This window comes from Streptomyces sp. NPDC048604, assembly GCF_043199435.1.
In the GTDB taxonomy this organism is placed as follows: domain Bacteria; phylum Actinomycetota; class Actinomycetes; order Streptomycetales; family Streptomycetaceae; genus Streptomyces.
On the sequence record NZ_JBICVX010000006.1, the window covers coordinates 216,209 to 272,845 of the forward strand.

Here is a 56,637-nt window from a genome sequence, read left to right on the forward strand (position 1 = left end):
GCCCCCCCCCCCCCGCGGGGCGGGGGCGGCGGGGGGGGGCGCGCCCCCCCGCGGGCCCCGGGGGGGGGGGCGCCCCCCCCCCCCCCCCCCCCCCCCCCCCACGCCTGCGTCAGGCCGCCAAGTGCGTCAGAGAGCCACGGAGCGCGTCAGAGTCGCGTCAGAATCTCCCCTCCGCATATCGCGATCCCTGCATCCGGCGCAGCCTTGAAGCACAGGATCGGAGGTGCGCGATGAGGATTCCGCTTCGGGACACGGCCGCCCTGGCGGCCGGGCTCCTCGCACCGTTCCTGGCGGCACTCGCGGAACGGACCGCGGACCGGCCCGCGGCCTGACCTCAGACGTCGTCCCTCAGACGTCGTCGAGACCGGAGACCCGGAACACCGAGCGCGCGGCCTCCTTGTCGATCCGCCGCGCCAGCCGCTCCAGCGCGCCCGCGCCGTGACGGAGGATGCCGCGGTTCCGGGACGTACGGGCGTCCGCCTCCAGGAGCAGCCACAGCCGCGGCTGGGCGACGAGGACGCGGGGATCGAGCTCGGCCCGGCCTCCGTCGGCGTCCCGCAGCACCAGCCGCTCGGACACCCCGTCGACCCAGCGGACCGAGACGAGCCGGTCCGTACGGACCCAGCGGCGGACGAACAGCCCTCGCACGGTGAGCAGCCCGGGCCCCGCCGCGATCCGCGGCGGCAGCAGGACGACGAACAGGAGCACGGCGAGGCCGATCCACAGCACCGCGTGCAGCAGGTTCAGGGTTCCGTGCGCGCCGTCCACGGTCAGCGACAGCACGAGCAGCAGCCCCGAGCAGCCGACCGCCGCACGGAACTCGCCCGCCCAGCTGCTGTCGTGCACCAGGCCGTCCGTCCGCGGTCCGGGAACGGAAACAGGAGGTCGTCGCATATCGGCACGGTAGAACGCCGGCCCCTCGCCGACCGGCACCCTGACGAGCCGCTGACGCCGCCCCGGCGAACCATGACGCCCCTCTGACACAGGGAGCGCAGGAACGGGCGGAACGGCGAAGGGGCGGCCACTCCGGGGGCTGTCACCCCGGGTGTGGCCGCCCCTTCGGCGGGACGTCAGCGCTGGCCGGCCCTGCGGCCGTGGTTGGCCTTCTTCTTGCGGCGGGCCTTCTTCTTGCGTGCGCGCTTCGACATGGGGGGTCGCTCCTTCAGGCGGTGTGGCCGACGAGGACGTCGGCGAGCTTGTTGAGACGCTTGACCGTGCGCGGCTCGGTGGCCGCGGGGGCGGGGGTGACCCGCTGGTCGCGGTCGTAGTACGCGCCGTTGACGATCTCGGTGTCCGGGGCGCAGAGCCGTACGACGTGGGCCGCGCCCTCGGCCGGCGCGACGCCCTGGTGCGCGTACAGCGGCAGCAGGCTGGTGGCGCAGATGCCGGGGTGCACGGAGACGGCGGTGACCCGCGGGTCGGCGGCGAAGACGGTCAGCGCCAGCTGCGACTGCGCGTACGCGGCGAGCCGGGAGTAGCGGCGGGCGCGGTTGGGGTCGGCCCACTGGATGGAGCCGGTGCGGTGCAGCGAGGACGAGACGTTGACCACCCGGCCGCCGGGCTCGGTGGTCAGGGCCGGCTCCAGCAGGCTGGTCAGCAGGTAGTGCGCCAGGAAGTTGACCTGGAAGGCGATCTCGTTGCCGTCGACGGTGACCGTGTGCCGCTCCGGGGCCGCCATGCCCGCGTTGTTCACCAGCACGTCCAGGTGCGGGTGCTCCGCGAGGACGCGGGCGGCGAGCTGCTCGACCTCCTCCAGCCGGGCGAAGTCGGCGCCGAACGGGCACAGCCGGTCGGCCTGCACGCCCGCGAGGGAGACCAGGCGGTCGACGGCGGCGTGCGCCTCTTCGGTGGTACGGCCGTGCACGAGCACGGTCGCGCCGCTCTCGGCGAGCAGCCGGGCGGTCTGGTAGCCGATGCCGGAGGTGGCGCCGGTGACCAGCACGGTGTGTCCGGGCAGGGAAGGAGACATGGTTCTTCCAGGGGTTGGTGGAGGGATGGATCGGAGTGGAGAAACGAGAAGGGCGCCGCGACCGGTGTGGTCGTGGCGCCCCGGGGGGAACGGGAGTGCGTCAGCGCGAGGCGGACGGAGCGGATCCCGGTTCCGGACAGCGGGGCATCACAACGAGCGGCGACGCCTGATGAGGCGGCCGGTCGATGAGGAGCCACGCGCTGTTCACGGAGTTGATTCAACCCCCGCGCGACGGGGACCTCAAGGAGTCCGGTGATTTCCTGACATCTCCCTGACGGTCCCGTGCAGTTGGGAGTGGCGGTGCGTCAGGAGATGCCGGGGATCGTCGAGACGACGAGGTCGATGGCCTTGATTCCGACGAAGGGCAGGATCAGGCCCCCGAGCCCGTACACCGCGAGGTTCCGCCGCAGCAGCTCGTGCGCCGAGGCCGGCACGTAGCGGACGCCGCGCAGCGCCAGCGGGATCAGGGCCACGATGATCAGGGCGTTGAACATGATGGCGGAGGTGATCGCCGAGGTCGGGCTGTGCAGCCCCATGATGTTCAGCTTCTCCAGGCCCGGGTACGCCCCGGCGAACATCGCAGGGATGATCGCGAAGTACTTGGCGACGTCGTTGGTGATCGAGAAGGTCGTCAACGCGCCGCGGGTGATGAGGAGTTGCTTGCCGATCCGGACGATGTCGATCAGCTTGGTCGGATCGGAGTCGAGGTCGACCATGTTGCCGGCTTCCTTGGCGGCCGACGTGCCGGTGTTCATCGCGACGCCGACGTCGGCCTGGGCGAGGGCCGGGGCGTCGTTGGTGCCGTCGCCGGTCATCGCGACGAGTTTGCCGCCCTCCTGTTCGCGCTTGATGAGGGCGAGTTTGTCCTCCGGCTTGGCCTCCGCGAGGAAGTCGTCCACCCCGGCCTCGGCGGCGATGGCGCGCGCGGTCAGCGGATTGTCGCCGGTCACCATCACGGTACGGATGCCCATCGTGCGCAGTTCGGCGAACCGCTCCCGGATGCCGTCCTTGACCACGTCCTTGAGGTGCACGATGCCGAGCAGCCGCGCCCCGTCGGCGTCGTGGACCGCGACCAGGAGGGGAGTGCCGCCGCCCTCCGCCACGGCGTCCGTCCACGTACGGGCCGCCTCGGGCACCGCGCCGCCGCGCAGCCGCACCCAGTCGATCACCTGCGTGGCCGCGCCCTTGCGGACCACGCAGCCGCCGGCCTCCCCGCGCACATTGATGCCGCTCATCCGGGTCTGCGCCGAGAACGGGACGAACGTGACGTCCCCCAGTTCCCCCGGCGCCGGCGGGCGCAGTCCGAACCGTGCGGTGGCCAGGGCCACCACGGACCGCCCCTCCGGGGTCTCGTCGGAGAGCGAGGAGAGCTGCGCGGCGTCGGCCAGGGATCCCGCGTCGACGCCAGGGAAGGGGATGAAGTCGGCGGCCGCGCGGTTGCCGTGCGTGATGGTGCCGGTCTTGTCCAGCAGCAGCGTGGACACGTCGCCCGCGGCCTCGACCGCGCGGCCCGACATCGCCAGCACATTGCGCTGCACCAGCCGGTCCATGCCCGCGATGCCGATGGCGGAGAGCAGCGCGCCGATCGTGGTCGGGATGAGGGTGACGAGCAGGGCGACGAGCACCGTGGTGGACTGCGCGGCCCCCGCGTACCCGGCCATCGGCTGCAGCGCGAGCACGACCAGGACGAACACGACCGTCAGGGCGGCGAGCAGGATGTTCAGCGCGATCTCGTTCGGGGTCTTCTGCCGCTTCGCGCCCTCGATGAGGGCGATCATCCGGTCCATGAACGAGTGGCCGGGACGGGAGGTGACACGGACGACGATGCGGTCCGACAGGACGGTCGTGCCTCCGGTCACCCCTGACCGGTCGCCGCCGGCCTCGCGGATCACGGGCGCCGACTCGCCGGTCACGGCGGACTCGTCGACCGCGGCGACCCCGTCGACCACGTCGCCGTCCGCGGGGATCAGCTCGCCGGCCTCCACCAGGACGAAGTCGAACTGCTTCAGGTCGGTGGCGGCGACGGCCTCCGTCGCGGCGTGGTCGACGTCCGTCCCGTACCGCCAGTACCGCAGCCGCAGCGCCACCGTGTCCGTACGCGCCCGGCGCAGCGACTCCGCCTGGGCGCGGCCGCGTCCCTCGGCGACCGCCTCGGCCAGGTTGGCGAAGATCACGGTCAGCCACAGCCAGACACTGATCACCCAGGTGAAGACGGACGGGTGGACGACGGCCGAGAGCGTGGTGAGCACCGACCCTACGGCCACCACGAACAGCACCGGATTGCGGACCAGGACCCGGGGATGCAGTTTGCGTACGGCCTCGGGGAACGAGCGCAGCAGCTGTACGGGCTCGATCAGTCCGCCGTCCACCTTGCGCCGGCGGCGCCGGGGCGGCCGCGTCGGCCGGGGCTTGGGCGGGACGGACGGCGCCTGACGGACGGCGGCAGGGTGCATGCGAAGCGGCGACCTTCATGACGGAGCCGCCGCCCGGCACGGCGGGCGGCGGCTGGACTGGAGGGGCGGATGGGGCGCCCGGTGATATGAGGTGCGTCCGGGGATGGGAGGGCGGTGGAGACACGAGCCAGCGGCCTGCCGATCCGGGCCGTGGAACACGTACGGTCGGCAGGCCGCTGCTCGGTGCGGCGCATATGCGGATGGGAGGCACGGCGCCGCGTGGCGGCCGCCGAGTCGTCGAGCCACTGACGTCGTCGGCGGTGAGCGGCCGAGCAAGAACGTAGCCGCCGGGCAGGCGTCATCCGGGCCCGTTGACACCCCCCTGATGCCCGTCCGGCCCGTTCTGACGGCTCCTTGGCGCCGGCCGGACCCGGCCCGTCAAGGGCCTGACAGGAACGCGCGCCGAAGCGTCAGGGCAGCGTCAACGGTGGACGGCGGCCTCGTTCCCTTGGTCGAGACTGAGCGCCGCGGGGGTGCCCCGAGAAGCCGAAACACGCCGAGCGACGGCCGTCAGGCCCGGGGGCATGCCCGGCCGCGACCCAGAGGGGGGTCGCGGCCGGGCGACCCGAAGAACGAGCCGCTGTACCCCGAGACCGGGGTGCGGCGGCTCTTTCGTATGCCCTGCGTCACCCTTCCCCGGCCCGTCGCCCGGCCCGGCGTACAGGACGTGTCAAGACGGGCGCAGGAGGCGTTAGGGGACCGTCAACGTCGGCCGTGGCATGGCTGAAAAGCGGTTTCCTCATACAGGTCCGATGGACCGTTCATCTCCAAACCACTCACATCCAGGAGCTCACGATGGCCGACGTGGCCTTCGTCGTCACCACGATCGCGATCTTCGCGCTGGTGGCCGTCATCGCCAAGGGGGTGGCCAAGCTGTGACTGCCGAAAACATCATCGGCCTGGTCGTGGCCGTCGCCCTTGTGGGGTACCTCGTCCTCGCCCTCGTCAAGCCGGAGAGGTTCTGAGCCCGGATGAGTCCCGTTCTTGCTGGTGTCCTCCAGCTTCTGGCGCTTGTCGTCGCCCTCGGCCTCGCCTACCGGCCGCTGGGTGACTACATGGCGCGTGTGTACTCCTCGGAGAAGCACTACAAGCCCGAGAAGTGGATCTACAAGGCGATCGGCGCCAACCCGAACGTCGAGATGCGCTGGCCCGCGTATCTGCGGGGTGTGCTCGCGTTCTCCGCGGTGAGCGTGCTCTTCCTCTACCTGTTGCAGCGTGTGCAGGGCTCCCTGCCGGGTTCGCTCGGGTTCGCGTCGATCGACCCGGACCAGGCGTTCAACACGGCGGCGTCGTTCGTGGCGAACACGAACTGGCAGTCGTACTACGGCGAGCAGGCCATGGGCCACGTGGTGCAGACCGGTGGCCTGGCGGTGCAGAACTTCGTGTCCGCGGCGGTGGGTATCGCGGTCGCGGTGGCGCTGGTGCGTGGTTTCGCCCGGTCGCGTACCGGTGAGCTGGGCAACTTCTGGGCGGACCTGGTCCGCGGCGTCGTGCGGATCCTGCTGCCGATCTCCGTGGTCGGCGCGCTGGTGCTGGTCGCGACGGGTGCGATCCAGAACTTCGCCGGTATCCACGAGGTCGGCCAGTTCATGGGCGGCACGCAGGACTGGAACGGTGGCGCGGTGGCCTCGCAGGAGGTCATCAAGGAGCTGGGTACGAACGGCGGCGGTTACTTCAACGCCAACAGTGCCCACCCGTTCGAGAACCCCAACGGTCTGTCGAACCTGTTCGAGATCTGGCTGATCCTGGTCATTCCGTTCGCGTTGACGCGGACGTTCGGCCGGATGGTCGGTTCGCTGAAGCAGGGCTACGCGATCCTGGCGACCATGGCCACGATCTGGCTGGTTTTCACCGGTCTGATGCTGTGGACGGAGTTCGCGGGCAAGGGTCCGGCGTTCGAGCTGGCCGGCGGGGCGATGGAGGGCAAGGAGACCCGTTTCGGGATCAGCACGTCGGCGATCTTCTCGGTCGCCACGACGCTGACGTCCACCGGCGCGGTCAACTCCTTCCACTCCTCGAACACCGGCTTCGGCGGCGGGATCAACCTGCTGGGCATGCAGCTCGGCGAGATCGCGCCCGGCGGTGTCGGATCGGGCCTGTACGGCATGCTGATCATGGCCGTGATCGCGGTGTTCATCGCGGGTCTGATGGTCGGCCGCACCCCGGAGTACCTGGGCAAGAAGATCGGCACGCGCGAGATCAAGTTCGCCGCCTGCTACATCCTCGTCACCCCCGCGCTGGTGCTCTGCTTCACGGCTGCGGCGATGGCGCTGGACACCCCGGCGAACTCGATGACCAACAGTGGCGCGCACGGCTTCTCCGAGATCCTCTACGCCTACACCTCCGGTGCGAACAACAACGGCTCCGCCTTTGCGGGTCTGAACGCGGACACGCAGTGGTTCAACTCGACGATCGGCATCGCGATGCTGCTCGGCCGGTTCCTGCCGATGGTGTTCGTTCTGGCGCTGGCGGGCTCGCTGGCCGAGCAGACGCCCGTCCCGGAGACTGCGGGCACCCTGCGGACCGAGAAGCCGCTGTTCACCGGGCTTCTGGTCGGCACGATCATGATCATCACCGGTCTCACCTACTTCCCGGCCCTCGCGCTGGGCCCGCTCGCCGAAGGGCTCGCGGCATGACCATCGACGTAAAGAAGCACGAGGACGCCATGTCCACCTCCGTGACGCCGGAGAAGGCGCCGCACGGCGACCTGTCCGCCGGTCATAAGTCGGCCGGTCGGGTCGGCGGGGGTCTGTTCGACCCGAAGCAGCTGGTCAAGTCCTTCCCGGACGCGATCAAGAAGCTCGACCCGCGCGTGATGATCAAGTCACCCGTGATGTTCGTGGTGCTGGTCGGCTCGGTGGTCACCACCGTGCTGGCGCTGAAGGACCCGGGGGACTGGTTCGGCTGGGCGATCACCGCCTGGCTGTGGCTGACCACGATCTTCGCCAACCTGGCGGAGGCGGTGGCCGAGGGCCGCGGCAAGGCGCAGGCGGACACGCTGCGCAAGGCCAAGACGGACACCATCGCCCGCCGGATCGTCGGCAAGAACGAGGAGCGGGTCCCGGGCACCGAGTTGAAGATCGGTGACCTGGTGGTCTGCGAGGCCGGCGACGTGATCCCCGGCGACGGCGACGTCGTCGAGGGTGTGGCGTCGGTGGACGAGTCGGCGATCACGGGTGAGTCCGCGCCGGTGATCCGCGAGTCCGGCGGTGACCGTTCGGCGGTCACCGGTGGTACGAAGGTGCTGTCCGACCGGATCGTCATCAAGATCACGACGAAGCCCGGTGAGACGTTCATCGACCGGATGATCAACCTGGTCGAGGGCGCCGCCCGGCAGAAGACGCCCAACGAGATCGCCCTGAACATCCTGCTGGCGTCCCTCACGATCGTCTTCCTGCTGGCCGTGGTCACGCTGAAGCCGTTCGCGATCTACGCCGGCGCGAACGACCAGACCTCCCTGATCGTGCTCACGGCCCTGCTCGTCTGTCTGATTCCGACGACGATCGGCGCGCTGCTGTCCGCGATCGGCATCGCCGGCATGGACCGACTCGTGCAGCGCAACGTGCTGGCGATGTCGGGCCGCGCCGTCGAGGCCGCCGGCGACGTCTCCACCCTGCTCCTGGACAAGACCGGCACCATCACGCTCGGTAACCGTCAGGCGTCGGAGTTCGTCCCCGTGAAGGGCACCACCGAGGCCGAACTCGCCGACGCAGCCCAGCTGTCGTCGCTGGCGGATGAGACGCCCGAGGGGCGTTCGATCGTGGTGCTGGCGAAGGAGAAGTACGGGCTGCGGGAGCGGCACCAGGGCGAGCTGGCCCACGCGGAGTGGATCGCGTTCACCGCCCAGACCCGCATGTCGGGCGTGGACGTGGACGGCAGGCAGACCCGCAAGGGCGCGGCCGGCTCGGTCATCGCCTGGGTGAACGAGCAGGGCGGCCAGGTCGCCGAGGACGCCGACACGCTGGCCAACGCGATCTCCGAGGCCGGCGGCACGCCGCTGCTGGTCGCGGTCAAGGACGACAAGGGCGCCCGGGTCCTGGGTGTCATCCACCTGAAGGACGTCGTCAAGGAGGGCATGCGGGAGCGGTTCGAGGAACTGCGCCGGATGGGCATCAAGACGGTCATGATCACGGGTGACAACCCGCTGACCGCGCGGGCGATCGCCCAGGAGGCGGGGGTCGACGACTTCCTCGCCGAGGCCACGCCCGAGGACAAGATGGCGCTGATCAAGCGCGAGCAGGCCGGTGGCAAGCTCGTGGCGATGACCGGTGACGGCACCAACGACGCCCCCGCGCTCGCGCAGGCGGACGTGGGTGTGGCGATGAACACGGGCACGTCGGCCGCGAAGGAGGCCGGCAACATGGTCGACCTCGACTCCAACCCGACCAAGCTCATCGAGATCGTCGAGATCGGCAAGCAGCTCCTGATCACCCGTGGCGCGCTGACGACGTTCTCCATCGCCAACGACGTGGCGAAGTACTTCGCGATCATCCCGGCGATGTTCGCGGTGGCCTACCCGTCGCTGGACAAGCTCAACATCATGGGCCTGTCCTCGCCCGAGTCCGCGATCCTCTCGGCCGTCATCTTCAACGCGCTGATCATCATCGCGCTGGTCCCGCTCGCCCTGAAGGGCGTGCGCTACCGGCCGACCAGCGCGGACAAGATGCTCCGCCGCAACCTCGGGATCTACGGACTGGGCGGCCTGATCGCGCCGTTCATCGGCATCAAGCTCATCGACCTGCTCATCTCCCTCATCCCCGGAATCGGCTGATCCACGATGAACACTTCCGTAGGAAACACCGGGCGGGTGCTGTGGGCGGGCCTGCGTGCCCTCCTGGTCCTGACCGTCATCACCGGCGTCCTCTACCCGCTGGCCGTCACCGGCATCGCCCAGGTCGCGTTCCACGACAAGGCCAACGGTTCCGAGATCAAGGACGCGGACGGCAAGGTCGTCGGCTCCGAACTCATCGGCCAGACCTACAACCTGCCGAAGAAGAACCCCGACGACCCGGAGGAGGCGGCTGTCCCGGACCTGAAGTGGTTCCAGCCGCGTCCGTCGAACGGTCTGGGCAGCAACAGCGTGAACACCCAGTACTCGCTGATCCTGTCCGGCGCCACGAACCGCTCCGGTGACAACGCGGACCTGATCCAGTGGGTCAAGGACGCGAAGGCTGCGGTGGTCAAGGACAACTCGACCGCGAAGTACAAGGTCAAGCCGTCCGATGTCCCCGCCGACGCCGTCACCTCCTCCGGTTCCGGCCTGGACCCGCACATCTCGCCGGAGTACGCGAAGCTCCAGGTCCACCGGGTCGCGGAGAAGAACAACCTGACGGTGGCTCAGGTCGACAAGCTGGTCGCCGAGCACACCGACGACCGCATCCTCGGCTTCATCGGCGAACCGCGGGTCAACGTCCTGCAACTCAACATCGCGCTCAAGGAACTGGCCAAGGGCTGATGTCCTTACGCCCCCACCCTGGGAGCCGGCGGTCCGGGAACGATCCGGCCGCCGGCTCCCGGCGCGTACCCGAACGCACACGACGAAAGGCGGCACGCCGATGACACGGGTGCTGGTCGTCGAGGACGACGCGCAGCTCGCGCGCGCTCTCGTCATCAACCTCAAGGCCCGTACGTACGAGGTGGACGCGGCCCCCGACGGCACCTCCGCGCTGCGCCTCGCGGCCGCCGGACCCCCCGACGCGATCGTGCTCGACCTCGGACTCCCGGACATGGACGGCATCGACCTCATCCGCGCCCTGCGCGACCGGCTGCGTGCGCCGGTTCTGGTGCTCTCGGCCCGCAGCGGCTCCGAGGACAAGATCCGGGCGCTGGACGCGGGTGCGGACGACTACATGACCAAGCCGTTCAGCATGGACGAGCTGCTCGCCCGGCTGCGCGCGGCCACCCGTCGCATGGAGGAGTCCCCGGGCCGGGACCGTCCGAGCGCCGAGACGCCGTCCGCGGTGGTCGTGACCGACGGGTTCACGGTCGATCTCCTGGCGAAGAAGGTGCGGCGCGGCGACCGCGACGTCCGTCTGACCCCGACCGAGTGGCACCTGCTCGAGATCCTCATCTGCAACCCGGGGCGGCTGATCAGCCAGCGCCGGCTGCTGGAGGAGGTGTGGGGGCCGACGTACGGGAGCAAGACCAACTATCTGCGGGTCTACATGGCCCAGCTCCGGCGCAAACTGGAAGCGGACCCGTCGCATCCCCGCCATCTCATCACCGAGCCGGGCATGGGCTACCGCTTCGAGTCATGACGCCCGATCCCGCCCCCTGAAGGCTCTCCCGACCGAACGCTCTGACCGACCTCTGAACGCTCTGTCCGACCTCGACGAGAAACGACACCATGGGACGCGGAAAACTACGTATCTACCTCGGCGCGGCGCCGGGCGTGGGCAAGACCTACGCGATGCTCTCGGAGGCCCACCGCCGGGTTGAACGCGGCACGGACTGCGTCGTCGCCTTCGTCGAGCACCACGACCGGCCGCGTACCGAGGTGATGCTGCACGGCCTGGAACAGCTGCCGCGCGCGGAGATCCCGTACCGGAACACGGTCTTCACCGAGATGGACGTGGACGCGGTCCTCGCCCGCAAGCCCGCCGTCGCCCTGGTGGACGAGCTGGCCCACACCAATGTCCCCGGCTCGCGGAACGCCAAGCGGTGGCAGGACGTGGAGGAGCTGCTCGCGGCCGGGATCGACGTCATATCCACGGTCAACATCCAGCACCTGGAGTCGCTCGGCGACGTCGTCGAGGCGATCACCGGCGTGCGGCAGCAGGAGACCGTGCCGGACGAGGTCGTCCGGCGCGCCGACCAGATAGAGCTGGTCGACATGTCGCCCCAGGCGCTGCGCCGGCGCATGGCCCACGGCAACGTCTACAAGCCGGACAAGCTCGACGCGGCCCTGTCCAACTACTTCCGTCCCGGCAACCTCACCGCCCTGCGCGAGCTGGCGCTGCTGTGGACCGCCGACCGCGTCGACGAGTACCTGCAGGAGTACCGGACCGAGCACCGCGTCTCGAAGATCTGGGGCTCCCGCGAGCGGATCGTCGTCGGCCTGACCGGCGGTCCCGAGGGCCGGACCCTGATACGCAGGGCCGCGCGGCTCGCGGAGAAGGGCGCCGGCGGCGAGGTCCTGGCCGTCTACATCGCCCGCAGCGACGGCCTCACCGCGGCCTCGCCGAAGGAGCTGGCCGTCCAGCGCACCCTCGTCGAGGACCTGGGCGGCACCTTCCACCACGTCATCGGCGACGACATCCCCTCCGCGCTGCTCGAGTTCGCCCGCGGCGTCAACGCCACCCAGATCGTCCTCGGCGTGAGCCGGCGGCGCTCCTGGCAGTACGTCTTCGGGCCGGGCGTCAGCGCCACGGTCGCGCGCGAGTCCGGCCCGGACCTCGACGTCCACATCGTGACGCACGACCAGGCGGCGAAGGGCGGGGGACTGCCGGCGGCCGGCCGGCCGGGGCTCGGACGCTCCCGCACCGTCTGGGGCTGGGTCGTCGGACTCGTCGGCCCGGTGCTGCTCACCCTGCTGCTGAGCGGCGCGCTGCCGGACCTCGGCCTCGCCAACGACGTCCTGCTCTTCCTGACGCTCACCGTGGCCGCCGCCCTGCTCGGCGGACTCCGGCCAGCCCTGGCGTCGGCGGCCTTCGGCACACTGCTGCTCAACTGGTTCTTCACCCCACCGATCCACAAGCTCACGATCGCCGACCCGCTCAACATCGTGGCCCTGGTGATCTTCGTGGGTGTCGCGATCGCGGTCGCCTCCGTCGTGGACCTCGCCGCCCGCCGCACCCACCAAGCCGCCCGGCTGCGCGCCGAGGCGGAGACCCTCTCCTTCCTCGCCGGCAGCGTCCTGCGCGGCGAGACGAGTCTGGAGGCCCTGCTGGAGCGGGTCAGGGAGACCTTCTCCGTGGACTCGGTCGCGCTCCTGGAGCGCCGGGACGAGAACGAACCGTGGACGTGCGTCGTCGCCCAGGGAGACCGTCCGGCCGACCGGCCCGAGGACGCCGACGTCGACATCCCCGTGGGCGACCATCTGGCGCTGGCCCTCAGGGGCCGCGTCCTGCCGGCCGAGGACCGGCGCGTGCTCGGCGCGTTCGCCGCCCAGGCCGCCGTCGTACTGGACCGGCAGCGGCTGGTCGGCGAGGCCGAGGAGGCCCGCAGGCTCGCCGAGGGCAACAAGATCCGCACCTCGCTGCTGGCCGCCGTCAGCCACGACCTGCGCACCCCGCTCGCCGGCATCAAGGCGTCCGTCTCCTCGCTGCGCGCGGAGGACGTGGACTGGTCGGTCGAGGACCAGGCGGAGCTGCTGGCCAACATCGAGGAGGGCGCGGACCGTCTGGACCACCTGGTGGGCAACCTCCTGGACGTGTCCCGGCTGGAGACCGGCACCGTCACCGCCGTACTCCGCGAGACCGACCTCGACGAGGTCGTGCCCATGGCGCTCGTCGGCGTCCCCGACGACAGCGTGGAACTCGACATCCCCGAGACCCTGCCGATGGCCGTCGTCGACCGCGGCCTGCTGGAGCGCGCGGTGGCCAACATCGTCGAGAACGCGGTGAAGTACAGCCCCGACGGCGCACCCGTCCTGGTCGCCGCCAGCGCCGTCGCCGACCGCGTCGAACTCCGTGTGGTGGACCGCGGCCCCGGCGTCCCCGACGAGGCCAAGGACCGTATCTTCGGCGCCTTCCAGCGCTACGGCGACGCGCCCAGGGGCGCCGGCGTCGGCCTCGGACTGGCGGTCGCCCGCGGCTTCGTCGAGGCGATGGGCGGCACGGTGACCGCCGAGGACACCCCGGGCGGCGGCCTGACCATGTCGATCAGCCTTCCCAGGAAGACGGCAGCCGTCCCGGGGACAGGTGATCACCCCGGGCCGGGCGACCGCTGAGCCCGCGGCCCGGCCCGGCGGCCCGGCCCTGCCCTGGCAGCGGCGGTCGGCCGGTGGTTTCCTGAGAGTGAGGAGGGACCCGCCCACCGACGCGGGGAAGCGGCTTCGAGCCGCGCACCGCGCAATCAGGATCCGCGAGAAGCGGATGGGTCCCTCCTCCCGCCGTGCCGACGGCCGGGCCCGGCCGGATCCGGCCGGGCTGCACCCCGCGGACGGGCCCGGCGGTGCGGGTTCCGGGCCGAACGGCCCTCGCGAACGGCGTCGCGCGGGGCCACTGTGGAAGGTGTCGGCCCCTGGGGACGCGCCCCCTGTCCCCGGGCGTACTGCCGAGGAGGAGCCATGAACCGTCAGACCCCCGCCCTGCCGGTGCTCGGCAACGTCGTCGCCGGCATCGACGCATCCCCCGCCGCGCGGACGGCGGCGCTCTGGGCCGCAGCCGAGGCGGACCGGCGGGGCCGCCCGTTGCACCTCGTCCACGCCGCCGACACCGACCGGCGCGCCCTGTGGTCCTCCGCGGAGTCGATCGAGGCGGTGCGCCAGGCGGGCAACGAACTGCTGCTCGACACGGTGAGCGCCGTCCGGGAGCGCTTCCCCGACCTCACCGTGACCAGGGAGCTCGGCCGGCAGGAACCGGTCGCCGGTCTCCTGGCAGCCGGCGGCCGCCGCGGGACGATCGTCGTCGGCAGCCGGGGCCTCGGCGGCTTCTCCTCCCTGATGCTCGGCTCCATCGGCCTGGGCGTGGCCGCCCGCGCGGAGGTGCCCGTGATCGTGGTGCGCGGCGAGGGCGAGCGCCCCGAGACGGGCACGGTGACCGCGGCCGTCCACGGCGTGGAGGATCTGAGCTGGCTGCTGCTCGCCGCGGCCGAGGCCCATGCGCGCAAGGCGACCCTGCGGCTGGTGAGCGTCTGGAACGTGCTCACCCATGTCGGCAGCGTCGCCACCATGCTCGACGACCTCGACGAGATCGCGCGGCGCCGCGTCCAGAAGCTGAAGGAGCTCGCCGACCGGGTCCGCGGGGCTTACCCGGACCTGATCGTCGGACACAACGTCGAGACCGGCACCAGCACCTCCGGCATCCTGATCGAGGCGAGCGCGCACACCGATCTCGTGGTGATGGGCCGCGGGGGCCGCCCGCTGGGCGTGGGACCGGCCCTCGGCCGCGTCGCGCACGCCCTGATCCACCACGCCCAGTGCCCCGTGCAGATCGTCCCCTCCGCGTTCACGGACGGGGACGGGACGGCATGACGCCCCGGTAGGGCGCTCGCCGCGCTAGGGGGCCACATCAGGGCAGCGACCGTCGCCCCGGCCGGCCCGTGCGCGCCTCGATCCGGTGCCGGACGACGGTCGTCAGCGCGGTCAGCCGTGTCGACGGCGTGGGGGTCGGCGGCGTCGGGCCGTCGATGCGCCGGGCCTCGTCCGGCAGCAGGGCGAGGTCCGCCTGGAAGCGGGCGCGGGCGGCGGCCAGGGTGTCGGGCGGCTCCGTGCGCAGCCCGCCGCGCATCATCGTCCGCAGCAGCGGCTCCGAGCCCTCCGGCGGCTCCTCGTTCGCAAGCCCGATCACGTCCCGCAGCCCCGGACCGCGGAAGACCTGCTTGGGGCCCGGCGCCGTCTCCTTCGCCGACGACAGCTTCATCACCGGCCGCCCGTCGTACTCGACGAGCTTGTACGCCATGTCCAGATACGGGGCGTCGGCGGCCGTGCCGACCTTCGTGCCCACGGCGTACGCGTCGATCGGCGCCCCCTCCCGTACGAGCCGGTCGACGGCGTACTCGTCCAGGCCGCCGCTGGCGATGATCTGCACGTCCGTGAGCCCCGCCGCGTCGAGGGCGGCCCGGGCCCGCCCCGCCTGCGCGCCCAGGTCGCCGCTGTCCAGCCGGATCGCGCAGCCGGGGCCCAGCTTGAGGTCCGCGAGCACGCGTGCGGCCGTCGCCACCCCGCCGTCGGTGTCGTAGGTGTCGACCAGGAGGGTCACCGGTCCGGGATGGGTGCGGGCGAAGGCCCGGAACGCGGCCTCCTCCGAGGGGAACGCCTCGATGTACGAGTGGGCCATCGTGCCGGCCACCGGGATGCCGTAGCGGCGTGCGGCGGCGACGTTGCTGGTGCCGGCGAAGCCGACCAGGGCGCCGAGGCGCGCCGCCTGTATGCCGGCCGCCGGGCCGTGGCTGCGGCGCAGCGAGAAGTCCACGAGGGTCCGTCCGGCGGCCGCGAGCACGCAGCGCGCAGACTTGGAGGCGACCGCCGTCTGGTGGCAGACGAGGGACAGCAGGTACGTCTCCACGAGCTGGGCCTGCGGCAGCGGCGCGGTGACCTCCAGGAGCGGCTCCCCGGGGAGGACGAGCCGGCCCTCGGGCACGGCGCGGACCTCGCCGTCGAAGGACAGACCGTGCAGTGGTTCGAGGTCCTCGACGGGCCGGCGCAGCGCGTCGGCGAACTCCTGCACGTCCGAGCGGCCCACGCGGAAGCGGGCGAGGTGGTCGAGGGCCGGTTCGAGCCCCGCGGCGACGAGGAAGCCGCGCCCCGGCGGCAGCGCGCGCACGAAGAGACTGAAGGTCGCCGGCGCCCGCATGTCCTCCCGCAGGTACGAGAGCGCCATCGTCACCTCGTACAGGTCGGTGGTCGTGACCTCGGACATGCTTCGAGCATGCGCGGCCGGCCGGCGCCCCGCACGGGGACGGGCCCGCCGGGGCCCCGCGTCTCAGCCGCGGAGGGCTTCGCGCCTCAGCGGCGGAGATGGGCCAGGACCGCCAGGACCCGGCGGTTGTCGTCGGCGGACGGCTCGATCCCGAGCTTCCCGAAGATGCCCGCCGTGTGCTTGGCGACCGCGCTCTCGCTGATGTGCAGGGCGTGCGCGATCGCCGCGTTCGACCGGCCCTCGGCCATCAGCTTCAGGACCTCGTGCTCGCGCGGCGTCAGCGGCGCGGTGTTCCCGCGGGCGTCGCCGCGGGCCAGCAGCCGGGCCACGACCTGCGGGTCGAGGACCGTGCCCCCGGCGGCGACGGTGCGTACCGCGTCGACGAACTGGGCGGTGTGCGTCACCCGGTCCTTCAGGAGGTAGCCGACCGCCCCCTCGCCGCCGGCCAGCAGCTCCTGCGCGTACAGCTGGTCGACGTACTGGGACAGGATCAGCACCGGCAGGCCCGGCCGCTCGCGGCGGGCGTCGAGTGCGGCGCGCAGGCCCTCGTCGGTGAAGCCCGGCGGCAGCCGGACGTCGATCACGGCGACGTCCGGCCGTTCCTCGCGCAGCGCCCGCACCAGCGCCGGATGGTTGTCCACGGCGGCGACCACCTCGCAGCCGTGCTCCTGGAGGGTCCGGGTCAGCCCGTCCCGGAGCAGGAAGAGGTCTTCGGCGAGGACGACGCGCACGGTATCTCCAGGGTCGCGAGGGTGGGGCCGCCCGGCGGACTGTCCAGGGCGAGGGTTCCGTCGAAGGCGCGCAGCCGGCGTCGTACGCCCGCGAGCCCGCCGCCGCCCGGGGCGGCCTCCGCCCCGCCCCGGCCGTCGTCGGCGACGCCGATCCGGAGCACATCGGCGCGGTGGCCGAGTGCGACGTGGACCTCCCGGGCGCCGGAGTGCTTGGCCGCGTTGGCGAGCAGCTCGGCGACCGCGAAGTACGCGGCGGACTCCACGGCCGCCGGGAGCCGCCCGGCCGGCAGCGCGACCTCCACGTGGACGTCCAGGAAGCTGTCGAGCGCCAGCGAGCGCACGGCGTCGCCGAGCCCCCGGTCGGCGAGGACCGGCGGCAGGATGCCGTGCACCAGCTCCCGCAGGTCCTGAAGGGCCCGCTCCGAGGCCGCCCGCACCTCGACGAGCAGCGTGCGGGCGGCGTCCGGATCGCTGTCAAGCAGCCGGGTCGCCTCCTCCAGGGTCATTCCGAGGGCCACCAGCCGGGCCTGCGCCCCGTCGTGCAAGTCCCTTTCGATGCGCTGCAGTTCGGCCGCCTGCGCGTCGAGCGCGTCGGCCCGGGTGCCGGTGAGGTGGTCGATCCGGCGGACGAGTTCCGTCGTGTACGGGGCGGCGAGTGTCCACCGGCTCCAGCGGGCGTGCGCGGCCAGCGTCCGGGGCGCGAGGGCCGCCGCGCCGGCGACGAACCCGAGGCCGAGGAGTAGGGCGGCGAGCATCGTCGTGGGGGACCGGACGGGCACGAAGGCGTACCAGTTGCCGTCCCCGAGGAGCCGCCACACGAAGGGCTGCACCAGCGCGCCGAACACCCCGTACCAGAACAGCGCCAGGGGTACCGCGACGAGCAGCCCGCCCGTCAGCGGCTCGCACCACGCCCAGCGCAGGTCGCGCCAGAACCCCTCGTCGCCGAGGACCGCCCGGGCGGTGCGGGGGAGCGGCGCGGGCGGGCTGACGGCCACGCCCGACCAGCCGCCGGCCCGGGCGCGCTGCCGGTCGGAGCACCGGCGCAGGGCCGCCGCGGCGGGCGGCAGGAGCGGGAGGCCGAGGCCTACCGGCAGCAGGAGCAGCGCGCCCACCACGAGTCCGCCGTACAGGGGGAGAACGAGGGCGCTCAGCGAGTGCAGCTGGCACCGCCCGAGGGCCGTCCAGGCCTCCCGTGCTCTCCCCACCGGTCGTTCCCCCATGTCAGAACGTGCTCCGTCGCGCCACGGGGATCGTAACCTCCGGGCCGTGTACGCCTGTTCGCGCCTTCCGCGCCGCGAACACCCACGGCACGGCCACGATCAGGCACGCGCCCGCGAACAGGAGCATCGGCGCCACCGTGCCGGACTCCTCGTCCATGAAGAGCAGCATCCCCAGGTTGACCAGGGCGTGGAAGCCGCCCGCGAGCAGCAGCCGGCCGCTGCGGATCCGCTCCAGGGCGAGCCCGAGGACCACGGACATCGAGACGGTCGCCACCAGGAATCCCGCCGCGTACGCCGGGGCCTGCGCGAACACCCCCACGTGCCACACGCCCCACACCGCGCCCACCAGCACCGACGCGGTCAGCGGACCGAACCGGCCGCGCAGCAGCGGCTGCAGCAGACAGCGCCAGCCGATCTCCTCCCCGCAGGCGCCCACGAACTGCGCCACCACGACGAGGGCGAAGGGATGGGCGAGGGAGCGCGGGTCGGTGACGACGGCGCTGCCGTGCAGCCCGCCGTACGCGCCCGCCGACAGCGCGATGATCAGCGGCGCCGACAGCAGCAGCCGCCACGCGGCCCGCGCCGGGCGCTTCCCCGGCGCGTCGTCCGCAGCCCCCGGCCCGTCGGCCGGCGCCCCCGGCTGCTCGTCCGCCGCTCCCCGCAGCGCCCCGGCCAGGCGTCGCCGGATCCGCGACGGCCGGAGCAGCGCCACCGCGAGGACCCCCGCCGCGGGTCCGAACTGGGTCAGCTGGACCACCTCGGGCGGTATCCCCGTCGCCGGCTGCACGGCCCCCAGGAGCCCCGCCGCCACGAACGCGACAACGAGGAACACCGCCGCCTCCGCCTTCCAACCCCACACTCGCATGCCCCGGCCTCCCGGTCGCTCGGCTCCGTCTTCCGTCGTCGACGACTCTGCCGCCCGGCGCGGGCCCGCTCCCTGGAGCCGGCTGCCCGACCAGGGTGTATCCAGGTACACCCTCAGGGCTTGACCGATGAGCCGGGGCATCGTAGTTTCAACCAAACGACCAGTGAGTTATCGAAAGGAGGCGATTCGGATGTCGATGTTCTCCGACCTGAGTCGCCTCGCTCACCGGGCCGCCTGGGTCCCGGGTCGTGTAGCGCACGGCTGCTAGCAGCCCTCCCTCCGGCGTGCCCTCTTGCGGCCCCGGATTTTCTTGGTTTTCCTTCTCCGCCCGGCGCACGTCGTGGACGCCGACGTGCGCCCCGCCCCGGTTTCTCGCACCGCGCCCCCCTGAAACAGAAAGCTCCTGACATGGCAAGTGGGACAATGACATCGACAATGCACCGAAATGGGGAAATGTCATGGTAGGGGCGCGACTGACGGTCAACGGGCAGGACGCCCCGATCGCACCGTGCGCACCCCAGGCCACGGTGCTGGACTTCCTGCGCGAGCGCGGTCTCACCGGCACCAAGGAGGGCTGCGCCGAGGGTGAGTGCGGCGCCTGTTCGATCCTGGTGGCCCGTCCCGGGGTGGAGAAGCCCACCGACTGGGTGGCGGTCAACGCCTGCCTGGTCCCGGTCGCCTCGCTCGACGGCCAGGAGGTCATCACCGCCGAGGGTCTCGCCACCCCCGGCGCGGACGGCACGCCGCCCACGCTGCACCCGGTGCAGGAGGAGATGGCGGTCCGCGGCGGCTCCCAGTGCGGCTACTGCACGCCCGGATTCATCTGCAGCATGGCGGCCGAGTACTACCGTCCCGACCGCTGCGAGCACGCGGACCAGGACGTGGACGCGGGCGAGCACACCGACGCCGAGCACGGCCCGAACGGCTTCGACCTGCACTCGCTGAGCGGAAACCTGTGCCGCTGCACCGGCTACCGCCCGATCCGCGACGCCGCGTACGCCGTCGGCGAGCCGGCCGAGGACGACCCCCTGGCGCAGCGCCGCGAGGAGTCCGCGCCCGCGCCGGTCGCCACCGAGTACACCCAGGACGGCAGCACGTTCCTGCGGAGGAACACCCTCGCCGAAACGCTGGAGCTGCTGCGCGAGCGGCCCGACGCGGTCGTGGTCGCCGGTTCCACCGACTGGGGCGTGGAGGTGAACATCCGTTCCCGGCGCGCCGGTTGCGTGGTCGCCATCGACCGCCTGGCCGAACTGCGGGAGCTGCGCGTCGAGTCCGACCACATCGAGATCGGCGCGGCGCTGACGCTCACCGAGATCGAGCGCCGCCTCGACGGCGAAGTCCCGCTGCTGGCCGAGCTGTTCCCGCAGTTCGCGTCCCGGCTCATCCGCAACGGCGCCACCCTCGGCGGCAACCTGGGCACCGGCTCCCCGATCGGCGACAGCCCGCCGACGCTGCTCGCGCTTGAGGCGTCGCTGGTGCTCGCCGACGCCGACGGCGAGCGCGTCGTCCCGCTGGCGGAGTACTTCACCGGCTACCGGCAGACGGTCCGCCGTCCCGGCGAGCTGATCCGCGCGGTGCGCATCCCGCTGCCGCTGTCGCGCGTCACGGCCTTCCACAAGATCGCCAAGCGGCGTTTCGACGACATCTCCAGCGTGGCGATCGCGTTCGCGCTGGACATCGAGGACGGCATCGTCCGCAAGGCGCGCATCGGTCTCGGCGGCGTGGCCGCCACCCCGATCCGCGCCCTCGCCACCGAGGCCGCCCTGGAGGGCAGGGCCTGGGTCCCGGAGACCGTCGAGGCCGCGGCCCGGGTGCTGCGCGGTGAGGGCACGCCGATGGACGACCATCGCGCCAGCTCCCTCTACCGTTCCGCGATGCTCGGCCAGAGCCTGCTGAAGCTGCACGCACAGACCACCGAGGCGGTGTCGTCATGAGTCATCTGTCCGAGCGTCCCGAGAAGCCCGTCGTCGGTGTGTCGATGCCGCACGAGAGTGCCTTCCAACACGTCACCGGCACCGCGCTCTACACCGACGACCTGGTCCAGCGCACCAAGGACGTGCTGCACGCGTACCCGGTCCAGGTCATGAAGGCCCGGGGCCGGATCACCGCGCTGCGCACCGAGCCCGCGCTCGCCGTGCCCGGCGTGGTCCGCGTGCTGACCGGGGCCGACGTGCCCGGCGTCAACGACGCCGGCATGAAGCACGACGAGCCGCTCTTCCCCGACGAGGTCATGTTCCACGGCCACGCGGTGGCCTGGGTGCTCGGCGAGACCCTGGAGGCGGCCCGTCTCGGCGCCGCGGCCGTCGAGGTCGAACTCGACGAGCAGCCGTCCCTGATCGCGCTGCAGGACGCGATCGCGGCGGAGAGCTACCACGGCGCCCGGCCGCTGATGGAGCAGGGCGACATCGCCGCCGGCTTCGCCGAATCCGCGCACGTGTTCACCGGCGAGTTCCAGTTCTCCGGCCAGGAGCACTTCTACCTGGAGACGCACGCGGCGCTGGCCCTGGTCGACGAGAACGAGCAGATCTTCATCCAGAGCAGCACCCAGCACCCGTCGGAGACCCAGGAGATCGTCTCCCACGTGCTCGGCGTGCCGGCTCACGAAGTGACCGTGCAGTGCCTGCGGATGGGCGGCGGCTTCGGCGGCAAGGAGATGCAGCCGCACGGGTTCGCGGCCGTCGCCGCGCTCGGCGCTAAGCTCACCGGCCGGCCGGTCCGGTTCCGGCTCAACCGGACCCAGGACCTGACCATGTCCGGCAAGCGGCACGGGTTCCACGCCACGTGGAAGATCGGCTTCGACGCCGACGGCCGCATCCAGGCCCTCGACGCCACCCTGGTCGCCGACGGCGGCTGGAGCCTGGACCTGTCCGAGCCGGTCCTGGCCCGCGCGCTGTGCCACATCGACAACACGTACTGGATCCCCAACGCGCGCGTCGCCGGCCTCATCGCCAAGACCAACACGGTCTCCAACACCGCCTTCCGCGGCTTCGGCGGACCCCAGGGCATGCTGGTGATCGAGGACATCCTGGGCCGCTGCGCGCCGCAGCTGGGCCTGGACCCCATGGAGCTGCGCGAGCGCAACTTCTACCAGCCGGGCCAGGGCCAGACGACGCCGTACGGGCAGCCCGTGACGCAGCCCGAGCGGATCTCCACCGTCTGGCAGCAGGTGAAGGACGAGGCCGGCCTCGCCGACCGCAAGCGCGAGATCGCCGCCTTCAACGCCGCGCACCCGCACACCAAGCGGGCCCTCGCGGTCACCGGCATCAAGTTCGGCATCTCGTTCAACCTCACCGCCTTCAACCAGGGCGGCGCGCTGGTGCTGATCTACAAGGACGGCTCGGTCCTGATCAACCACGGCGGCACCGAGATGGGCCAGGGCCTGCACACCAAGATGATGCAGGTCGCCGCGACCACGCTGGGCATCCCGCTGCACAAGGTCCGCCTCGCCCCGACGCGTACCGACAAGGTGCCCAACACCTCCGCCACCGCCGCCAGTTCCGGCGCGGACCTGAACGGCGGGGCGATCAAGAACGCCTGTGAGCAGCTGCGCGACCGGCTGCTGCAGGTGGCCGCCTCCCAGCTGGGCGGGAACGCCTCGGACGTGCGCATCGTCGAGGGCGTCGCGCGCGTCCTGGGCAGCGACAAGGAGCTGGCCTGGGACGACCTGGTGCACACCGCGTACTTCCAGCGGGTCCAGCTGTCCGCGTCCGGCTTCTACCGGACCGAGGGCCTGCACTGGGACGCGAAGTCGTTCCGGGGCACGCCGTTCAAGTACTTCGCCTACGGCGCCGCGGCGACCGAGGTCGAGGTCGACGGCTTCACCGGCGCGTACCGCATCCGTCGGGTCGACATCGTGCACGACGTCGGCGAGAGCCTCTCCCCGATGATCGACATCGGTCAGGTCGAGGGCGGTTTCGTGCAGGGCGCGGGCTGGCTGACGCTCGAGGACCTGCGCTGGGACACCAGCGACGGCCCCAACCGCGGCCGGCTGCTGACCCAGGCGGCGAGCACGTACAAGCTGCCGAGCTTCTCGGAGATGCCCGAGGAGTTCAACGTCACGCTGCTGGAGAACGCCACCGAGGAGGGCGCGGTCTACGGTTCCAAGGCGGTCGGCGAGCCTCCGCTGATGCTGGCGTTCTCGGTGCGCGAGGCGCTGCGGCAGGCCGCCGCCGCGTTCGGGCCCAGCGGGGTCAGCGTCGATCTGGCGTCGCCCGCGACGCCGGAGGCCGTGTACTGGGCGATCCAGGCCGCGAGCAGCAGCGACGTGCAGGGTGAGGGTGGCGAGACCGCCGCCGAGGCAAGTGTTCTGAGCCATGCCTGACATGACGTGGGTCGCCGCGGTCGCGCGGTTGCGAGCTCGCCGGGAGACCGGCGTGCTCGTGACCGTCGCGACCGTGCGCGGCCACGCGCCCCGCAAGGCCGGTGCCAAGCTCGTCGTGGGACGCACCGAGACCTGGGGTTCCATCGGCGGCGGCAACATCGAGGCCGTCGCCGTCGACCGGGCCCGCGAACTGATCGGCTCGCCCGATCCCGAGCCGGAGCTGATGGACTTCGCCCTCAACGACAAGGTCACCGCTCGGCACGGCGTGCAATGCTGCGGCGGGGCCGTCAGCGTGCTGCTCGAACCGCTGCCGGTGGTCCCGGCGGTGGCGATCTTCGGCATCGGGCACGTCGGACTGGAGCTGGCCCGTATCCTGGCCCGCCTCGAACTCGATCTGCACCTGGTCGACAGCCGGCCCGACATGCTCACCGACGAACGGCTCGGCGTGCTCTCCGAGGACGCGGTGGCGCAGATCCACGTGCACCACACACCGCTGCTGCCGGAAGAGGTGCTCGAGGAGCTGGCGCCCGGCACCCACGTCCTGATCATGACCCACGACCACGCCGAGGACGCCGCCCTGTGCGACGCCGCTCTGCGCACCGACGGTCTGGGCTCGATCGGGCTGATCGGCTCGGCCGCCAAGTGGACGCGGTTCCGGCACCGCCTGTCCACCGAGGGCGGCCACGACACCGCCACCATCGACCGGATCAAGACCCCGATCGGTATCCCCGAGATCGCGGGCAAGGAACCCGCCGTGATCGCGGTGAGCGTCGCGGCCGACCTGCTGCGGACCTTCGAAGCCGACGCGGCCGAGCGGCGCGCCGGGGGCCGGCCGGGACTAGCAGCCTGAGTCGGCGATCACGTAGTAGCCGGGCGACGTCTCCTTCAGGGTGTGGGTCTCGTACACGTTGTACAGGCCCATGGACTGGCCGGAGCCCAGGGCGTACACCTGGCCCAGCGAGTGACGGGCCCGGCCGGCGGCGACGTGCTGGTAGTTGTTGTCGGTGTAGCACTGCGGGGTCGCACCGGTCGTGGTCGCCCGCACCGCGGCGGAGGGTGCGCCCACCGCGCCCGCGCCGTCGACGGCGGCGACGGTGTAGCCGTACTCCGTGCCGGGCGCGAGGCCGGTGTCCGTGAAGGACGCGGCGGACGGCGAACCGACCTGGGAGCCGTCGCGGTACACGCGGTACGAGACCGCCCCCTCGACGGCGTTCCAGGCCAGGGAGACCGAGGATCCGCCGGTCGCCGTGACGGCGAGCCCGGACGGCGCGGGCAGGCCCTCGCCGCCGTCCGGCGCCGACAGGCCCCAGAACTGCCCGATGGCGTACGAGGCGCAGATGTTCGTGTCCGGCAGGTACTGGCTCGCGGTGCCGCACTGCGCGGCGCCGGCGCCGGGGTCGACCGGCTGACCGTGCGCCATGCCGGTGATCGTGTACGACTCGACCACGTCCTTGCCCGAGCCGTCGCGGTAGACCTGGTGCGGGTAGCCCTGCACCGTGTCGCTGACGTCGGCGGTGGTGTCGGCGCCGTGCACGTTCGTCCACTGCTCGACGAGCTCGGTCTGGTTCATCGGCTTGACGGTGGTGTCACCGGTGCCGTGCCACACCGACACCGTGGGATACCGGCCGGTGTAGGAGGGGTACGCGGCGCGGACCTTGTCGCCCCACTGCTGCGGGGTGCGATCCGTGCCGGGGCTCATGCAGCTCAGTCCCGCGCTCACGTCCCGCGCACAGTCGAAGGGGATGCCGGCGACCACCGCGGCGCCCGCGAAGACGTCCGGGTACGAGGCCGCCATGACGGACGTCATGGCGCCGCCCGCGGACAGGCCGGTGACATAGACCTGCGAGGGATCCGTGCCGTGGTCGGCCGCCATCCGGTCGACCATCTGCCTGACGGACAGCGCCTCGCCCTGACCGCGCGAGAAGTCCGCGGCCTGGAACCAGTTGAAGCAGGAGTTGGCGTTGTTGGCCGACCGCTGCTGCGGCAGCAGCAGCGCGAACTTCCAGGTGTCGGCCCACTTCGTCCAGCCGGTCTCGGAGTCGAAGGCCGCCGCGTTCTGGGTGCAGCCGTGCAGCGCGACCACCAGCGGCCGGCCGGACGGCAGCCCGTCGGGCACATAGCGGAACATCTGCAGATTGCCGGGGTTGGAGCCGAAGCCGGTGACCTCGGTCAGGCTCGCGGCCCGGGCCGGCGCCCCGGCGAAGCCCGCGAGCACGGTCATCAGGGTCAGCGCGAACGCCGCCACGGACGCCCGCAGGGAACGCCGTACGCGCACGGCGGTTCGTCGGGACGGGGAAGTGCGAAAGTGCATGAAGTCGCCTCGTCACTAGCGCGGGTGGGGGACGGGGCCCCGGCGTCCGGTGGGGACGGACACCACATGCGCGGCCCCGAGTTGACCGGGAAGTTACGGCGACCCCGACCCCGGGGGACATGGCGACGCACACCACTGCGCTGACGCGCCCATGTCGTCCGCAGCCGTTGCCCGGCTGCGGGCGGTGTGACGAGACGCTTCAGGAGGGCATGTTCTGCTCGGCCCAGACCACCTTGCCGGTGACGGTGCGACAGGAACCCCATCTACGGCACATCATGTTGATGAGCTGAAGCCCCCGCCCGCCCTCGTCGCTGAGGTCCGCGTGCTGGATCTGGGGCAGATCGGGCCCCCGGTCCGAGACCTCCACGACGAGGCGTTCCCCGCGCAGCAGACGCAGCTCGCCGGGACCGTTCCCGTAGCGCAAGGCGTTGCCGACGAGCTCGGAGACGACCAGCTCGGAGACGTCGGCCAGCTCCGACAGTCCCCAGGCGCCGAGCTGTTCGGTGACCAGGCCCCGGGCTACGGAGGCGGCCCGTCCGTCCTTCGGAAGCTCCCACACCCGCAGATCTCCGGCCGGGAGCGAGGCGCTCGTGTTGACGAGGAGCACGGCCTCGTCGAAGCGGGCGGCGGCGGCCGGAGCGTGCTCCACGAGGCCGCCCTTCTCCAGCACGCCCGGGGGCAGGCTCAGCGCCGCCGAACGGAGCCGGTCCAGCTGCGTGTCGACGTCCTCCTCCCGGGACTTGACCAGGCCATCCGTGTACATGACCAGGTGGGCGCCGTCCGGGACGTGCAGCCGCAGCGGGTCGTACGGGATCACCCCCGCCCCCAGCGGCGCTCCGGTCGGCACGGGGACGAACTCGGCGCCGCCCCGCCCGTCGAGCAGCAGCGGCGGCAGGTGCCCGGCGCTCGCCAGCGTGTACGTGGAGTCGGCGGGGTCGTAGACCGCGCAGAGGCAGGTGGCGACCTGCTCGTCCTCGAGGTCGCGGGTGGCCAGGTCGAGCCGCGCCAGGATCCGCTCGGGGGACGTGTCCAGGGTCATCAGGGTGCGCGCGACGGTCCGCAGGCGTCCCATGGTGGCGGCGGCCGGCAGCCCGTGCCCCATCACGTCGCCCACCATGAGCGCCGTCCGCCCGCCGGGCAGGGCCATCACGTCGTACCAGTCCCCGCCCACGCCGTGACGGGCCGCCGAGGGCGCGTACTCGGAGTGCACCAGCAGGCCCGGCGTCGCCGGATTCACCCGCGGCAGCAGGGAGCGCTGCAACGAGACGACGTGCTCGCGCTCGCGCCCGTACAGACGGGCGTTGTCGATGAAGACGGCCGCCTTGGAGGCGAGCTGCTCCGCCAGGGCCAGGTCGGTGGAGGAGAACGGCGGCGTGCCGGGGCCGCGGACGAAGTCGGCGCTGCCGAGGAGCAGCCCACGGGCGATGAGGGGAACGGCCAGGTAGCTGTGCACGCCGGCGGCCCGCATCTTCGCGGCCGCGCTCGCGGTGGGGGCGACGCGGTCGAAGTCGTCGCTCCGCATTCTGCTCAGCAGCACCGGCTTGCCCTGCCGCAGGCAGTACCGGTGGAGCAGCGTCTCGTGCGCCAGCTCGGAGTGCAGAAAGGTCTCGCCCACCGGAGTCGGCTCCAGGGACGACATCTCGTCGATGGCGCACAGCGCCGCGGCCCGCATGGGCGGGATGCCGGGCTCCGTCCACCGGGAGCCCTCGTCGCCCCGCAGCACGCTCTCGAGGATGTCCACGGCCGCCCCGTCGGCGAAGCGGGGCACGGTGAACTCGGCGAGCTCCTGGGCGGTGCGCTCCAGGTCCAGGGTCGTGCCGATCCGGGAGGTCGCGGAATTCAGCCAGGCGAGCCTGCCGCGCGTGGTGAACCGGTCCGGCGGCAGGACGCCCCGGCTGCGGCGGAACCGTACGTTCGAAGCGGCCGAGCGGTGGGCCGCGCGGTCCCGTCCGGCCGAGCCCCGACTGGGCAGGCGCCGTCTGCCGCTGCCGCCGTTCACTCGTTCGGCTCCCCACAGGACTCGACGCCTCTTGGTGCCCAGTGTGCACCGGAAACCGCCGTCGTGCCTCCAGGTCTGTCCTCTTGATCCGCGACGGGACGACGCCGGCACGCCGTAGGTTTGCAGCCGGAGAAGGCGCAGAAGGCACTAAGAAGGCCAAAGAAGGCACGGAGAGGAGCCGCGGGCATGAGCAGTCGTGGACGGGACGACGAACCGAGCGTCCCTGAGCCGGCCGTGGTCCTGCTGGACCCGGAGACGACGGCGGTCGTGCGCGGCGTCGTCCCGATGGACGGGCTGCGGGACTTCTTCGACACGTCGTTCGGCGCGCTGGCCAGGACCGTCGCGGCCCAGGAGGTCGACGTGCTCGGCCCCGCCTTCGGGCTCTACCACGGTGCGTTCGGCGACCCGGTGGACCTGGAGGTCGGGTTCGTCACGGGCCGGGCGGTGCGGCCGGAGGCCGGGGTCGTGCCCGGCTCGCTGCCCGGCGGCCGGGCCGCCCGGCTGACGCACGTCGGGTCGTTCGACGGCCTCGGGGCCTCCTGGGAACGCCTGGGCTCCTGGATGCGGGCGCGCGGACTGACCGCCGGCGAGGACAGGTGGGAAACGTACGTCACCCAGCCCTCCCCGGACATGGACCCGGACGACCTGCGCACCGAGCTCACCTGGCCGTTGGTGGACTGACCGCGGCGGCCCGGGTGCGGGTCGCCGGACGATCACTCCTTCAGGGACTGTGCCCGGGCGCGCGTTCCTGGCTCCATGGGAGGAAGGCGTCGGCCGTCGCGGCGCCGATCCGATGGCAGGGCTCTCGTGACGAGGTGATCAGCGTTGGCGACCGACCGGTACGGTCACGACTTGTACAACGGCACATCAGAGGCGGCAGCGCATCTGGACCGTGCAGTGGAGCACCTGCTCTTCTTTCGCCCGGACGTGGTCGAGGCGGTCGACGACCTCCTGGCGGCCGCGCCTGCCGCACCGGTCGCGCAGGCGTTCGCGGCGTACCTGGGCGTGCTCGGCACCGAGCCGGCCGACGCCGCCGCGGCACGGCGGCGGTTCGACGGTTTCGCCGCCGGCCTCGACGCGACCGCTCTGCCCCTGCGGGAGCGCCTGCACACGGCCGCCGCGCAGAGCCTGCTCGCGGGCGATCTGCGGCGCGCGAGCGCGCTCCTGGAGGAGCTGACCGTGGCCTGCCCGCGCGACGCGCTCGCGCTGTTCGTCGGGCACCAGCTCGACTTCCTCACCGGCGACGCCCTGCGCCTGCGGGACAGGATCGGCGGAGCCCTGTCGGCCTGGGAGGAGGACGACCCCCACCGGGGCCCGCTCCTGGGCATGTACGCCTTCGGCCTGGAGGAGTCCGGGCACTACACCCACGCCCGGGAGACGGGAACGGCCGCGGTCGAGCGCAATCCCCAGGACGTGTGGGCCATCCACGCCGTCGTGCACACCTACGAGATGCAGGGGCGCTTCGCCGAGGGCATCGCGTATCTCGACGCGCGCACCGGAGACTGGTCCGCGGGCAACTTCCTGACGGTCCACAACTGGTGGCACTACGCGCTCTACGCCTTGGAGGCGGGCCGGACGGACACCGCGCTCGGCATCTACGACGCGGCGCTGCACAACGAGGAGTCCAGGGGCCTGGCGATGGAACTCCTCGACGCGGCGGCCATGTTGTGGCGGTTCCACCTCGCCGGATCCGACCAGACCCGCCGGTGGGAGGCGCTCGCGGACGCGTGGTCCGCACGGGCCGATCCGCCGTTCTACGCCTTCAACGACGTGCACGCGGTCATGTCCTACGTCGGCGCCGGCCGGGTCGCCCGGGCGCAGCGGCTGATCGACGACCGCAGGCGCTGGCTGGCGGAGCCGGGTACGGAGGCGGTCACCAACCACGCGATGACCGCGCAGGTGGGCCTGCCCGTGTGCGAGGCGCTCGTCGCCCACGCCGCGGGGGACCACGGTGCCGTCATGGAACTGCTGTGGCCGCTGCGCCGGCGGCTGCACGAGTTCGGAGGCAGCCACGCCCAGCGTGACGCGGTCCAGAAGACCCTCCTGGAGGCGGCGTTGAGGTCCGGGCGGCACGACATGGCGCGCGTACTGATCAGCGAGCGGACCGCGCTGCGGCCGGCCAGCCCGTACAACTGGCTGAGCCGGGCCCGTCTGGCGGACTCGCTGGGCGACGCCGCCCGCGCCGCCGTCGCCCGGGACCGGGCGGGCCGGCTGGGCCGGACCGGAGACCTCACGGCCGCCCGCTTCTGACGGCCGCCCGCTTCTGACGTCCGCCCGCTTCTGACGGCCGCCCGCTTCTGACGGTCGCCCGGCCCGTCCTCGGAACCGCCCCCGCAGCTGCACATCATGCATAGGTGGCATGTTTTGCCACCTGCCTTCGTGGGGGCGGTATCCAGCCATGCCGCGTTCATGCGACGTTCGCCCCGTCCGCCCACGCTCACGGCCATGAACAAGGCAACCCTGTCCACCACCGCCCTCGTCTCCGCTCTCGCGCTCGGCCTGCCCCTGGCGCCGTCCGCCACCGCCTCCGTGTGGGACCTGCCGCGAAACCCGGGCCGGCACCATTCAGGCCAGGCCATCCCGTTCACGGAGGCCACCGTCACCGCCGGCGCCGACGGTTCGTACTCCCTCAGCTGGAAGGCGGAAGGCGTCAAGCACGTAGAGATCCGCGCGAACGGCAGAGTCGTCGCGAAGGGCGGCGCCACCGGCCGGGCCGTCGTCACCGGACTGCCCGCCGCCGACCGCCAGTGGTTCTGGTTCCAGGCCGACCGCGGCCAGGGCCTGCGGCTGGCCGACCGGCTCGTCAAGCTCTCGGGAACCGTCAACCTCCGTGACGCGGGCGGCTACCGCACCGAGAACGGCCAGTGGGTCAAGATGGGCGAGGTCTACCGTTCGGACGCCCTCGACAAGCTGACCGCCGAGGACCAGGCCACGCTCCGCCGCCTGCGCATCGACACCGTCTTCGACCTGCGCATGGCGGACGAGCGGGCCAAGGACCCCGACAAGGTCCCCGCCGGCGCCGACTACGTCGTCGCCGACGTCTTCGCGGGCTCGGGCGCCTTCCAGAGCATGCCGAGGACCCCCGCCGAGGCCGAGCGGATGATGATCGCCGCCGAGAAGGCCATGGTCGGCGGCGACGGCGGCAAGAAGGCGTACACCCAGGTGCTCGACGGCATCGGCGACGACGACGCGCGCGCCGTGCTCTTCCACTGCACCGCCGGCAAGGACCGCACCGGCTGGTCCAACGCCGCCCTGCTGACCGCCCTCGGCGTGCCGCGGGACACGGTCATGGCCGACTACCTCGCCAGCAACGCCTACCGCAAGGCCGCCAACGACGCGATCCTCGGCCACCTCCCGCCCCAGCAGGCCGCCGTCTACAAGCCGCTGCTCGACGTCCGCCCCGAGTACCTCAACTCCGGCTACGACGAGGTCGAGGCGACGTACGGCTCCTTCGACCGCTACCTCAAGGACGCCCTCGGCATCGACCACCGCGAGCTGAAGCGCCTCAGGAAGGACCTCCTCGTCGGCTGAACCCCGTCCGGCCGCCCGCCGACGAGCGCGCCGCTCAAGCGGCTCCGGTGAGACCCGGTGCGCCCCAGACGGGGAACCAGCGTTCCATGTCCGGCTCCAGGGCGAGATCGTCCGCGAGCAGGGACCTGACCTGGAGTTCCAGGGCGTTGTCCCGCGTCTCGGCACGGTCGGCACGCGGCGCGAAGGGATAGAAGGTGCCGCGCTTGTAGAGGTAGACCAGCGCGAGGTCGCGAGCTCGGTGGCCGTCCCCGCCGCGCCCTGCCGCCGCCGGCGCGCGGAAGTTCGTCAGGGAGCACAGCAGGTTGGGGCCGAAGCCGGACTCCTCGAGCAACGAGTTGACCGCGTGCAGCTCGTTGACCAGGGTGACGGGGTCGTCGGCGGGCCGGCGGACGGTCAGCCAGGTGTATCCGTACGCGTCCGAGGCGTATGTCACGGGGGATGCCGCCGCACCGGCGTCCCCGCCCCGGCCCTCCTCCGCGCCCTCCTCCGCGCCGATGTCGAGCAGGTCCCGCACCTCCTCCTTCAGGCGCGCGAACGCCCCGCCCTCCACCGCCGCGAAGCAGACCGACCCGACCCCGGTCGGCACGAAGCCCGTACCCGCCTGAAGCGTGACCGCGGCGCCGGGCAGCCCGAAGAGACGGTCCAGATCGGGCCGTACGGGGCGGCTGCGTCCGAGGATGCTGTCGAGGAGCCCCACCGCCGTCACGCCCCGCCGAGCTGCGCCGAGATCCGGCCGAGCTGCTCCAGCCGCTGCTCCAGGGTGGGGTGGGTGGACAGCAGGCGGCCCAGGCTCTCCTTCGAGGAGAAGGCGGGCGCGAACCAGAAGGCGTTGTACGGCTCCGCCTTGCGCAGGTCCCTCGTCGGGATCCGGGCCATCTCGCCGCTCACCTTGGTGAGCGCGGAGGCCAGGGCCGAGGGGCGGCCGGTGAGCAGCGCGGCGGCCCGGTCGGCGGCGAGTTCGCGGTAGCGGGAGAGCACCCGGGTCAGCAGGAAGCTGATCACGTAGACGGCACCGCTGACGACCGGTATCAGGATGGCGGCGGCGCCCAGGGTGCTGTCCCGGCTGCGGCCGAGGCCGCTGTAGAGCGCGACGCGGGTCATCACCCCGGCGAGCACGCCGAGGAACGAGGCGATGGTCATGACCGCGACGTCCCGATGCGCCACATGGGACATCTCGTGGGCGAGGACCCCCTCCAGCTCCTCCGGCTCCAGCCGCCGCAGCAGACCCGTGGTGACGCAGACCAGCGCGGTGCGCTCGCCGCGGCCCGTGGCGAAGGCGTTGGGCACGTCGCTGTCGGCGACGGCCACCTTCGGTTTCGGCATGTCGGCCAGCGCGCAGATCCGGTCCACCGTGCCGTGCAGTTCGGGCGCCTGCTCGCGGGTCACCTCGCGGGCCCCCATCCCCAGGGCGGCGATCTTGTCGCTGAACCAGAACTGCCCGACGAACAGCACGCCCGCGACCAGCAGGATGATCGGCCAGGACCCCTGCAGCAGCACCAGCAGGACGCCGACGAAGACCACGTACAGCAGTCCGATCAGGAACATCGTCGTCGCCATACGGGCCGAGAGCCCCCGGTCGGGGGCGTAGCGCGAGCGGGACGAGGAACGGGTTCCGGCCATCCGCGCACCCTCTTCCAGCACCGTGCGGGACGGGCCGGGCACCGGGCCGGGACCGGCGTTCCATCCCTTTCCTGCCAGTGTGCTCCCCGGTACGCCGGAACGGACCACGGCGGGCGTCTTGGTGCCGTGACCGTGCTCGGGCGCTACGGCGTGAGCCAGCCGCGCAGGAGTCTGCTCACGGCGGGCATCGCCACGTACGTCATGAGCACGTTGAAGACACAGGCGATGACCGCGCTGTTGAGCAGGAGGGGGAGTGCGGCGAGGTGGGGGACGAGGAAGAGGCTGCCGAACACGGAGATCGGGTAGATGGCCAGGGTGGCGCTGATCGCCATCTTCCACCGGGGCGGCGCGGGCCGTGTGGAGCCGGGCTTGGCGAACCAGGTCTCCATGCCGGTGAGTTCGCGCCGGGCGATCTCGGTGTGGTGGTGTCCCTCGCAGTCGGCGAACCAGGCCGCCCGCTCAGGCGACTCCTGCCAGGCGCGGCAGGCTTCCGCGTCCCGGAAGCGGTGGACGAGGAACCAGGGCGCGTCGCCGCCGGAGGAGCGGAAGAGCCCGTATCCGAGGTGGCCGGGGAAGGCCGCCGCGCTCTCGAGGATGCCCCTCGCCCACCGCTCGAAGGCGGCTTCGTAGCCGGGCTCCACCCGGCGGGCTATCAGGAGCGTCACCTCGCCCGCGTCGGCGGGGACGGTGGCGTGCTCAAGGCTGACCGCGGTCACACATACTCCTCATGATCACACCGCGCCCGCCCGTACTCTACGCCCTACCGGCCCGCCCGAGGACCGGGAACGGCCCGGTGGGGGCCGGCCGACGACAGGGGAGGAACCGGGGTGGCGGAGAAGGACACGGCCGGCCGGCGGGCGGCGGACGGGCCCGAAGGCCGGCGGGGGACGGAGGGACGGCCGCGGCGCGTCTCCATGGCGGACGTGGCTCGGCTCGCGGGCGTCTCCTCGCAGACCGTCTCCCGTGTCTCCAACGGCGACCCGGCCGTCGTCGAGACCACCCGCCAGAAGGTCCTCGACGCCATGAAGGAACTCGGCTACCGGCCCAACAGCGCCGCCCGCGCCCTCAAGCGCGGCGACTTCCGCGCCATCGGCGTCATCACGACGGGGCTGTCGAGCACCGGCAACGTGCGCACCCTGGAGGCCATCGCGGGAGCCGCCTCCCGCGCCGGGTACGCGGTCACCCTCATCCCGCTCGACGCCCCGACCCAGGACCACGTGCGCGGGGCCTTCACCAGGCTCGACGAACTCGCCGTCGACGCGGTGATCCTCATCATGGAGGTACGCCTCCTCGACACGGCCGCGCTCAGGCTCCCGCCGCACGTCAAGGCGGTCGTGGTGGACTCCGACGCGACCGGGCGCCTCCCCGTCGTGGACACCGACCAGCGGCAGGGCGCGCGCAGCGCCGTACGGCATCTGCTCGACCTCGGGCACGAGACGGTGTGGCACCTGGCCGGCCCCGAGGAGTCCTTCGCCGCGGGGCGCCGTGCGGAGGCCTGGGAGGCGGCGCTGCGCGAGGAGGGGCGGAAGGCGCCCCCAGTGCTGCGGGGGGACTGGACGCCCGAGTCCGGTTACGCGGCGGGGCTCGCGCTCGCCGAGGAGGCCGGCTGCACGGCGGTCTTCGTCGCCAACGACCAGATGGCCCTCGGCGTGCTGCGGGCCTTCCACGAGCGGGGCGTACGGGTGCCCGAGGACGTGAGCGTGGTCGGCTTCGACGACATCGCCGAGGCGTCCTCCTTCATCCCGCCCCTGACGACGGTCCGTCAGGACTTCGGCCAGGTCGGCGAACTGTGCGTCGACGCCGTGCTCAGGGAGCTGCGCGGCGAGACGGTGACGGGCGTACCTCTCGTGCCGACGACCCTGGTGGAACGGGCCAGCACGGCGGCCCCGCGAGAGGGCCGCTACGCGTCCGTGCGCGACGGCGGGGCGCCGGTGCCGAAGGCGCGGCGGTAGGCGGCGGGGGAGATGCCGAACGCGGTCCTCATGTGGGCGCGCAGCGAGTTCCCGGAACCGATTCCGGCCCGGTGCGCGACCAGGTCGATCGGGAGGTCGGTCGTCTCCAGGAGCTGCTTGGCGAGTTCCAGCCGCTGCGCGGTGAGCCACTGCACGGGCGTCATGCCGACCTCTTCGCGGAACCGGCGGGTGAACGACCGCAGGCTCATGCGGGCGTGCTCGGAGAGCCGGGCGAGAGTGAGGGGTTCCGCGAGGTGCTCGAGGGCCCAGGCGCGGGTGGCGGAGGTGCCGGCCAGGGTGGGCTCCGGGACCGGGCGGTCGATGAACTGGGCCTGCCCGCCGTCCCGCCAGGGCGGCACGACGCACATGCGGGCGGCGCGGTTGGCGGCCGCGGCGCCGTGGTCGCGCCGGATCATGTGCAGGCACAGGTCGACGCCCGCGGCCACGCCCGCGGAGGTCAGGACGTCGCCGTCGTCGACGAAGAGCACCTCGTCGTCGACCTTGACCTCGGGGTAGGCCCGGCGGAACTCCGGTGCGAGATTCCAGTGCGTGGTGGCCGGCCGGCCGTCGAGCAGCCCGGCGGCGGCCAGCACGTACGACCCAGTGCAGATCGACACCAGCCGGGTGCCCGGCCGGATCCCGGCGATGGCGGCGCGCACCTCGGGCGGCAGCGGGCCTCCCCGGCCCAGCTCGGGCATGGCGTGCGTGGGCGGGACGATCACCGTGTCGGCATGGGCGAGCGCCTCCGGGCCGGCGGCGGGCTGCACGATGAACCCGGCGTCGCTGAGCACGGGGGCACCGTCGGCCGTGCAGACGATGACCTCGTACAGGGGCCGGCCCTCGGCGTCCGCGACGCTGCCGAAGACCCGGGAGGGGATGCCGAGCTCGAACGGGGGCACTCCCGGCAGGGCGAGCACGGCGATGCGGTGGGGTACCGCGGCGCCCGCCTCGCTTCCCGCGCTCGTGTCCTCCGCGGTCGTTCCCGGAATGGTGCTCATGGCCAGATCCTGTCACATGGTGTCTGGATGGCCAACACCATGAGGGCCTGGACTGTCCGATCGTGGAGCCGTCGCCGCCGGAAGAGATCCGGTGGCATGCCGATGAGAGACGGAAACGAGGCGGACAGCATGCGTGCGATGGTCGTGGAGCAGTGGGGCGGACCCGAGAACCTGGTCGAGCGCGAGGTGGAGCGCCCCGAGCCGGGCCTGAACGAGGTCCTGGTCCGGGTGCACGCCGCCGGGGTGAACCCGGTGGACTGGAAGACCCGCGCCAGCGGGGCCCTCATCGCCTGGGGCGACGTCCCCGTCGTCGGCTGGGACGTGTCCGGCACGGTGGAGGCCGTCGGCCCCGGCGTGGGGATCTTCCGCCCCGGTGACGAGGTGTTCGGGATGCCGCTGTTCCCGCGCCAGGCGGGCGCGTACGCGGAGTACGTGGTGGCGCCGGCCCGCCACCTAGCGCCGAAGCCGGCGTCCCTGACGCACGTGGAGGCCGCGGCGCTGCCGCTCGCCGCCCTGACCGCCTGGCAGGCCCTCGTCGACGCGGCGGGCGTCCGCCCCGGCGAGCGGGTGCTGGTGCACGCCGCGGCCGGAGGGGTCGGCCACCTCGCCGTGCAGATCGCCAAGGCCCGCGGGGCGTACGTCATCGGCACCGCGAGCGCGGCCAAGCACGACCTGGTGCGGGAGCTGGGCGCGGACGAGGTGGTCGACTACCGCACTGCCCGTTTCGAGGACGTCGTCTCCGACGTGGACGTCGTCCTTGACGGCCTCGGCGGGGAGACGGCCGAGCGCTCCCTGAAGGTGCTCCGCGACGGGGGCAGGCTCATCACCCTGCCGGGGCCGGACGACGTCCCGGCCGCCGGGGACGGGGTGCGCGCCGACTGGGTCCTGGTCGAGCCCGACCACCTGGGCCTGCGCGAGGTCGCGGCCCTGGTGGAGCGCGGGGAGCTGAGGCCGGTGGTCGACACCGTGCTGCCGCTCGGCGAGGCCGCGCAGGCCCATGCGATCGGCGAGCGGGGCCGCACCACGGGCAAGATCGTCCTCACGGTCGCCTGAGTCTCGGCGACCCCGGTCACGGCCGGTCGTCGCCGTCGGCGAGTCCGATGTGGCGGGCGGCGGCGAAGATCCGGGCGCAGCGCCTTGTCATGGCCTCGGGGGACTGGTCGGGGTGGTTGATCCACCAGCGGACCAGGGCGGTGCACAGGCCGCGCCAGGCGTACTTGAGGGCGTCGGCGTCGAGCGGGTCGTCGGATCCGGCCGTGTGCAGAAGGTCGGCGGCGCCGCTCGCGGCGAGGTCGTCGATGGCGTCGCGGTAGTGCGCCGCGCGGTGGGCGGCGTCGCTGCCGGGAGGCAGCGTGGCGTCGTACAGGACGAACCATGCCTCGCGCTGCCCTTCCAGGGCGGTGAACAGGGCGTCCATCACGCGCAGGGGGGTGGGCGGCGCGCCGGCGGCGGGTTCGGTCATCGCGGTACGGACGGCGCCGAGCAGCCGGTCGCCGATGGGGTTCAGGCATGCGAGGTAGAGGTCCTGCTTGCCGCCGAAGTACTGGTGCAGCAGCGGCTTGGTGACGCCCACGCGCGAGGCGATGGCGGCCATCGTCGTGGCCTCGTAGCCGTGGCGGCCGAACTCCTCGGTGGCCGCGGCCAGGGCCTGTCGTTCGCGGGCGGCCCTCGGCATGCCCTTGGTGCCGGCCTTGGCGGGGACTGTTGTCATGACAGCGAATCTTACCCTACGGTAATTTTCCATCGGGTAAGTTCACTGGAGACCCCGCTGGGAGCACACTCATGCCTGCCACCGCGACCGACCCCGGCACCGCCCGCCCCCGCTCCTGGTGGGGCTGGGGCCATGCCGACGCCCACCCCGACGACGCCGAATGCATCGCACTGGGCGCCCTGCTGCCGGGCACCCTGGCCCGCCCGCTGCCGCCGCCGCGCATCGCCGACCTCCCCATCGGCCGCCCGGGAGCGGCACCCCCGTCCTCCCTGGCGCACCTGGTCACCGCCGATCCCGAAGAGCGTGCCGCCCACGCCATGGGCAAGGCCTACCGCGACGTCATCCGCGCCCTGCGCGGCCGGCCCGGCCGCATCCCCGACCTGGTCGCCCGCCCCACCGACGACCTGGAGGTGGCCGACCTGCTCGACTGGGCCGGCGAACACGCCGTGGCCGTCATCCCCTTCGGCGGCGGTTCCTCCGTGGTCGGCGGAGTGGAGTACCGCGGCGACGCCCACCGGGCCGTGCTGTCCCTCGACCTGACCGCGATGGACCGGGTCCTGGAGATCGACACCACCAGCCGCTCCGCCCTCATCCAGGCCGGAGCCCTCGGCCCCGTACTGGAAGGACAGCTGCGGCCACACGGTCTGACCCTGCGTCACTTCCCGCAGAGCTTCGAGTTCTCCACCCTCGGCGGCTGGCTCGCCACCCGGGCCGGCGGCCACTACGCCACCGTCCACACCCACATCGACGACTTCGTGCAGTCCCTGCGCGTCGTCACCCCCGCCGGCGCAGGCACGTCGTGGCGGCTCCCCGGTTCCGGCGCCGGACCGTCGCCCGACCGGCTGTTCCTCGGCTCCGAAGGCTCGCTCGGCGTCATCACCGAGGCGTGGATGCGCCTGCAGGAACGCCCCCGGCACAAAGCCTCGGCGTCCGTGGCCTTCGCCGACTTCCACCGCGCACTGGACGCGGTACGGGCCATCGCCCAGTCGGACCTCGTCCCGGCCAACTGCCGTCTGCTCGACCCCGGCGAGGCACTGCTGTCCGGGGCCTCGCACGACGGCTCGACCGTCCTCGTCCTGGGCTTCGAATCCGCCACCGGCCCTGTCGAGGACCGTCTCGAAACGGCCCTGGACCTCGCCCGGGCCCACGGCGGACGCGGCGAGGCGCCGCAGGCCGACAGCGGCGCGGGAGCGGACTCGGCCGTCGGCGCCTGGCGCTCGGCATTCCTCCGCATGCCCTACCTGCGTGACGGCCTGGCCCGGATGGGCGCGGTCGTCGACACCTTCGAGACCGCCGCCACCTGGGACCGCGTCCCCGCGCTGATCGACGCCGTACGCACCGAGGTCGGCGCGGCCGCCCTGAAGGCCACCGGCCACCAGGCGACCGTCAACTGCCGCCTGACGCACGTCTACCCCGACGGCGCCGCCCCCTACTTCACCGTGGCGGTGGCCGGCCGCCCCGGCGACGAGGTCCAGATCTGGGACGACATCAAGGCCGCCGCCACCGACGTCCTCAACCGCCACCGCGCCACGATCACCCACCACCACGCGGTCGGCCGCGACCACCGCCCCGGCTACGACCTCCAGCGCCCGGAACCCTTCGCCCTGGCGCTCCGAGCCGCCAAGCACGCCCTCGACCCGCACCACATCCTCAACCCGGGAGTCCTCCTCGACTGACCCCGGGCATTCGCGGTCCGGGTACCGGGCGCGTCACTTGGGGGTGGGCTTCAGGACCACGAAGTCGGCGTTCGACGGGTCGAGGCAGACGGCGAGGCGGCCCACGTCCTCGGCGTCGTCCGGGCCCATCTGGACGCTGCCGCCGTTCTCGGTGACCTTGGCGATCGCGGCGTCGCAGTCGACGACGTCGAAGACCGGGTGCCAGTACGGGTGGCCGCCCGCGAGGGCGAGGTTCTCCTTGGGCAGTTCCATCAGGCCGCCCTGCATGCGCTCCTGAGGCAGGCCGGCGGGGGTGATGAGGGTGTACGTGCCGCCCCCGCCCGGCAGCTCCATGTCGGAGTACTGCCAGCCGAAGACGCTGCCGTAGAACTCCCGGGCGGCCGCGGCGTCGCTCGTGTAGAGCTCCGTCCACGACAGCGACCCCGGTGCGTCGACCAGGTCGACGCCCTTGCTCGTACCCGGCTGCCAGACGGCGAACTGACCTCCCAGCGGATCGCTGTACTGGGCCATCCGCCCCCACTCCTCGAGGTCCATCGGCGGGACGCGCACCGTGCCGCCCGCGCGTTCGACGGCCTCGGTCGTGGCATCCGCGTCGGCGACGCTGTAGTAGATCATCCAGGCGGAGCGGGCGCCCTTCTCGGTGAGCTTGCCCAGGCCGGCCACGATCTTGCCGTCCTTGCGGAACATGCCGCCCTCCATGTCCTCCCCGCCGCCGGTCATCGGCTCGTATTCCCAGTCGAGGACGTTGCCGTAGAAGCTCGCGGCGGCCGGGACGTCGGGGGCGCCGAGGTCGAGCCAGCAGGGGGAACCGGGGGCGAAGTCAGTGGTGATCATGGGTATTCCCTTTCGCAGATCCCGTACGTTGCTCAGCCTGCCATCGGCCACTGACAGCCGCCCCTCGGCCGCACCGCCACGCCCGGGACGAACCGGGGCCCGAAGTTGCCCGGGTCGGGCCCTTGCCGAGATGCTGTCGGTCAACCGACCTACCGGCGCTGCGTCCGGCGGACCGCGGCCCCCTGCGGGAAGGTGGACGCATGGCGTACGACGAGGGGCTGGCCCAGCGGATCAGGGAGCAGCTCGGCGAACGGTCGGACATCACCGAGAAGCGGATGTTCGGCGGGCTGTCCTTCCTGCTGGGCGGCAACATGAGCGTGGGCGTGGTCGGCGACGAGCTCATCGCCCGGGTGGGCACGGACAGGGCCGAGGAGGCGCTCGCCCGCCCCGAGGCCCGGCCCATGGACTTCACCGGCCGGCCGATGCGTGGCTGGGTCACGGTCTCGGGCCCCGCGCTTGCGGAGGACTCCGTCCTGCGGCACTGGGTGACGGAGTCGGTGGCCTTCGCCGCCACGCTCCCGCCGAAGTAGCCCGTGCCGCCCGCGGCGCTCGGTGATCGGCCCGTCGGGCCCGGGATCACCCCGAAGCCGGGGCCCGCTCCTCCATCAGGGCCTTGAGCCGTGCGAGGTCCTTGCGCTGGGCGCGGCGCATGGCGGCCGCCATGACGGGCGCGGCGAGCGAGGCGAAGCCGCTGGGCTCGCCCCGGTTGCGCAGGGTCATGCGGGTGTGGTCGCCGGCCTGCCCGTACGGCTCCCAGGTGTACGTGGTCTCCATGGGGAACGGGCCCTCTGCGGTCCGCATCACCAGCCGGCGCCCCGGCTCGTACGCCGTGATCTCGTACGTGTAGGCCAGCCGCCGGCCGAGGAAGCGGGCCACGAACGCCATCCGCGAGCCGATCGCGGCGGGCGGCCGGGTCCGCCATTCGACCGAGGCGATGTTCTCGTACCACTCCGGCGCGTGCGAAGGGTCGGCCGCGTAGGCCGCGACCCGCTCGCACGGGACGGCGATCACCGTCTCGGTCAGGACGTCGACGTGCATCGGGGGCCCGCCTCAGACGGTGAAGAAGGGGTTCGGGGTACCCGTCTCGGCGTAGTCCTTCAGCCGGGTCATCAGGATGCCCCAGGTCTCGCTGATCATCGGGAGCTCGGCCTCGCCTTCCGGGAACCCGGAGTGGGAGAAGGCCACGCGCGTGCCGTCCGCCGTCTCGGTCAGCTCCCAGGTGATGGTGGTGCCGGCCCAGTGGGGCGGGAAGGCGCCGACGTTCACCCACACGACGCGGTCCTCGTCGGCCCGGTCGCGGCGGAGCCGGAACGGCTCGGGGACGCCGGGGAAGTTGAAGTACAGGACCTCGTCCTTGCGGTTGACGTCGTCGGTCCACCAGCCGGTGAGCCCGTCGTGGGTGTTGAGCGCATCGAGGACGCGGGCGCGGTCGGTGGCGATGTCGGTCTCGTAGGTGATCGCGGTCATGGCGTGCTCCAGGTGGTGCGGGGATGTTCCTGCGGTCTTACTTCAGTCGAGACTAAAATAAGCCCGCCGGAGCGGCAAGCTGAAGCCTGGACTAAAATTCGGAGCGTGGACGCGGTACAGGTGATAGCCGAACCCAGGCGGCGCGAGATCCTCCGGCTGATCTGGGAGGACGAGCTGTCCGCGGGCGACATCGCGGCGCGCTTCGAGGTCACCTTCGGCGCCGTCTCCCAGCACCTCAAGGTGCTGCGCGACACCGGACTGGTGACGCTGCGCAAGGACGGGACCAAGCGGTTCTACCGGGCCGACCGGCAGGCGCTGGGCCCGCTCGCCGAGTACCTCCAGGCCATGTGGGCCACCAAGCTCGACACCCTCGCCCGCCTCGCCGAAGCAGCCGAAGAAGCCGAACGGAACGAGCCCCCTTCATGACGCCCCCTTCGACCCCCTCGACGCCCTCGACCTCCTCCACCCCCGCCGGCACCGTGATCGTGGAGCGGCACATCGAAGCCCGCCCCGAGACCGTCTTCGGGTTCTTCACCGACCGCGAGAAATGGCTGTCCTGGATGGGCGCCGACGGCGTCTTCTCCTTCGAGCCCGGCGGCTCGTACCGCACCCGCGTCACCGGCGAGAACACCGCCTCCGGCCGCTTCATCACCGTCGACCCGCCCAAGAGGCTCGTCTTCAGCTGGGGTTGGGAGAACGGCGCCATGCCCGTCCCGCCCGGCTCCAGCACCGTGGAGATCACCCTGAAACCCGTCGCCGGCGGCACGCTGCTGCGGCTGGTCCACAGCGGACTCCCGTCCCCCGAGGCCTGCGCCGCGCACGCCGAGGGCTGGGAGCACTACGTCGGCCGGCTGGCGGTACAGGCCGAGGGCGGCGACCCCGGCCCGGACGCCTGGATGCAGCCCCCCACGACCTGACAGTCGGAGACCTGACAGCAGGAGAGCCGGCCGGACGGCACGGCATGCCTTTGGCCCGTAGCATGCCTTTGCCCGTACGGGGTCGGCAAAATCGTTTGAGCTTGTGCCGCGGCACCGACAGGATCGGGGGGATACCGATGAGTTCTTCCCGGCGACGCGGTCTGTCAGCGTGACCCGCCCACATGCGGAGGACACTCACCTGACGGAAGGCGCCATGCTCGCACCACACGCAACACCCACCCTCCCGCCCGCTCGCGTCACCACCGTGCTGCGGATTCTCGTGCTGTCCACGTTCGTCGTCCTTCTCAACGAGACGATCATGGTCAACGCGATCCCGCGGCTCATGCGCGAGTTCGAGGTCACCGCGTCAGCCGCGGGGTGGCTGTCCACGGCCTTCATGCTCACCATGGCCGTCGTCATCCCGGTGACGGGGTGGTTCCTCCAGCGCGTGACGACCCGGACCGCCTTCGGCCTGGCCATGGCACTGTTCCTCGCCGGCACGGCTCTCGCCGCGGCAGCGCCCGCCTTCCCCGTGCTGCTGGCCGCCCGTGTCATCCAGGCCAGCGGCACCGCCGTCATGATGCCGCTGCTCATGACGACGCTGATGACCCTCGTGCCCCCGCAGGACCGCGGCCGTGTCATGGGCAACATCACCCTCGTCATCTCCGTCGCACCCGCCCTCGGCCCCGCGGCCTCCGGCGTGCTGCTGCAGCTGGGGACCTGGCGCCTGCTGTTCCTGGCCGTGCTGCCCATCGCCGGAGCCATGGCCATATTCGGTCGGAGCAAGCTGGTCAACATCGGCGAGCCGCAGGCCGGCCCGATCGACTGGCTGTCCGTCCCTCTGGCGGCGGCGGGCTTCGGCGCTCTGGTCTACGGCCTGAGCGGGCTCGGCGCCGGGAACGAGGCCCAGGCCCCCTTGTCCCCGGAGGTCATGACCCTGGCCGGCGCCGTGCTGGTCGGCCTCTTCGTATGGCGGCAGCTGGCGCTTCAGCGCTCGTCCACGCCGCTCCTTGACCTGCGCGCACTGACCTTCCGCCACTTCTCGGTGGCGCTCGGCCTGATGTGCCTGTCCTTCATGGCCCTCATGGGCGCCTTCATCCTGCTGCCGATCTATCTGCAGGAGGTGTGCGGCCTGAGCTCGCTGCACACCGGGCTGCTCCTCATCCCCGGCGGCCTCACCATGGGCCTGCTCGGTCCACAGGTCGGCAAGCTCTACGACCGACTCGGCGCACCGCGCCTGGTCGTGCCCGGAGCCGCACTCACCGCGCTCTGCCTCGCGCTGTTCGCCTTCGTGGGCGAACAGACCTCGCCGTGGCTGGTGCTCGCCCTTCACGTGGCCCTGAGCGCCGGTATGGCGTTCGTCTTCACCCCCGTCTTCACCTCCGGCCTGTCCGTACTGCCGCCGCACCTGTACCCCCACGGCTCCGCCATCCTGGGCTCGCTCCAGCAGGTCTCGGCCGCCGCCGGCACCGCCCTGGTCATCAGCGTCATGTCGGGACGCGCCGCCACGGCGGCAGCCGACGGCGCCGACGCCACCGGCGCCCTGGCCATGGGCGTCCGGTGGGGCTTCGGCATCGGCGCCGCGCTCGGCGCCCTGGCCGTGCTGGTAGCCCTGCTGGTCCGCACCCCGCCCGCGCCGGAAGCGCCTGCCGCGGCGGAGGCCCAGGACGAAGACGGCACCACCACGCCGACCAAGACCGCCCCCACGTCCACCTGAGGCGCCCTGGCCGATCGGCCCGGTGCTCGCTCCTACGAAGTCCCTGATGCCGCGTCATCGTGGCCCGTGGATTCGGAGGAAGAGCACCGGGCCGTCCGTGTGCCGGGGCCGTCTACTCGTACCGCAGCCCGTCGGTCAGAGGGCCACGACCGTCGCCTCGGTCGCCTTGACGCTGGTCCAGACGGACACCCCGTCCGCGAGACCGAGTTCGGCGACGGCCTGCGGCGTGATCTCGGCGACGAGGTCGGGCGCGCGTTCGGAGGTGATCAGCACCCGCAGCCGGCTTCCCGAGGCAGTGATCTCCCGTACGGTGCCGGGCCACACATTGCGGGGGCTCCCGCCGGGCTTCTCGCGGTGGACGGACACGGCCTCGGGCGCGACGATCGCGAGCGCCGCCGTACCTGCCGGCGGCGGGTCGGCCGCGATCAGGACGCCGCCGCCGTCGAGCGCGAGGCCCTCCGACGTGGCCGTACCGGACAGCGCGTTGCGGCCGAGCATCCGCGCGACCCAGGGAGAGCGGGGGTGGCGGGTGACCTCGGCGGGGGAGGCGTCCTGGATCGCGCGGCCCTCGTCGAGGACGAGGACGCGGTCGGCGAGGGAGACGGCCTCGACCGGGTCGTGGGTGACGATCAGGCAGACGCCGCCGAAGCCGGCGAGGTGGGTGCGCAGGGTGTGCCGTACGTGGGCCCGCGTGGTCTGGTCGAGCGCGGCCAGCGGCTCGTCGAGGACGAGCAGCCGGGGACGGGCCGCGAGCGCCCTGGCCAGGGCGACCCGCTGCGCCTGGCCGCCGGACAACTGGCCGGGCCTGCGGTGTGCGAGGTGGCCGACGCCGAGCCGGTCGAGCCAACCGGCCGCCGTGCGGCGGGACTCGGCGCGCGGGACGCCCTGGGCGCGGAGCCCGTACGCCGTGTTGGCGAGGGCGGTCATGTGCGGGAAGAGCGCGCCGTCCTGCGGCACCCACGCGACGTGCCGACGGTGCGGGGGCAGGGTGGTGACGTCGGTGTCGCCGAGGACGAGGTCCGCGTGGGCCCGGGGAGTGAGTCCGAGCAGGGCGCGGAGCAGGGTGGTCTTGCCTGCGCCGTTCGGGCCGACGACGGCGATCGTGGTGCCGGGATCGGCATCGAGGCCGAGTCGGGTGAAGCCGGTGACCTCGGCATGCAGGGACCAGCGTTCGTCGGGCGGGGGAGTGGCGGCCGCGGTGACCTGCGGCTCCGCAGCGCTCGGCTCCGCGGCGTCCTCGGGGACGGCGCGGTGCGCGCGGTCGGCCGGTGTTCCCGTCCAGCGTCCCCGCAGGGCGATCAGTACGGCCATGGCGATGGCGAGCAGCAGCAGCGAGACGGACGTCGCGGCCTCGGGCTCGTCCTGGAGCAGCAGGTAGACCTGGAGCGGCAGGGTCTGGGTGGCGCCGGGCAGGTTGCCGGCGAAGGTGATCGTGGCGCCGAACTCGCCGAGCGCCCGGGCCCAGGTCAGGGCCGCGCCCGCGATGACGCCGGGCGCCACCATGGGAAGCGTGACGGTGAAGAAGACCCGTACGGGCGAGGCGCCGAGAGAGGCGGCCGTCTCCTCGTAGCGCGGCCGCAGTCCGCCGAGCGCGCCCTCCAGGCTGATGACCAGGAAGGGCATGGCGACGAAGGTCGCGGCGAGCACGGCTCCCGAGGTGTGGAACGGCAGCGTGATGCCGAAGGTGTTCTCCAGCCACGGTCCGAGGAGCCCGCGCCGGCCGAAGGCGAGGAGCAGCGCGACGCCGCCGACGGTGGGCGGCAGCACCATGGGGAGCAGGACGAGCGAGCGCACGAACGCCTTGCCAGGGAACGGAACCCGGGCGAGCAGCCACGCCAGCGGGACGCCGAGCAGCAGAGAGAGGCCGAGGGACCAGAAGGAGACGAGGAGCGACAGCTTCAGCGCCTCGACGGTCCCCGGCGAGCTGAGGTGGTCGGCCAGCTCGCCCCATTCGGTCCGTACGAGGATGCCGACCAGCGGGAGGGCCAGGAAGGCCACGGCCGCCAGCGCGGGCAGCGCCAGCGTCAGGGGCGGACGGGCGCGCGGCGTACGGACGGCTGCTCGTTGCATCGATGATCCCGAAGACATGACGACATAGGGCGGAAAGGAGAAGGGGCTGTCCGTTCCCCCGAGTACGGACAGCCCCTCCGATCTGTGCGATCCCGGTCCGCTACGGCTTCTGGAAGCCGGCGTCCTGGAGGATCTTCTGGCCCTCGGGCGAGGACAGCCAGGCGACGAACGCGGCCGCGGCCTCGGCGTTCTTCGAGTCCTTCAGCGTGGCCGCCGGGTACTGTGCGACCGCATTCTGCGCGTCGGGGATCTCGACGGCGTCGACCTTGTCCTTCGCGCTCTCGGCGTCCGTCTTGTACACGAGACCGGCATCCGCCTCGCCGAGCTCGACCTTGCTCAGCACGGCGCGCACGTTCGGCTCCTGGGAGACCGGCTTCACCGTGATCTTCTGGGCGTCGAGGATCTGCTTGCTGTACTTGCCGGCCGGCACCTGCGGCGCGGCGAGCACGACCTTCAGCTTGGTGTCCCCGAGGTCCTTGAGCTCGTCGACCTTGTGCGGGTTGCCCTCGTTGGTGGCGATGACGAGACGGTTCCTGGCGATGATCGCCGGGGCACCGGTGTCGGCCTTCACCTTGTCCATGCTCTTGGTGTCGGCGGTGACCAGGACATCGGCCGGGGAGCCCTGGGACACCTGGGCGACGAGCTCCTGCGAGCCGGCGAACGAGAAGGTGATCTTCGTGCCGGGGTGCGCCTTCTCGTACGCGGCGCCGGCGGTCTTGAAGACGTCGGTGAGGGACGCCGCGGCGAGGACCGTGAGGTTGGCCGCGGGTGCGGCGCTCGCGGAGCCGGAGGGCGCCGACCCGGCGGTGTCCTTCTTGGCGTCGTCGTTGCCGCAGGCGGTGAGCGGGACGAGCAGGGCCGCGGTGAGGGCGGCAGCGACGGTACGACGTCTGGTGACGGTGAGCGACATGAGGATCTGAACTCCTGGGGACGAACGGAAAGTGCAGCGGGAGGCCGGCCGCGCCGACGGCCGATTTCTTTCGGTACTGCGTGAGGGAGTGTCAGGTGCGGTCGATGTGCACGCTGGTCGACTTCACGCGGGCGGTGGCCTGCATGCCGACTTCCAGTCCCAGTTCCTCCACGGCCTCACGGGTGAGGAGGGAGACCAGCCGGTGCGGCCCGGCCTGGATCTCGACCTGGGCCGCGATGTCGCCGAGCTTGATCGCGGTGACGATGCCGGGGAAGGCGTTGCGCGCCGAGGTGTACGACGCGTCGTCGTCATCGCCCTGCGCGATCTCGACGGAGAACGCGGCCAGGGACTTGCCGTCGATCACCCGACGGCCGCTCTCGTCGCGGTGGGTCGCGACCCTCCCCGCGTCCGCCCAGCGCCGCGCCGTGTCGGGGCTGACGCCCAGCAGACGCGCGGCCTGACCGATGGTGTAGGACTGCATATGCGACACCGTAGGCCGGAACTACTCCCATCTGCAAGAAGGTCGTGCGACCCTCCATCGCGAATAAGAGAGGGCTTGGAGGAAAGGATGAGCGGGACGTCCGGCGGTCTCAGTCCCCGGACGGTGCGAGCTCCGGGAGCCGGCAGGTGCCGACCCAGATCCCGGTGACGGCGCTGACGTAGCGGGCGCCGCAGCGGTCGGAGGGGACGACCAGTTGGGCGCCGGCGACGTCGAGGTCCTCGTCGTCCATGCGGGTCGCGAGCAGGATGGGGGCGCCGCAGAAGTCGGCGTCGATCTCGGCCCACGACAGGACCGTGTGGTGACCGTCGTCCCCGTTCACGGCCAGCAGGAAGCGGGAGCGCTCCTTGCGACGGGAGGGGTCGAATTCGGGCCGGGCCACGGTCACGACCTCGCGGAGCAGCGGCCCTTCGAAGGCGTGGTGCTGCGGCCCTGCCTTGGCGCAGTCGAAGACGACCTCGGCGCGGTGCTGGTCCCAGCCCTCCCGCAGATCCGCGACCGTGATCACGACCGGGTCGGCCACGTCCCCCCAGAGCGCGAAGGATCCTTTGCGTACGTGCGTCGGGCGGGAAGTCGTGCTCGGTCGGCTCATCGGCGGTCCCTCTCGGGTGGGCGGCTCGGCGGCTGCCCCGAGTGATACCCGACCTCCGGAGCGCAGAACCGCGTTTGCCACCTGTACTCGCGTTTTCAACAGCATTTGGGGGCTTGGTGCGAGTAGCACGCTCCCATTCTCCAGGGCATTGGGACAACATCCCGGGTTGCGCGGTCGGGGTCGGAGGATGAAACAAGAGCTGTTTCATGCGTATCGCTTGGCATCTACGATGTCTTGTCTCGCATTCACCTCGTGAATGTGGGGGTGGGTTCATCCCGTGATCGCGCAAGGAGTCTCGTATGCACGTCGGCCACCTCCTCCGTCTCGACCGCCTGGACCTGTCCCTCGTCTGGGGAGACGAGGCGCTGCTCGGCCAGGAGATCGGCGGAGTCACGACGACCGACCTGGAAGAGCCGGCGCGGTTTCTCCGGCCCGGGGAGATCGTCCTGAGCGGACTCGTGTGGTGGAGCCGGGGCGGCGACCCTGCCACGGCCGATCGCTTCGTGGCGGCGCTGCGGCAGGCCGGCGTCGTGGCCCTGCTGGCCGGTGAGGAGACCCACAGCGAGGTGCCGCGGGAGCTTGCGGAGGCGTGCCGCAGGCATCGGCTGGCCCTGATCGCCGTGCCTCCGCACACCAGCTTCCGGGCGATCATCGAAGCCGTCTACCTCCGGCAGTGGAGCGAGCTCAGCCGGCGCCCCACGGACCACTACGCGCTGCCGGAGAACGTCCGCCTGGACCTCGACCGGGCCCTGGAAAACGGTGCGACAGCGGGTGAGTTGCTCGACCGGGCGTTCGCCCACCTCGGCACGCCCGGCTCCCACCTGCTGACCGGCAGCGGCCGTACGGTCGCCCGGACCGGCGGAGCGCCGGAACTGCCCGCGCCGCGGGCCGTGGAGCTGCTGCGTGGTGGGCAGGGCACGACGCTGCGCGTCGAGGCCGACGGCACGGTCTTCGACACCTGGCACCTCCACCTGCCCGAGGCGGGACAGGTGCCGCCGAGGGTCCTCCAGGAGATCGCCGAACTCCTCGGCCGCCACCGACGCCGGCAGGACCGGATCCGGGCGGCGAGCGGCCCGGCGCTCGCGGAACTCGCGGAGGCCGTGGCGGACCCGCGTCTCGACGCCCCTCGCTTGCAGCACGCTCTGGCGTCCTGTGGTCTCGGCGGCAAGGACGCGTACACCGTGGTGGTCGCGGCCGCCCCGGGGACGCACGGGGACACGGGTGCCGACAGCGTGGCCGCGCTCACGGAGGCCCTGCATCATCTGCCGTCCGCCGACTTCGACTTCGACTTCGCCGTCTCCGAAGGCTTCGGCGGAGAAGCGGTGGCGGTCGTCGCGCACGACGGGGAGCCGGCGGACGACGTGAGGAAGCGGCTGGACGAGGTCTGGCCGCTGATCCACGCCTGCCGCTCGGACCTCGCCCTGCACGCCGGCGTGAGCGGGCCCACCGACAGCCCGGCGGGGCTGAACGCCGCGCTCACCCAGGCCCGTTACGCACTGGCGGCGGCCCGCACCGAGGCACCCTCCGCACCGGGCGTCGCCGGTCTCGGCGACCTCGACGGGCTCGGCATGCTGATGGCCGGCATCCCCGACCACGTACGGAACGCGTACCGCGAGACGGTCCTGGGACCGCTGCTGCGCGCCGGACGGGGGTCGAGCGCCATGCTCCTGGAGACGCTGGAGGTCTTCCTGGCACGCGACTGTTCCTGGGCGAGGACCGCCGCGGCCCTGCACATCCACGTCAACACGGTCCACTACCGCGTCGAGCGCATCGAGGCCCTGACCGGCCGCGACCTGTCCCGCCTCGACCACAAGGCGGACCTGCGCGCGGCACTGCTCTGCCGCTGACGAGCCGTACGGCCTTCAGCGACCCGAGCGGCCCGTGCGGTCAGGGCAGGCCTCAGGGCGGGTCTCAGGGCAGGTCGATGTGCACGCTCGTCGACTTCACCCGCGCGGTCACCGTGACCCCGACCTCGAGCCCCAGCTCCTCGACGGCCTCGCGCGTCACGAGCGACACCAGGCGGTGGGGCCCGGACTGCACCTCGACCTGCGCGGCCACGTCGTCGACGCGTACCCCGGTCACGATCCCCACGAACGAGTTCCGGACGGAGGTCGGCACATCGTCCTCGGGAACGGCGTGCAGCCCCGCGCCCCGCTCCCGAGCGAAGCGGGCCAGGGCGACTCCGTCGATCACCCGCTTGCCGGAGCCCTCCCGCTCCATGCCCAGTTTCCCGCCGTCCGCCCACCGGCGAACGGTCTCCGAACTCACTCCGAGCAGCTGCGCGGCCTGCCCAATGCTGTACGACGGCACACCCGCACCCTAGGCCACTCAGTAGACGTCGCGGACGTAGCGCTTGTCCGCGGCCATCTGCTTGACGTAGGCGGCCGCCTGCTCGTCGCCCATCCTGCCGTGGCGGGCGACGAGCTCGCGCAGGGTCTGGTCGACGTCCTTCGCCATGCGGGCGGCGTCGCCGCAGACGTAGAAGTGCGCGCCGTCCCGGAGCCAGGACCACAGGGCGGAGCCGTGCTCGCGCATGCGGTCCTGGACGTAGATCTTGTTGCGCTGGTCGCGGGAGAAGGCGATGTCGAGCCGGTCCAGGTGCCCGGAGGCCGTGTGTGCCTCCAGGTCCTCGCGGTAGTAGAAGTCGGTGGCCGCGCGCTGCTCGCCGAAGAACAGCCAGTTGCGCCCGGTGTGGCCGCGGGCCCGGCGGTCCTCCAGGAAGCCGACGAAGGGCGCCACGCCGGTTCCGGGGCCGACCATGATCATGGGGGTGGCGGGATCGGCCGGCGGGCGGAAGTGCGGGGAGCGCTGGACGAAGACCTGGACCGGGCCGTCGTCGGCGTGTTCGGCGAGATAGGCGGAGCAGACGCCGGTGCGGTCCCGTCCGCGGTCGTTGGTGTAGCGCACGACGGACACGGTGAGGCGGACCTCGCTCGGGTGCGCGAGCGGGCTGGAGGAGATCGAGTAGAGACGCGGCTGCATACGCTTGAGCACGCCGGCCCACTGGTCTGCGGAAGCGCGTACCGGGAAGGCGCCGATCACGTCGGCGGCCTGGAGTCCCCAGCTCCACTTGGCGAGTTCGTCCTTGTTGCCGGGGCGCAGAAGGCGACGGAGGTCGTGGCTTCCGGTGCGTTCGGCGACGAACTTGAGCAGGTCGGGCGTGATGCGGGTGATGTCGAGCCGGGTGCGCAGGGCCTCGGCCAGGGGGAGGGGGACGTCGCCCCCGACGTCGACGGGCTCGGCCGGGTCGAGTCCGGTGAGGGCGAGCCACTCGGCCACGAGGCCGAGATCGTTGGCCGGCCACACGCCGAGGGCGTCGCCCGCTTCGTAGGCGAGTTCGCCGCCGCGGGTGTCGAAGGCGAACTGCCGCACCTCCTTCTGGGAGCCGGGCAGGCTCAGCAGTCGGTTGCCGACGAGGAGCGTGGCGAAGGGCGAGGCCTTCGTGTACGAAGCGGGGCGCGCCGTGGTCTCGGCAGCGGCGGCTGCCTTCGCGACGGGCTGTGGCTCCGCAGCCGCAGCCGCAGCCGGAGCCGGGGCCGGGGCCGGGGCCGGAGCCGCGAGCAGCGGCAGGACCGCCGCGAGCCACGCCTCCGAGCCGGCCTCGTGGTCGGGTTCGCAGTCGGTACGGGGATGGAGGCGAGTGGCGCCGAGTTCGGCGAGCCGTTCGTCCAGGCGTCGGCCGTGACCGCAGAAGTCGTCGTAACTGGAGTCGCCGAAGGCCAGGACGGAGTAGCGCACGCCCTCCATGCGCGGGGCGTCGGGGGAGCTCAGGGCCTGCCAGAAGGCAGCGCCGTTGTCGGGGGCGTCGCCGTCGCCGAACGTGCTGGTCACCACCAGCAGATCGGCCTCGGAACCGATCTGAGCCACATCTGCGGACTCCATGGGAACGAGCGCAGGGGCGTGTCCGGCCTCGGAGAGCCGACTGACCGTGGTGGCGGCGAACTCCTCGGCGTTTCCGGTCTGGGATGCCCAGAGGATCAGCAGGCGCCGGCCCGAAATGGAGCCCTCCGCGACCTGCGGACGCTCGGGGACGTGTGCTGTGCGAGCGGTGGGCGGCGCGTCCGCGCGGGAGAACATTCCGGCGAGGACGCCGTCGACCCACAGGCTGTGCTCGGGGGCGAAGGGCGCGGAGGCCGGCAGGACGGGGACGCGGTCGTCGCCGGCCGCGCCGGACAGCCCCGTCAGGTATCCCGCCAGGTACTGGCGCTCCGGCTCCGTAAACGGAGGCGGGGCGAGGTCCGCGACGCCGAGCAGCGCGGCCAGTGCGGGAATCCCCCTGCCGTGGCCCGTGTCGGGCGCCGCCGAGGCACCGAGGGGCTCCTTCTCCGGCATGGGCTCGGGGCTCGCGACCGGGACGGGAGCCGCCGTCTTCGTGAGCGTGACCGCGCACACCTTGAACTCGGGCTGGAAGGAGATCGGGTCGATGGCGTCGTTGGTGACCGCGTTGATGCTGAGGTACTCGCCGAAGAGGTCGTTCCAGTGGAACGGAGCGAAGCAGTTGCCCGGCCGGACGCGGTCGGTGACCACGGCGGGCAGGACGGCGCGGCCGCGGCGCGAGGCGATCTCGAGGTGGTCGCCTTCCGCGACGCCGAGCCTTGCGGCGTCCTCGGGATGGACCTCGACGAAGGGTCCGGGGTTGAGTTTCGCCAGCTTGGCGACCTTTCCGGTCTTCGTCATCGTGTGCCACTGGTGCTGGAGGCGGCCCGTGTTGAGTACGAACGGATAGTCGTCGTCGGGCAGTTCGGCCGCCGGAAGGTGCGGGCGGGCGAAGAACTGGGCGCGTCCGCTCGATGTGGGGAAGGCCAGCCGGGGGCGGCCGCCGTCCTCCCGCTCCAGGAGAGCCTGGCTGACACCGTCGTTGAGGTAGCGGATCGGGTTGCGGTCCGGTCCGTCCGCGGCCGGGGCCGGCCACTGCACGGGTGTCGCGCGCAGCCGCTCGTACGTCGCGCCGCGCAGGTCCCAGCCGGTCTGCGGGTTCCGGGCCTGCTTGAGCTCCTCGAAGACCTCCTCGGCGGAGGCGTACGTGAAGGCGTCGGCGAAGCCCATCGCGCAGGCGACGCGCGCGATGAGCTGCCAGTCGGGCAGGGCCTGGCCGGGCGGGTCGACGACACCCTGGACGAGCGTGAGGTTCCGTTCCGAGTTGACCATGACGCCGTCGGACTCCGCCCACAGCGTCGCGGGCAGGACGACGTCGGCGTACGCGTTGGTCTCGGTCTCCGTGAACACGTCCTGCGTGACGACGAGTTCGGCCTTCTCGAGGGCGGCGATGACGGTCTTGCGGTTGGCGACCGAGGCGACCGGGTTCGTGCAGATGATCCAGCAGGCCTTGATGTCCCCGGCCGCCATCTGCTCGAACATCTCGACGGTGCCACGGCCGACGTCGGTCCGCAGGGTGCCCTCCGGAACGCCCCACAGCTTCTCGACGAAGTCGCGGTCGGCGTCGACGAGCACCGACCGCTGCCCGGGCAGGCCGGGGCCCATGTACCCCATCTCCCGGCCGCCCATGGCGTTGGGCTGACCGGTCAGCGAGAAGGGCCCGGAGCCCGGACGGCAGATGGCGCCGGTCGCCAGGTGCAGGTTGACCAGGGCGTTGGTGTTCCAGGTGCCGTGCGTGGACTGGTTCAGGCCCATGGTCCAGCAGCTCATCCACTCGCCGGCCTCGCCGATCCACTGTGCGGCCTGGCGGATGTCGGCCTCGGGTATCCCGGTGATGCCGGCGACTTCGGCGGGCGGATAGTCGGCGAGGAAGGCGGGCATCGACTCCCAGCCGTCCGTGAACTCGCCGATGAACTCCTCGTCGGCATGACCGTTCTCGACGAGCAGGCGCAGCAGCCCATTGAGCAGAGCGAGATCCGTACCCGGCTTGATCTGCAGGAACAGATCGGCCTTGTCGGCGGTGGCGTTGCGCCGCGGGTCGACGACGATCAGCTTCGCCCCGGCCGACTTCATCCGGTCCATCATGCGCAGGAAGAGGATCGGGTGGCAGTCCGCCATGTTGGACCCGATCACGAAGAACACGTCGGCATGGTCGAAGTCCTGGTACGAGCCCGGCGGCCCGTCCGCGCCCAGGGACAGTTTGTAGCCGGTCCCGGCGGACGCCATGCACAGCCTGGAGTTCGACTCGATCCGGTTCGTGCGCACGAACCCCTTGGCCAGCTTGTTGGCCAGGTACTGCGCCTCCAGCGACATCTGCCCGGACACGTAGAAGGACAGGGCGTCCGGCCCGTGCTCGTCCAGGATCGCGCGCAGTCGTCCCGCCACGTCGGCGACGGCGGCGTCGACATCCGTCTCGACCGGCTCGCCGCCCCGCTCAGCCCGGACCAGCGCCGTACTGGCGCGACCGGGCGCGACCATCATGTCCGCGCTCGTGGAGCCCTTCGTGCACAGCCGGCCGAAGTTGGTCGGATGCGTCTTGTCGCCGGAGGTCTTCACGGCCCGCCGCAGTCCGGTCGCCGGGTCGCGCGCGATGTCGAGGACGATCCCGCAGCCGACCCCGCAGTAGGAACAGACCGTCCGCACGGCCGCAGCCCCCGAGTCCCCAGAAGCCACCGGCACCCCTCCCCGTCGACAGCTCAGGTGGGAGGTCTCCCACGCGCCCCACCGTAGGACGGTCCGGTTTCCGGATGATCACGTCCTCCGCTTCCGGAGGGTTAAGCGGCACGCACGACCCTCCGCGCGACGCAGTGAGGGTGATCCGGACGAGGGTCGGCAGCCGCCGGGACAACGCCCGCTGAAGATCCCCCGCTGAAGATCGCCTGCTAAGCGACCTCGCCGATCGTCCGTACGGGGCCCCTCGCCCCGTCGTGGTGGATCGGTGTGCGGGCTCCTCTCAGCGGCGCGCCGGAGCCGCCGCGCCGGACGGCCACGATCTCCGCCGCGATCGACAGCGCCGTCTCATCCGGCGTCCGCGCACCCAGATCGAGCCCGATGGGGGACCGCAGACGGGCCAGTTCCAGTTCGGTGACGCCGACCTGCCGCAGCCGCTCGTTGCGTTCCAGATGGGTGCGGCGCGAACCCATCGCGCCGATGTACGACACAGGCAGCTTCAGCGCCATCTCCAGCAGGGGTACGTCGAACTTGGCGTCGTGGGTGAGCACGCAGAGCACCGCCCGCGCGTCGAGCTCCGTCGCCTCCAGGTAGCGGTGCGGCCAGTCGACGACGACTTCGTCCGCCTCGGGGAAGCGTCGCTCCGTCGCGAACACGGGGCGGGCGTCGCACACGGTCACGTGGTAGCCGAGCAGCTTGCCGACCCTCACGAGTGCCGAGGCGAAGTCGATCGCCCCGAAAACGATCATGCGGGGGGCGGGGACGCTGGACTCGACGAGGAGCGTCAGCGGCTGTCCGCAGCGCGAGCCGTCCTCGCCGATGACGACGCCGCCGGTCTTCCCGGCGTCCAGCATGGCGCGGGCCTCGCGGGCCGCCGCCCGGTCCAGGTCGACGTGGCCGCCGAGCCCGCCCTCGAACCTGCCGTCGGGGTGTACCAGAAGGGCGCGGCCGAGCAGTTCGGCCGGCCCTTCGGCGACGCGGACCAACGCCGCCGCCGACCCCCGTGCGGCGATGGCACAGGCATCTGCGAACACCGCGCGGGAGGGCGAGCCGGCCAGGACCGGCGTGACGAGTACGTCGATGACTCCGCCGCAGGTCAGGCCGACGGCGAAAGCGTCCTCGTTGCTGTAGCCGAAGCTCTCCAGGGTGTTCTCGCCGTCGGCCAGGGCCTGGCGGCACAGTTCGTAGACCGCGCCCTCCACACAACCGCCGGAGACCGACCCGATGGCCGTGCCGTCACTGTCGACGGCGAGGGCGGCGCCGGGCTGCCGGGGCGCGCTTCCGTTCGTGGCCACGACCGTGGCCACGGCGAACTCACGTCCCTCAAGGACCCATTGGTCGAGCTCTTCGGCGATGTCCAGCATGGCGGTCTCCTTCGCGTGGGGGAGTCAGGGAATCAAGGAATCAGGGAGGTGTGGATGGCGCAGGCGCGGTCAGAGTGAGGTCTCGCCCCGTCGTGCCGCCGCCTGCCGGTTCATCGCCAGCCAGACGCGGTCGCGGGTCACGGGCAGCTCGGTGAAGCGGATGCCCGTGGCGTCGAACAAGGCGTTGGCGAAGGCCGGGGCCACCGGGTTGAAGGGGCTCTCGCTCATCGACTTGGCTCCGAGCGGACCGGTCGAGTCGGACGTCTCCATGAAGTGGACCTCGGTGCGCGGCACGTCGGCGTACTGCGGGAGGCGGTACCGGCGGAAGGCCGCCGTCGTCACCTCGCCGCGCTCGTCGACCCGTACGGTCTCGAAGAGCGTCGCCCCCAGTGCCTGCGCGACTCCGCCTTCGACCTGACCGCGGCACTGCAAGGGGTTCATGACCTTGCCCGCGTCGGCGGCGTGCACACTGCGCAGGATCCGCATCTCGCCCGTCTGCGGGTCGACCGCGACACGGAACCATTGCGCGTTGAAGGCCACGGAGCGCGGGCTGCCGCCCCAGTAGCCGTCCGCGGTGAGCTCGGACTGCGCCCCCTGCGCGTGTGCCGCCTCGTACAGCTCCTTCAGGGTGACCGAGCGGCCCGCGCAGTCGAACGCCTCCGCATCGAGCGTGCACAGGTGGCGGGGCACTCCGGTGTACCGGGCCGCGAAGGTCTTCAGCCGTCCCGCCAGGGAGTCGGCGGCGAGCAGCACCGCCTTGCCTGCCACGACGGTGCCGGCGGAGCCGAAGGCGCCGGTGTCGTGGCGGACGACGTCGGTGTCGGACTGGCGGACGGCGATCC

General features: G+C 72.2%; 48 protein-coding genes (1 of these 48 running past the window's edge). 22 read left to right on the top strand and 26 right to left on the bottom strand.

Annotation, left to right across the window (positions count from 1 at the left end):
* Positions 1–348 precede the first annotated feature (348 nt).
* The 4 genes from ACGFMM_RS14950 to kdpB (ACGFMM_RS14965) all read right to left on the bottom strand — a co-directional run bounded on the left by ACGFMM_RS14950 (position 349) and on the right by kdpB (ACGFMM_RS14965) (position 4,422).
* Positions 349–894, bottom strand: a complete 546-nt coding sequence (locus ACGFMM_RS14950; protein WP_393646628.1) for a hypothetical protein — start codon at positions 892–894, stop codon at positions 349–351.
* A gap of 176 nt (positions 895–1,070) precedes the next feature.
* Entirely contained in the window at positions 1,071–1,148 is a 78-nt protein-coding gene (locus ACGFMM_RS14955) for a 50S ribosomal protein bL37 (RefSeq protein ID WP_371413915.1), read from the bottom strand.
* A gap of 14 nt (positions 1,149–1,162) precedes the next feature.
* Complete coding sequence (locus ACGFMM_RS14960; RefSeq protein WP_393646630.1) at positions 1,163–1,969, bottom strand: SDR family NAD(P)-dependent oxidoreductase; 807 nt, start codon at positions 1,967–1,969, stop codon at positions 1,163–1,165.
* A gap of 305 nt (positions 1,970–2,274) precedes the next feature.
* Positions 2,275–4,422 carry a potassium-transporting ATPase subunit KdpB gene (gene kdpB / locus ACGFMM_RS14965; RefSeq protein ID WP_393646632.1) on the bottom strand — a complete coding sequence of 716 codons (2,148 nt, stop codon included), beginning with the start codon at positions 4,420–4,422 and terminating at the stop codon, positions 2,275–2,277.
* 714 nt (positions 4,423–5,136) lie between these two features.
* Between kdpB (ACGFMM_RS14965) and ACGFMM_RS14970 the strand changes: the two genes are divergently transcribed.
* From ACGFMM_RS14970 to ACGFMM_RS15005, 8 genes are all read left to right on the top strand, one after another.
* Positions 5,137–5,301, top strand: a complete 165-nt coding sequence (locus ACGFMM_RS14970) for a hypothetical protein (RefSeq protein ID WP_393646634.1) — start codon at positions 5,137–5,139, stop codon at positions 5,299–5,301.
* The gene (kdpF, locus tag ACGFMM_RS14975) at positions 5,298–5,387 is read left to right on the top strand and encodes a K(+)-transporting ATPase subunit F (RefSeq protein WP_393646635.1); all 90 of its coding nucleotides are present in this window, start codon (positions 5,298–5,300) and stop codon (positions 5,385–5,387) included. Before ACGFMM_RS14970 ends, kdpF begins: the two co-directional genes overlap by 4 nt.
* Positions 5,388–5,393: 6 nt before the next feature.
* A complete protein-coding gene (kdpA, locus tag ACGFMM_RS14980) occupies positions 5,394–7,058 on the top strand; it encodes a potassium-transporting ATPase subunit KdpA (RefSeq protein ID WP_393646637.1) in 1,665 nt (554 codons plus the stop codon).
* Positions 7,055–9,193 (top strand): potassium-transporting ATPase subunit KdpB, encoded by a 2,139-nt coding sequence (gene kdpB, locus ACGFMM_RS14985; RefSeq protein WP_393646639.1) that lies wholly within the window; start codon positions 7,055–7,057, stop codon positions 9,191–9,193. The genes kdpA and kdpB (ACGFMM_RS14985) overlap by 4 nt, the downstream gene beginning before the upstream one ends.
* Positions 9,194–9,199: 6 nt before the next feature.
* On the top strand, positions 9,200–9,877 hold the full coding sequence (locus ACGFMM_RS14990) for a potassium-transporting ATPase subunit C (protein WP_393646641.1): 678 nt from the start codon (positions 9,200–9,202) through the stop codon (positions 9,875–9,877).
* Between the two features lie 100 nt (positions 9,878–9,977).
* Positions 9,978–10,679 (top strand): response regulator, encoded by a 702-nt coding sequence (locus ACGFMM_RS14995; protein WP_393646643.1) that lies wholly within the window; start codon positions 9,978–9,980, stop codon positions 10,677–10,679.
* 89 nt (positions 10,680–10,768) lie between these two features.
* On the top strand, positions 10,769–13,312 hold the full coding sequence (locus ACGFMM_RS15000) for an ATP-binding protein (protein WP_393646645.1): 2,544 nt from the start codon (positions 10,769–10,771) through the stop codon (positions 13,310–13,312).
* Positions 13,313–13,651: 339 nt separating this feature from the next.
* Entirely contained in the window at positions 13,652–14,557 is a 906-nt protein-coding gene (locus ACGFMM_RS15005; protein ID WP_393646647.1) for a universal stress protein, read from the top strand.
* Positions 14,558–14,594: 37 nt separating this feature from the next.
* On the opposite strand, the gene ACGFMM_RS15010 is transcribed toward ACGFMM_RS15005, so the two are convergent.
* The 4 genes from ACGFMM_RS15010 to ACGFMM_RS15025 all read right to left on the bottom strand — a co-directional run bounded on the left by ACGFMM_RS15010 (position 14,595) and on the right by ACGFMM_RS15025 (position 18,760).
* Complete coding sequence (locus ACGFMM_RS15010; protein ID WP_393646649.1) at positions 14,595–15,944, bottom strand: nicotinate phosphoribosyltransferase; 1,350 nt, start codon at positions 15,942–15,944, stop codon at positions 14,595–14,597.
* 86 nt (positions 15,945–16,030) lie between these two features.
* Entirely contained in the window at positions 16,031–16,675 is a 645-nt protein-coding gene (locus ACGFMM_RS15015) for a response regulator (protein WP_393646651.1), read from the bottom strand.
* On the bottom strand, positions 16,627–17,895 hold the full coding sequence (locus tag ACGFMM_RS15020; protein WP_393646653.1) for a sensor histidine kinase: 1,269 nt from the start codon (positions 17,893–17,895) through the stop codon (positions 16,627–16,629). Before ACGFMM_RS15020 ends, ACGFMM_RS15015 begins: the two co-directional genes overlap by 49 nt.
* 1 nt (position 17,896) lies before the next feature.
* Complete coding sequence (locus ACGFMM_RS15025) at positions 17,897–18,760, bottom strand: CPBP family intramembrane glutamic endopeptidase (RefSeq protein WP_393646655.1); 864 nt, start codon at positions 18,758–18,760, stop codon at positions 17,897–17,899.
* 458 nt (positions 18,761–19,218) lie between these two features.
* Here ACGFMM_RS15025 and ACGFMM_RS15030 point away from each other — a divergent pair, with 458 nt between their 5' ends.
* From ACGFMM_RS15030 to xdhC, 3 genes are read left to right on the top strand one after another with little or no spacing between them, the layout of a single operon-like run.
* Positions 19,219–20,694, top strand: a complete 1,476-nt coding sequence (locus tag ACGFMM_RS15030; RefSeq protein ID WP_393646657.1) for a xanthine dehydrogenase small subunit — start codon at positions 19,219–19,221, stop codon at positions 20,692–20,694.
* Complete coding sequence (gene xdhB, locus ACGFMM_RS15035; protein ID WP_393646659.1) at positions 20,691–23,081, top strand: xanthine dehydrogenase molybdopterin binding subunit; 2,391 nt, start codon at positions 20,691–20,693, stop codon at positions 23,079–23,081. Before ACGFMM_RS15030 ends, xdhB begins: the two co-directional genes overlap by 4 nt.
* A 1-nt stretch (position 23,082) precedes the next feature.
* Complete coding sequence (xdhC, locus tag ACGFMM_RS15040; RefSeq protein ID WP_393646945.1) at positions 23,083–23,931, top strand: xanthine dehydrogenase accessory protein XdhC; 849 nt, start codon at positions 23,083–23,085, stop codon at positions 23,929–23,931.
* Here xdhC and ACGFMM_RS15045 read toward each other — a convergent pair.
* Both ACGFMM_RS15045 and ACGFMM_RS15050 read right to left on the bottom strand, forming a co-directional pair.
* On the bottom strand, positions 23,920–25,302 hold the full coding sequence (locus ACGFMM_RS15045; protein WP_393646946.1) for a PHB depolymerase family esterase: 1,383 nt from the start codon (positions 25,300–25,302) through the stop codon (positions 23,920–23,922). The genes xdhC and ACGFMM_RS15045 overlap by 12 nt on opposite strands.
* Positions 25,303–25,591: 289 nt before the next feature.
* Positions 25,592–27,391 carry a SpoIIE family protein phosphatase gene (locus ACGFMM_RS15050; RefSeq protein WP_393646661.1) on the bottom strand — a complete coding sequence of 600 codons (1,800 nt, stop codon included), beginning with the start codon at positions 27,389–27,391 and terminating at the stop codon, positions 25,592–25,594.
* A gap of 186 nt (positions 27,392–27,577) precedes the next feature.
* Between ACGFMM_RS15050 and ACGFMM_RS15055 the strand changes: the two genes are divergently transcribed.
* The 3 genes from ACGFMM_RS15055 to ACGFMM_RS15065 all read left to right on the top strand — a co-directional run bounded on the left by ACGFMM_RS15055 (position 27,578) and on the right by ACGFMM_RS15065 (position 30,922).
* Positions 27,578–28,072 (top strand): GyrI-like domain-containing protein, encoded by a 495-nt coding sequence (locus ACGFMM_RS15055; RefSeq protein WP_393646663.1) that lies wholly within the window; start codon positions 27,578–27,580, stop codon positions 28,070–28,072.
* Between the two features lie 144 nt (positions 28,073–28,216).
* On the top strand, positions 28,217–29,641 hold the full coding sequence (locus ACGFMM_RS15060; RefSeq protein ID WP_393646665.1) for a tetratricopeptide repeat protein: 1,425 nt from the start codon (positions 28,217–28,219) through the stop codon (positions 29,639–29,641).
* 195 nt (positions 29,642–29,836) lie between these two features.
* The gene (locus tag ACGFMM_RS15065) at positions 29,837–30,922 is read left to right on the top strand and encodes a tyrosine-protein phosphatase (protein WP_393646666.1); all 1,086 of its coding nucleotides are present in this window, start codon (positions 29,837–29,839) and stop codon (positions 30,920–30,922) included.
* A 34-nt stretch (positions 30,923–30,956) separates the two neighbouring features.
* Here ACGFMM_RS15065 and ACGFMM_RS15070 read toward each other — a convergent pair whose 3' ends face one another.
* The 3 genes from ACGFMM_RS15070 to ACGFMM_RS15080 form a co-directional block, all read right to left on the bottom strand.
* On the bottom strand, positions 30,957–31,619 hold the full coding sequence (locus ACGFMM_RS15070; protein WP_393646947.1) for a hypothetical protein: 663 nt from the start codon (positions 31,617–31,619) through the stop codon (positions 30,957–30,959).
* A 5-nt stretch (positions 31,620–31,624) separates the two neighbouring features.
* Positions 31,625–32,542: a zinc metalloprotease HtpX gene (gene htpX, locus ACGFMM_RS15075; protein WP_393646668.1), complete on the bottom strand. Its 918-nt coding sequence runs from the start codon at positions 32,540–32,542 to the stop codon at positions 31,625–31,627.
* Between the two features lie 143 nt (positions 32,543–32,685).
* Positions 32,686–33,258 carry an antibiotic biosynthesis monooxygenase gene (locus tag ACGFMM_RS15080; RefSeq protein ID WP_393646670.1) on the bottom strand — a complete coding sequence of 191 codons (573 nt, stop codon included), beginning with the start codon at positions 33,256–33,258 and terminating at the stop codon, positions 32,686–32,688.
* Positions 33,259–33,456: 198 nt separating this feature from the next.
* Between ACGFMM_RS15080 and ACGFMM_RS15085 the strand changes: the two genes are divergently transcribed.
* On the top strand, positions 33,457–34,494 hold the full coding sequence (locus ACGFMM_RS15085) for a LacI family DNA-binding transcriptional regulator (RefSeq protein WP_393646948.1): 1,038 nt from the start codon (positions 33,457–33,459) through the stop codon (positions 34,492–34,494).
* Here ACGFMM_RS15085 and ACGFMM_RS15090 read toward each other — a convergent pair.
* Positions 34,443–35,492, bottom strand: coding sequence for a GlxA family transcriptional regulator (locus ACGFMM_RS15090; RefSeq protein WP_393646672.1), 1,050 nt, complete (start codon positions 35,490–35,492; stop codon positions 34,443–34,445). The genes ACGFMM_RS15085 and ACGFMM_RS15090 overlap by 52 nt on opposite strands.
* A gap of 129 nt (positions 35,493–35,621) precedes the next feature.
* Here ACGFMM_RS15090 and ACGFMM_RS15095 point away from each other — a divergent pair, with 129 nt between their 5' ends.
* Complete coding sequence (locus tag ACGFMM_RS15095; RefSeq protein WP_393646674.1) at positions 35,622–36,545, top strand: NADP-dependent oxidoreductase; 924 nt, start codon at positions 35,622–35,624, stop codon at positions 36,543–36,545.
* A gap of 16 nt (positions 36,546–36,561) precedes the next feature.
* On the opposite strand, the gene ACGFMM_RS15100 is transcribed toward ACGFMM_RS15095, so the two are convergent.
* Positions 36,562–37,203 carry a TetR/AcrR family transcriptional regulator gene (locus tag ACGFMM_RS15100; protein WP_393646676.1) on the bottom strand — a complete coding sequence of 214 codons (642 nt, stop codon included), beginning with the start codon at positions 37,201–37,203 and terminating at the stop codon, positions 36,562–36,564.
* Positions 37,204–37,274: 71 nt separating this feature from the next.
* On the opposite strand from ACGFMM_RS15100, the gene ACGFMM_RS15105 reads away from it, so the two are divergent.
* Positions 37,275–38,879 (top strand): FAD-binding oxidoreductase, encoded by a 1,605-nt coding sequence (locus ACGFMM_RS15105; protein ID WP_393646677.1) that lies wholly within the window; start codon positions 37,275–37,277, stop codon positions 38,877–38,879.
* A 33-nt stretch (positions 38,880–38,912) separates the two neighbouring features.
* On the opposite strand, the gene ACGFMM_RS15110 is transcribed toward ACGFMM_RS15105, so the two are convergent.
* Complete coding sequence (locus ACGFMM_RS15110) at positions 38,913–39,713, bottom strand: VOC family protein (RefSeq protein ID WP_393646679.1); 801 nt, start codon at positions 39,711–39,713, stop codon at positions 38,913–38,915.
* A 200-nt stretch (positions 39,714–39,913) separates the two neighbouring features.
* On the opposite strand from ACGFMM_RS15110, the gene ACGFMM_RS15115 reads away from it, so the two are divergent.
* Positions 39,914–40,243 (top strand): TfoX/Sxy family protein, encoded by a 330-nt coding sequence (locus ACGFMM_RS15115; RefSeq protein WP_393646681.1) that lies wholly within the window; start codon positions 39,914–39,916, stop codon positions 40,241–40,243.
* A 46-nt stretch (positions 40,244–40,289) separates the two neighbouring features.
* Here ACGFMM_RS15115 and ACGFMM_RS15120 read toward each other — a convergent pair whose 3' ends face one another.
* Positions 40,290–40,751 (bottom strand): SRPBCC family protein, encoded by a 462-nt coding sequence (locus ACGFMM_RS15120; RefSeq protein WP_393646683.1) that lies wholly within the window; start codon positions 40,749–40,751, stop codon positions 40,290–40,292.
* Between the two features lie 12 nt (positions 40,752–40,763).
* Complete coding sequence (locus ACGFMM_RS15125; protein ID WP_393646684.1) at positions 40,764–41,180, bottom strand: SRPBCC domain-containing protein; 417 nt, start codon at positions 41,178–41,180, stop codon at positions 40,764–40,766.
* Positions 41,181–41,285: 105 nt separating this feature from the next.
* Here ACGFMM_RS15125 and ACGFMM_RS15130 point away from each other — a divergent pair, with 105 nt between their 5' ends.
* The 3 genes from ACGFMM_RS15130 (at position 41,286) to ACGFMM_RS15140 (ending at position 43,814) form a co-directional block, all read left to right on the top strand.
* Positions 41,286–41,606 (top strand): ArsR/SmtB family transcription factor, encoded by a 321-nt coding sequence (locus tag ACGFMM_RS15130; protein WP_393646685.1) that lies wholly within the window; start codon positions 41,286–41,288, stop codon positions 41,604–41,606.
* Positions 41,603–42,097, top strand: a complete 495-nt coding sequence (locus tag ACGFMM_RS15135; RefSeq protein ID WP_393646687.1) for an SRPBCC domain-containing protein — start codon at positions 41,603–41,605, stop codon at positions 42,095–42,097. The genes ACGFMM_RS15130 and ACGFMM_RS15135 overlap by 4 nt, the downstream gene beginning before the upstream one ends.
* Before the next feature lie 214 nt (positions 42,098–42,311).
* The gene (locus ACGFMM_RS15140; protein ID WP_393646689.1) at positions 42,312–43,814 is read left to right on the top strand and encodes a DHA2 family efflux MFS transporter permease subunit; all 1,503 of its coding nucleotides are present in this window, start codon (positions 42,312–42,314) and stop codon (positions 43,812–43,814) included.
* A 135-nt stretch (positions 43,815–43,949) separates the two neighbouring features.
* Here ACGFMM_RS15140 and ACGFMM_RS15145 read toward each other — a convergent pair whose 3' ends face one another.
* The 4 genes from ACGFMM_RS15145 to ACGFMM_RS15160 form a co-directional block, all read right to left on the bottom strand.
* Positions 43,950–45,884, bottom strand: coding sequence for an ABC transporter permease (locus ACGFMM_RS15145; RefSeq protein ID WP_393646690.1), 1,935 nt, complete (start codon positions 45,882–45,884; stop codon positions 43,950–43,952).
* A 100-nt stretch (positions 45,885–45,984) separates the two neighbouring features.
* On the bottom strand, positions 45,985–46,794 hold the full coding sequence (gene modA, locus ACGFMM_RS15150; RefSeq protein ID WP_393646692.1) for a molybdate ABC transporter substrate-binding protein: 810 nt from the start codon (positions 46,792–46,794) through the stop codon (positions 45,985–45,987).
* A 91-nt stretch (positions 46,795–46,885) separates the two neighbouring features.
* Positions 46,886–47,275, bottom strand: a complete 390-nt coding sequence (locus tag ACGFMM_RS15155; protein ID WP_393646693.1) for a molybdopterin-binding protein — start codon at positions 47,273–47,275, stop codon at positions 46,886–46,888.
* Positions 47,276–47,384: 109 nt separating this feature from the next.
* Positions 47,385–47,885, bottom strand: coding sequence for a molybdopterin-dependent oxidoreductase (locus tag ACGFMM_RS15160; RefSeq protein ID WP_393646694.1), 501 nt, complete (start codon positions 47,883–47,885; stop codon positions 47,385–47,387).
* 299 nt (positions 47,886–48,184) lie between these two features.
* Here ACGFMM_RS15160 and ACGFMM_RS15165 point away from each other — a divergent pair, with 299 nt between their 5' ends.
* Positions 48,185–49,732 (top strand): PucR family transcriptional regulator, encoded by a 1,548-nt coding sequence (locus ACGFMM_RS15165; protein WP_393646696.1) that lies wholly within the window; start codon positions 48,185–48,187, stop codon positions 49,730–49,732.
* 64 nt (positions 49,733–49,796) lie between these two features.
* Here the strand turns inward: ACGFMM_RS15165 and ACGFMM_RS15170 are convergent, their stop codons facing one another.
* The 4 genes from ACGFMM_RS15170 to ACGFMM_RS15185 form a co-directional block, all read right to left on the bottom strand.
* Positions 49,797–50,195, bottom strand: coding sequence for a molybdopterin-binding protein (locus ACGFMM_RS15170; RefSeq protein ID WP_393646698.1), 399 nt, complete (start codon positions 50,193–50,195; stop codon positions 49,797–49,799).
* Between the two features lie 18 nt (positions 50,196–50,213).
* Complete coding sequence (locus ACGFMM_RS15175) at positions 50,214–54,434, bottom strand: molybdopterin-dependent oxidoreductase (protein ID WP_393646700.1); 4,221 nt, start codon at positions 54,432–54,434, stop codon at positions 50,214–50,216.
* Between the two features lie 209 nt (positions 54,435–54,643).
* Positions 54,644–55,795, bottom strand: coding sequence for an XdhC family protein (locus tag ACGFMM_RS15180; RefSeq protein ID WP_393646702.1), 1,152 nt, complete (start codon positions 55,793–55,795; stop codon positions 54,644–54,646).
* Positions 55,796–55,864: 69 nt separating this feature from the next.
* Positions 55,865–56,637, bottom strand: the final stretch of a protein-coding gene (locus tag ACGFMM_RS15185; protein ID WP_393646703.1) for a molybdopterin-dependent oxidoreductase. Its footprint extends 2,023 nt past the window's final position; only the last 773 of its 2,796 coding nucleotides appear in the window; its start codon lies off the right edge, out of view; its stop codon occupies positions 55,865–55,867.

What these genes read in the sequence shown, in the direction of transcription:
- ACGFMM_RS15115 (WP_393646681.1), top strand. Translation starts at nt 39,914, where the DNA reads ATGGCGTACGACGAGGGGCTGGCCCAGCGGATCAGGGAGCAGCTCGGC.
- kdpB (WP_393646632.1), bottom strand. Translation starts at nt 4,422, where the DNA reads ATGCACCCTGCCGCCGTCCGTCAGGCGCCGTCCGTCCCGCCCAAGCCC.
- ACGFMM_RS15120 (WP_393646683.1), bottom strand. Translation starts at nt 40,751, where the DNA reads ATGCACGTCGACGTCCTGACCGAGACGGTGATCGCCGTCCCGTGCGAG.
- kdpA (WP_393646637.1), top strand. Translation starts at nt 5,394, where the DNA reads ATGAGTCCCGTTCTTGCTGGTGTCCTCCAGCTTCTGGCGCTTGTCGTC.
- ACGFMM_RS14990 (WP_393646641.1), top strand. Translation starts at nt 9,200, where the DNA reads ATGAACACTTCCGTAGGAAACACCGGGCGGGTGCTGTGGGCGGGCCTG.
- ACGFMM_RS15090 (WP_393646672.1), bottom strand. Translation starts at nt 35,492, where the DNA reads ATGAGCACCATTCCGGGAACGACCGCGGAGGACACGAGCGCGGGAAGC.
- ACGFMM_RS15125 (WP_393646684.1), bottom strand. Translation starts at nt 41,180, where the DNA reads ATGACCGCGATCACCTACGAGACCGACATCGCCACCGACCGCGCCCGC.
- ACGFMM_RS15065 (WP_393646666.1), top strand. Translation starts at nt 29,837, where the DNA reads ATGAACAAGGCAACCCTGTCCACCACCGCCCTCGTCTCCGCTCTCGCG.
- ACGFMM_RS14950 (WP_393646628.1), bottom strand. Translation starts at nt 894, where the DNA reads ATGCGACGACCTCCTGTTTCCGTTCCCGGACCGCGGACGGACGGCCTG.
- ACGFMM_RS15020 (WP_393646653.1), bottom strand. Translation starts at nt 17,895, where the DNA reads ATGGGGGAACGACCGGTGGGGAGAGCACGGGAGGCCTGGACGGCCCTC.
- ACGFMM_RS15105 (WP_393646677.1), top strand. Translation starts at nt 37,275, where the DNA reads ATGCCTGCCACCGCGACCGACCCCGGCACCGCCCGCCCCCGCTCCTGG.
- ACGFMM_RS15055 (WP_393646663.1), top strand. Translation starts at nt 27,578, where the DNA reads ATGAGCAGTCGTGGACGGGACGACGAACCGAGCGTCCCTGAGCCGGCC.
- htpX (WP_393646668.1), bottom strand. Translation starts at nt 32,542, where the DNA reads ATGGCCGGAACCCGTTCCTCGTCCCGCTCGCGCTACGCCCCCGACCGG.
- ACGFMM_RS15160 (WP_393646694.1), bottom strand. Translation starts at nt 47,885, where the DNA reads ATGAGCCGACCGAGCACGACTTCCCGCCCGACGCACGTACGCAAAGGA.
- ACGFMM_RS14955 (WP_371413915.1), bottom strand. Translation starts at nt 1,148, where the DNA reads ATGTCGAAGCGCGCACGCAAGAAGAAGGCCCGCCGCAAGAAGAAGGCC.
- ACGFMM_RS14995 (WP_393646643.1), top strand. Translation starts at nt 9,978, where the DNA reads ATGACACGGGTGCTGGTCGTCGAGGACGACGCGCAGCTCGCGCGCGCT.
- xdhC (WP_393646945.1), top strand. Translation starts at nt 23,083, where the DNA reads ATGACGTGGGTCGCCGCGGTCGCGCGGTTGCGAGCTCGCCGGGAGACC.
- xdhB (WP_393646659.1), top strand. Translation starts at nt 20,691, where the DNA reads ATGAGTCATCTGTCCGAGCGTCCCGAGAAGCCCGTCGTCGGTGTGTCG.
- ACGFMM_RS15025 (WP_393646655.1), bottom strand. Translation starts at nt 18,760, where the DNA reads ATGCGAGTGTGGGGTTGGAAGGCGGAGGCGGCGGTGTTCCTCGTTGTC.
- ACGFMM_RS14960 (WP_393646630.1), bottom strand. Translation starts at nt 1,969, where the DNA reads ATGTCTCCTTCCCTGCCCGGACACACCGTGCTGGTCACCGGCGCCACC.
- ACGFMM_RS15030 (WP_393646657.1), top strand. Translation starts at nt 19,219, where the DNA reads ATGGTAGGGGCGCGACTGACGGTCAACGGGCAGGACGCCCCGATCGCA.
- ACGFMM_RS15005 (WP_393646647.1), top strand. Translation starts at nt 13,652, where the DNA reads ATGAACCGTCAGACCCCCGCCCTGCCGGTGCTCGGCAACGTCGTCGCC.
- ACGFMM_RS15145 (WP_393646690.1), bottom strand. Translation starts at nt 45,884, where the DNA reads ATGCAACGAGCAGCCGTCCGTACGCCGCGCGCCCGTCCGCCCCTGACG.
- ACGFMM_RS15165 (WP_393646696.1), top strand. Translation starts at nt 48,185, where the DNA reads ATGCACGTCGGCCACCTCCTCCGTCTCGACCGCCTGGACCTGTCCCTC.
- ACGFMM_RS15135 (WP_393646687.1), top strand. Translation starts at nt 41,603, where the DNA reads ATGACGCCCCCTTCGACCCCCTCGACGCCCTCGACCTCCTCCACCCCC.
- kdpB (WP_393646639.1), top strand. Translation starts at nt 7,055, where the DNA reads ATGACCATCGACGTAAAGAAGCACGAGGACGCCATGTCCACCTCCGTG.
- ACGFMM_RS15045 (WP_393646946.1), bottom strand. Translation starts at nt 25,302, where the DNA reads ATGACCGTGCTCGCGGGCTTCGCCGGGGCGCCGGCCCGGGCCGCGAGC.
- modA (WP_393646692.1), bottom strand. Translation starts at nt 46,794, where the DNA reads ATGTCGCTCACCGTCACCAGACGTCGTACCGTCGCTGCCGCCCTCACC.
- ACGFMM_RS15140 (WP_393646689.1), top strand. Translation starts at nt 42,312, where the DNA reads ATGCTCGCACCACACGCAACACCCACCCTCCCGCCCGCTCGCGTCACC.
- ACGFMM_RS15155 (WP_393646693.1), bottom strand. Translation starts at nt 47,275, where the DNA reads ATGCAGTCCTACACCATCGGTCAGGCCGCGCGTCTGCTGGGCGTCAGC.
- ACGFMM_RS15085 (WP_393646948.1), top strand. Translation starts at nt 33,457, where the DNA reads ATGGCGGACGTGGCTCGGCTCGCGGGCGTCTCCTCGCAGACCGTCTCC.
- ACGFMM_RS15180 (WP_393646702.1), bottom strand. Translation starts at nt 55,795, where the DNA reads ATGCTGGACATCGCCGAAGAGCTCGACCAATGGGTCCTTGAGGGACGT.
- ACGFMM_RS15100 (WP_393646676.1), bottom strand. Translation starts at nt 37,203, where the DNA reads ATGACAACAGTCCCCGCCAAGGCCGGCACCAAGGGCATGCCGAGGGCC.
- ACGFMM_RS15000 (WP_393646645.1), top strand. Translation starts at nt 10,769, where the DNA reads ATGGGACGCGGAAAACTACGTATCTACCTCGGCGCGGCGCCGGGCGTG.
- ACGFMM_RS15110 (WP_393646679.1), bottom strand. Translation starts at nt 39,713, where the DNA reads ATGATCACCACTGACTTCGCCCCCGGTTCCCCCTGCTGGCTCGACCTC.
- ACGFMM_RS15095 (WP_393646674.1), top strand. Translation starts at nt 35,622, where the DNA reads ATGCGTGCGATGGTCGTGGAGCAGTGGGGCGGACCCGAGAACCTGGTC.
- ACGFMM_RS15010 (WP_393646649.1), bottom strand. Translation starts at nt 15,944, where the DNA reads ATGTCCGAGGTCACGACCACCGACCTGTACGAGGTGACGATGGCGCTC.